The following is a 57,671-nucleotide window of genomic DNA, read 5'->3' on the forward strand; positions in this document are numbered from 1 at the left end:
AGCCGAGTGGTGGGCCAAGAGCGTTTTGCTTACTTTTGCGCTGTTCAAAAGTGAGCCGCTGTAAGAGCGGAACCAATACCAGCCATAACCGAAGAAACGGATATGTACTCCCGCCTAAGGATCCAACACCCCCCCGCTGTACCCCTCAGACAACCGCGTCCCGGTAAACTTGGCCACCACCGAACCCTGTGAAACCAGCCGCTCCCGATGCCCCGTCACCATCCGCCCGGTTTGCGCCGCATGCAGCACAACCTCAGAAGCCGGATCCCCAGGCCGCCGAATAATCCGCGCAAACCGCTCACCCTCTTCCACCTGTTCACCCAAACCTTTCTCAAACACCAACACCCCGGCACACGGCGCCAGGATGGTCTCCATACAGCCCATATCCACCACCTGCCCGTGCCATTGCGTAATCACTGGCGCTTCATCAATCACCCCGCTGGCGCAGAGCCAAGCCCAGATCCCATCACCATCCTGCCCGGCCAGGGCATCACTCACATCCGCCTGCCCACGCAATTCAATCGTCGCCGCCAACCGCGGCTGCCCATGATCAATGATGGTCTCCTCAAACGACCCATCACCACCCTCGTCCCAGACAATCACCACATCCACCTGCAACGCCGCCGCAAGCGCCCGGCCCGCGGGCCAAAAGCTGCGGTGGATGTAGAGATATGGCAGGGCTTCATCATCGGTGTGCAGGTCCAGCACCAGGTCAGCATCGGCGGCCAGTTGCACCAGGCTTTTCTGCCATTGCGCCAGGTTGCTGGCCGGCCGCTCCATGGCCAATGAATGATCAAACGCCCGGTTGAAATTCTGCCCGGTGGCTTCGTGAAACCGCCCCAACAACCGCCCCTGGCGAAACTGGCCAATGCCAAACGGGTTGGCCTGGGGCACCACCGTCACCGTGCCCTTGAGCGGCCCCTGATCCTGGCAGGCCTGCAAACGCGGCAGCAGTTGATGCAACACCAGCATTCCGGCGATTTCATCGGCATGCACACCGGCCTGCAGGTGCACCCGAGGCCCGCTGCCGTCACCCTCGAAGCGCCAGGCGCCAATGTGCAGGGTGTTCCCGGAATCCCCGGGGACTTGCCACGAAAGGTCTTTTGCCATGCCGTTGCCCTCCTCTTGTTGGTTCTGCAGGTATATATTGAACACACGTTCAACCATGTATCTTCACCGAGGGTGCGCCTGTGGCCGAAGACCGTCGCGACCTGTTGATTGCCGCCACCCTCACCAGCCTCGCCCGTGACGGGCATGCCGGCATTTCCGTGCGGCGCATCGCCGCTGAAGCCGGGGTTTCGGTGGGGTTGCTCAATCACCATTTCGGCAGCATCGATGCACTGATCGCCGAGACCTACCACAAACTCGCCAGCGAACTGACCACCGCCCTGTGGCAGGAAGTCGACCAGGCCGTGGGCCCTGCCGCGCGGCTCGATGCATTCCTCGCCGGCTCGTTTTCCTCGCGGGTCATGGACCCGAAACTGTTGGGCGTCTGGGTGGTGTTCTGGAGCCTGATCCGCCACTCGAACCACGTGAATGACTCCCATGAAAAAAGCTACCGCGCCTACCTCGACCTGATCCGCCAGTTGCTCGACGACCTGGCCGAGAGCGAAGGCTTCGTGATCCACGACACGCGCCTGGCCGCCATCGGCTTATCGGCGATGCTCGACGGACTCTGGCTCGAGTGGTGCCTCAACCCCGGCACCTTCAGCCCCGCCAACGGGCTGCACATCTGCCGTTGCTGGATACAGGGGCTGCGTCACGGAGCATTCGGCGCCGACCACATCCTGTGACACGGGGTGCCGGGCGCTGAGCATGGCCAGGGTGCCGCTGATGGCGATCAGCACGGCGCCGAAAATCAGCGACACGTCCATCACCGTGCCCCAGACCAGGCTCGACAGCAGGAACGCCCAGATCAAACCGGTGTATTCAAACGGCGCCAGCAGCGTCGCCGTGGCCCGGCGGAAGCTCGCAAACAGCAGGAACTGGCCAATCCCGCCCACCAGCCCCGCGCCGAGCATGCCCAGCCATGCCGGGGTCGGCGATGGCGTGTGGGTCCAGGGCAGCGTCAGCGCCATGCAGATCACAAACACCACATTGGTGATCAGCATCTGCTCCAGCACCGAGGTGTTGTCGTCCACCTGGCGCAACTGGATATAGGTAAACGCCCAGCACAGTGCTGCCGCCAATGTCAGGGCGATTGGCAACGGATCGAGCATGTTGCTGGGGCGACAAGCGATCACCACGCCGACAAAGCCGATGATCAGCGAAATCCACTGGCCGCGACTGGCGCGCTCCTTGAGGATCAATGCCGCGAGCAACGTGACCATGATCGGTGCGGAAAAATACAGCGTGGTCATTTCCGCCAGGGTCAGGTCTCTGGCGGCGGTGTAGTACAGCAGCCAGGCCAGCAGCGACAGCAGGCCGCGGATGATCAACAGCTTGCGGCTGACCGAGTGCCAGGCACGCTTGAGCAAACCCATTCGCCCGGCGATCACGCACGCGGCGACCACCACCAGGCTGCGCCAGAACAGGATGGTGAACACTGAGTAGTCGGCCACCAGCCATTTGATCCCGGCGTCCTGCAACGCCAGGAACGCATAGGCCAGCGAGCACAAGGCAATCCCTTGCAACGAGCGATCGGTTTTCATCCGGCAGACCTGCGCGACGGTGTGCCGCGTCGCTCGGCAATCGCGTACAGGGCTTCAATCAAAAAGGTCAGGCACAGGTAGACCCCGGCCACCAGCAGCAGCGGCTGGTAGATCTGCAAGGTCTGGGCGCGTACCACGTTGGCGGCGCCAAGCAGGTCGACCACGGCAATGGTCGAGGCCAGCGCCGTGGACTTGAGCAGCATCACCGTCTCCCCCGCCAGGGTCGGCAGCAGCAGGCGCATGGCCCGTGGCAGGCGCACCCGCAACAGTGCCTGGCGTGGCGTCATGCCGAACGCCGAGGCGGCTTCCATTTCACCCTTGGGCACGGCCAGCAGCCCGCCGCGAATCACTTCACCGACGTACGCGCCCACCGACAACACCAGGGCGAACACGATGTACCAGTAACCGTCCCGCAGGAACGGCCAGAGGAAACTCCCGCGAATCATCGGGAACTGGGCAAACAGGCTGCCCAGGCCGTAATAGAAGATGTAGATCTGGATCAGCAACGGCGTGCCCCGCAGCACACTGGTGTAGCCCAGTGCGCAACGGGCCAGCCACTTGCGCCGGGACAGCCGCGCCAGCGCTACCAGCACCGCCAGGGCGAAGCCGAGCACTGCCGAGATCACCAGCAGCGACAGCGTCGTCTGCAAGCCCTTGGCGATCAGTCCTGCGTAATAACTTATCCACTCAGGCATGTGCGGCTCACTCGACAACCGGCATCCAGCGACGAATACGTCGCTCCAGGCGCCCGGACAGGTAGTTGGAGGCCAGTGTCACCAGGTAATACAAGGCGGCGGCCGTGAGGTAGAACAACAGGTAATGCCGGGTCGAGCCCGCCGCCTGTTTGGCGGTGTACAGCAGTTCGTTGGTGCCCACTACGCTGATCAGCGCGCTGTCCTTGATCAGGTTGATCCACAGGTTGGACATCCCCGCCAGGGCGTATGGCGCCATGATCGGCAGGGTCACCCGACGGAACAGGCCAAAGCCGCTCAAGCCAAACGCCCGCGCCGCTTCGATCTGGCCATGGGGAATCGCTAGGATCGCCGCGCGGAAAATCTCCGAGGCGTACGCGCCTTGCACCAGCCCCAGTACCAGGACCGCTACCAGCGGGCCGCTGATGTTGAACTGCGCAAACCCCAGCCACAGCATCAATGCGTTGAGGCCCATCGAGCCTGCGTAATACAGCAGCAGGATCAGCAGCAACTCGGGCACCGCGCGAAACACCGTGGTGTAGCCGCGCATCAGCATGGCTATCGGGCGCGGTGCACTGAGCTTGGCGCAGGCCACCACCAGGCCGATCAGCAGCCCCACCGCAAACGAGCCGGCGGAGATCTGCAGGGTCATCCATAACCCCTTGAGCAATGCGTTGCCCCAACCTTGTTCGCTGAAGCTGAGTAGATCGAACATCGCGGCTCCCTATTTCGATGACACGCGGTGACCCTGTGACGAGGGAGCTTGCTGTGGCGAGGGAGCTTGCTCCCTCGCCACAAGCACACCCTTTCTACCGGGTTAGTTTGTGTAGGGGCTGTCGCAGACTTTGCTCACATAGGCAGGCGTATCGGCGCGTTTGCACGGGCTCACCGATACCCCAAACACGCTCTGGGACAGGTCGGCGTAGTCCTTGCTCACCAGCAACTCGCCGATGGCCTTGTCGAGCCGAGCCTTGAGTTCAGTGTCTTCCTTGCGCAGACCGGCCCCCACGCCGCGGCCGATGATCGGGTCGTAAGGCACTTCGGCGATTTCGGCCAGGCCCTGGGCCTCAGGGGTCTTGACCATCATGGCGATGGCGACGCCGTCGGCCATCATCAGGTCGGTGCGCCCGGCAATCAGGTCGGCGTTGGCCGATTCCTGGGTGTCGTAGTACTTCAGGTCAGCAATATTCTCGTAGTACTTCTTCAGGTAGTTGGCGCTGACCGTAGAGATCTGCACGCCGATGATCTTGCCCTTCAGCCCTTCCGGCGAGACTTCGACCGTGGTGCCCTTGGGGCCGGCAATGCCCAGCAGCGAATCGTAGTAGGCGCGGCTGAAGGCGATCTGTTTTTCGCGCTCTTCGGTGACCGACATCGAGGAGAAAATCACGTCGATTTTCTTCGCCAGCAGTGACGGAATAATCCCGTCCCAGGCCACTTCCTTGATCTGGCACTCAGCCTTCATCAAGCCGCAGAGCTTATGGATCAGATCGACTTCAAAGCCCGTCCACTCACCATTGCCGCCCTTCACCGTGAACGGTGGGTAGGGTTCTGCCGCCACCGCGAACACAATGGGTTTCTCCGCCGCCAACGCAGTACCTGCCGCCAGCATCAACACAGCACTGCTCAACCACTTTGCCAATCGTTTGGATTTCATGATCTTGCCCCGTCTTTTTTTGGAGTTAGCGAGTTTGATGCGCGTTGACGAACTGCCGGCAACGTTCACTGCGTGGGTCGATAAACACCGAGTCCGGCGAGCCGGTTTCCTCGATCAAGCCTTGATGCAAAAACGCGACTTTGGATGACACATCCCGGGCGAACGCCATTTCATGGGTCACCAGGATCATGGTGCGGCCTTCTTCGGCCAGGGAGCGAATCACCCGCAGGACTTCGCCCACCAGCTCCGGGTCGAGGGCCGAGGTGGGTTCGTCGAACAGCATGACTTTGGGGCGCATGGCCAGGGCTCGGGCGATGGCCACCCGCTGCTGCTGGCCGCCGGAGAGGAACGCCGGGTATTCATTGCGCTTGGCGGCCAGGCCAACCCGGTCGAGCAAGGCTTCGGCGCGCTCGATGGCTTCGGCCCGGCTTTCGCGCAGCACCTGGGTCGGCGCTTCGATCAGGTTCTCCAGCACAGTGCGATGGGGCCACAGGTTGAAGTTCTGGAACACCATGCCGAGTGTCGAGCGAATCCGCACCAGTTGCCTGGCGTCGGCCACCAGCGGTGCGCCGGGCCGGCCGTAGTTGAGCTTGATGCTTTCACCGTCGACGTGGATGCTGCCCTGGTCCGGCACTTCGAGCATGTTGATGCAGCGCAGCAAGGTACTTTTGCCCGAGCCGCTGGCGCCGATCAGCGAGATCACCTCGCCTTCGTGGGCGGTCAGGGAGATGCCCTTGAGCACCTCGATATTGCCAAAGCGTTTATGCAGGTCGAGCACCTCGATCATCTTCTTCGCAGCCACCGGCTGTACGCTGATGATTTTCGCCGCAGGCTCGATTCGCGGTTCTCCGGCGAGCTTGGCGACGAAGCGGCTGATACGTTCACAGGCTTCGGCCAGTCGCGCTTCACCCAGAGTAAACGACAGCCGCACAAAACCCTGGGCCGGTTCGCCGAAGGCCGCGGCATCCAGCACGGAAACCCCGGCTTCGCGGAACAGCCGCCAGGCGAAATCCAGGGAGCCGAGGCCGGTATCCCGCACATCCACCAACACGAACATGCCTGCCTGCGGGGCCCGCACGTGAATGCCCGGGCAACCGCCGAGGCCTGCTACCACCAGGTCGCGGCGGCGGCGGTAGGTTTCGCGCATGCCCTGGGTGACTTCATCGTGGGCCAGCACGGCGGCGGTCGCGGCTTCCATCACGAACCCCGGCAAGCCGTAAAGCATGCTCAATACCAGGGTTTCCGCGTGGGCCACCATCGCAGGCGCGGCGACGATCCAGCCGATGCGCCAGCCGGTCATGGCATGGGACTTGGACAGGCTGCCGATCACGATGCAGCGATCGGCCATGCCCGGCAACGCGGCCAGGCTATGGTAGTCGCCATCGAACACCAGGCTTTCGTAGACCTCGTCCACCACTACCCACAGTTCATGCTCGATCGCCAGGTCGGCGATCACCTGCAATTCCTGAGGGTTGAGGACAACGCCGGTGGGATTGTTGGGGTTGGAGAAGAAGATCGCCCGGGTGCGAGGCGTAATGGCGGCAGCCAGCAGTGCCGGGTCGAGGCGAAAGCCCGAGTCGGCGGAACACGGCACCCGCACCAGCGTTGCGCCGCTGGCCTTGAGGGTCGCTTCGTAGGTGACGTACATCGGGTCGAGCACGATCACTTCATCACCGGCCTGCAACAGGCACAGCGAGGTGACGAACAAAGCGTTCTGCGCACCGGCCACGGTGATGACGTTTTCAGCGTCGAGCGGGCGAGCCAGGGACTGGCTGTAGCGTGCGGCGATGGCATCGCGCAGTGCCGGGCGGCCGGGGATTTCGGTGTAGTGGGTGTCGCCCTGGCGCAGGGCCTCGACGGCGGCGTCGGTGATGAACGAGGGTGTGGCGAAATCCGGATCGCCCACACTCAGGATGATGATGTCTTCGCCTTTGCTGCTGGCCTGGAAGGCGGCGTGGTGGATGTCCCAGGCGGCTACGCCCTGCCCTGCAATTCGCTCGACAAAAGGTGAAAACCGCATGCCAGTGCCTCTCGTTCAATCAGAAAAAGCGCAAGCCCGCCTGTTACCAGGCAGGGGGTGCAGCCAACATAATTGAAACTGAACACTCGTTCAACGGCAAACTTCACCGGATGTCGTTAACAGCTAAAACAGGTCGTTGTGGTGGTTTGTCCATCAGGTTGCACTGGCGGTCCTGCAGTTCTTCGGCGGAGGCCAGGTTCCATTCCTTGAGCGTCAACCGCGTGGTCAACAGTACGAAGTTGCCGTTCGCCGCCGGTGCCAACAGCAAGCTGTAACTGGCCATGGCGTCGCCCTGGGCCTGCACGTAGTCATTCAGGATGGCCAATGGGTCGCGCAGGTCGAATTCCACCGCCGACAACGTACGGGCACTGTAGGTATGCCCCTGCAGTTTTACCGGCAGGATTTGCCAGTGCTCGTCGAGGGTTGCCGCGCGTTCATTGAGGGTGTTGAAAATGTCGGGGCGCAGGCAGGCGATATGAATGTGCAACTGGTTTTGCGTGCGGCCATACCGCGAGTTGATCGCCAGGGATACATAACGGTCGGCAATCGGTGTTTGCAGGCCGGCCGAGAGTACATCGTGGTGTTTCCAGGCCTGGGCAAAGTAATGCGGCAACAAGTCCCGGGCCAGCGCGACGTCTTCGATTCCGGTGACTTTATCGGTGGGGATCAGTAAGTCCTGGTACGGGCCGTTGAGGTCCTTGAGCAGCGCGAACCCCTTGTCCGGATCAACCTCGAGGCAGGGGCGCGGATTCTGGTGCTGGTTCTGGTCGGGCACGCATTGACGGCTCACGATCTGCCACAGCACATCGGGATTGCCGCGCCATTTCCAGGCGGCTGCCACCGCCACCACACACAGCAAACCACCCATGATCTTGAACAAGGGACCGCGCTTCATGCCAAAAACCTCAACGCCAAAGGAATGTCTTTTGTTGTTTTGCAGCTGCAAGACATCCCTGTCGCAAAGGTTAACGCTGGGCCGGGGCCATGAACTCCGGCCCTACCGGGTCTTTTATCGTGCTGGCCAGAATACGGTCGATATGTTGCAGGTCGTCGGCCGTGAGCTGCCAGCCGAACGCATCTTCAACGCCTTTGAGCTGCTCCGGCCGGCGGGCGCCCCACAGTGCAACCGTGGGGCCCTGGTCCAGCACCCAGCGCAACGCCAGGGCCAGCACAGACTTGCCGTGGCATTCGCGAGCGTACACGTCCAATGCCGCGACCGCCGCCAGGTACTGCTCAAAGCGTGGCGCCTTGAATTTCGGGTCTAGCTTGCGCACGTCATCCCCGGTAAAACCCGTGGCCGCGTGCATGCTGCCGCTCAACAAACCCCGACACAGCGAACCGTAAGCCAAAACCACCAGTGAATTTTGCTTGGCGTACGGCAGGATATCGCTGTCGATCGCCCGCTCAAACAGGTTGTAGGGCGGCTGCACGGTGTCCAGGTGCGTGTACTGGCGGAAATCGTCCATTTGCGCAGGCGAATAATTGCTCACCCCCACGGCAAGGATCTTGCCTTCACGGCGCAGTTTTTCCAGCTCGCCGGCGGTTTCCTCCTGGGCTACCAACGGGTCGGGCCAGTGAATCTGGTAGAGGTCGATGTAGTCGGTTTCGAGGCGCAGCAGTGAGTCTTCGATTTCCTTGCGGATACGTCGGGCCGTGGCATTGCGGCGCACCGTGCCGTCGTCCCATTGCAACCCGGCCTTGGTGGCGATCACCGCCGTGTGGCGTACGCCGCGCAGGGCCCGGCCGATCAGTTCTTCCGACAGCCCAAGGCCGTAGACCGGCGCACTGTCGATAAAGTTGATGCCGCTGGCCAGCGCATGGCGAATGGTCTTGACCGAGACCTCATTATCGGCGCCGCCCCACATCGAGCCACCCATGGACCAGGTGCCCAGGGCAATCCGCGAGACGGCCTTGTCGATGCCCGGGATCTTGATGGTTTCGATACTCATGAAAAAGCCTCCGCCAGAAACAATCAGTAAAAAAACGATTACTCTAGATCATCCGTGGTTGAATCGGGCTCAACGCCGCGTGCAACCCAAACCCCATAAAAGGTGCTTGATATGGCTGCGTTCAACCGCTCCGAGTTGGCCGACCTGAATGTCTTCATGGCGATCATCCGTCGCCGCAGTTTCCGGCATGCCGCCAATGAACTTGGCGTCACCACCTCGGCCCTGAGCCACACCATGCGCAACCTGGAAACGCGCCTGGGGGTCAAGTTGCTGTATCGCACCAGCCGCGCCGTAGAGCCTACCGATGCCGGCGTGGTACTGGCGGAAAAACTCAGTGCCGGCTTTGCGACGATCCAGGACGGCCTCGACACCCTCGAACTGTACCGCGAGGCGCCGATTGGCCGCCTGCGCCTGAACGTACCCCGGGATGCCGCGGTGCTGCTGATTTCGCCGGTGCTCGGCGAGTTCACCCGCACCTACCCGCAACTGCGCCTGGACGTGATGATCGAGGACCGCATGCTCGACATCGTCGCAGAGGGCTACGACGCAGGAATCCGCTATGGCGCCACGGTGCCCCAGGACATGGTGGCCGTGCCGCTGACCGGCGAGCTGCGCTGGATCATGGTCGCCTCCCCGGCCTACCTCGCACAGGCAGGGACACCTGCAGTGCCCAGGGACTTGCTCACGCACTCCTGTGTACGCATGTACCTGGGCGACAAGACCACCTACAAATGGGAACTGGGCAATGGCGCACGCCAACAGCGGCTCGATGTGCCCGGCCACTTCAGCGCGGCCGACACCCAGACCATCGTTGATGCGGCCCTGCAAGGCGTGGGTATCGCCTACTGCCTGGAGAATCGCGTGCTGGCGGAACTGGCCGACGGGCGCCTGTTGGAAGTGCTGCCCGACTGGGCCTGCATCGGCGCGCCGCTGTGCATGTACTACCCCAGCCGGCGTCAGTCGCAGCCGGGATTGCGCCAGCTGATCGACATGATTCGGCTGAGGACCGCGGCGCACCCTTAGCATGGGCGCGTAAGACGCCGTATCAATCTGCATGCCAGTGGGATGGAATCGCTGAGGGGGCATCGGGTACGAAGAGTTACACCCGCTGGAGCGAAGCGCTGCTTGGGTGTACTCGATAAATTACCGGATCCCCTCCTATGACAATTGCTCCTACTCAGGCTACGGCTTCTTTCATTCCTTTGAATGCACCTGACAAGCCGCTTCCCCCGGCGCGGCTCCAGGCCGCAGCGCCGGAAAATGCCGCGCCAGGCTCCCCCAAGACCAGGATCCCCAGCCCGCGTGCCGATGCCGACGGTGAACTGGCAGGCCAGGTAGCCAGCGCGCTGCGTCAGGTCAAGGGCGACGGCCATGACGACGCGATCATGGTCGAGAACATTCCGCCGAACTCAACGTTCGGGCAGTGGTGGTCGCAGTTGGGGCGTGCCATGGAGTCCCCGCAAGTCCGTGACTGGATGAGGGAAAACGGGATAAACCCCAATTCAGTGATGATTGACCCCAATACCGGGAAGATCACCTACCAGCGCAGGCCCTCCGCCGCCGCGCAACCCAACGGCCCCGATGAAAAAGGCTGGGCGCAGGTGGGCGCACAGGTCAGGGACGCCGCACGCGTTATCGGCGACGGTAACCCGATCCCCTTCAAACCGCCGCTCTCCCAAAACAGCAACAGTGCCCCCCTGTGGTTGGTGAGCCAATTCTACAAAGAGCAAGAACATATCCTGCCGGATCATGCCCACGAGCGTGCAGATGAGTTGGCGCGCGACAAAGCTTTTACCGGCGTGAGCGGCCCGCGTTTTGCGGACCTGCACGAAACCCGTGGTGAGGATGAGGTTGAGCGCCAGAAAGCCCTGGTGGGCAATACCCAGACGCTGAACACCGTGGGGCGTGAACTCAATTACCTGCTTGAGCGGATTCGATCGGGCAGCATTGGGAGCGGTGACGTTCTCGACTACCTGCAAAAGAATAAAGTCGAGCTTCACCCCGACAGCGCTTACCGCCAGGTCGGGAGCACCGACTCAGGGAGCACCATTAGCCTCAAGGAATTCCTTGAGATCAATGGCTGGGACGTGCCAACCACGCCCGAGGAGGTGGAGAACCTGACGAATTATCTGCTCAGGCCTGAACTCCAGACGCCGCTCCATGGCAATTATGGCGGTGCGCTGGAATGGCAGCCCCCGCTTGCGCCCGAGGCGGCGAATCAGCTGCGGTCCGACCTGCGCCGCGGCAAGATCGGCGACGTTGATTTGAACGGCGCCAGGAACGTAGTGGAATACCTCATGCAGGGCAAGTCGTTCACGCCTTCCGAGCTGGCTGACCCGCAGCGGGTGCTCGACTCGCTGATCCGCTCCCCCAAGGGCAAGGCGTTGGGCGAGGCCCTCCAGGCAAAATTTGACGCGCAGTCCATCAAAGGCAGTGCCACTGATTGGCTGTTGGCGGCCATGAGTGTGGACAAAGACAACTCGTTCCGCGCGACAGACCCCAGGTCCAGGCATCACATCGCCGGTTTTGCCGTGACCGGGAACAGTACCTGGGGCAAACCCGCATCCGGTATCGTCAGCCGGTTGGCCGAACATCTTGTCAGCACCGGCAAGGCATCGTCACCCGAGGCAGCGGCGCTACAAGCGCATCTGCTGCTCTCCACCCGCGCTCCGGAGTTCCTGGTTAAAGACATCCCGGACCAGGTCACCCCGGGTTCACATAGTTGGGTCAGTTTTGTCACCGCGGTAGAACGCATCGAAGCGCAGTCTCCGGGTTCAACCGCAGGGATGTCCTATGGGCAGGTCATGCTCCACGCTGAGGTGGCGCCGGTCTCCGCCCAGGAGCGTTATGTCGAATATGCCGCCCAGCAAGAGGCGCTCAAGGATTGGGGAAGCGCGAACGGTATGCCGTATCCGGTAACCGAAGGCCAAATGAATGATGTACGCGATGCATTCGATGCGCAGATCACCGAGCTGAGCGCGGCCAGTCAAACACAGAGCATGCCGATGCCATTACGCAAGGAAATGGCCCTGGAGCAATTGCGCAAAGCCCTGCCGGGCATGGATACGGCAACCCTGGAAGACAAGAGCATCACGCTGGAACCCGCCCATAGCGATTTCCCGGGGCCTTATTCGATCCTCGACTTGTATATGAAGGACGCGCTTCACCATCGACCTGGCGTCGAAGAACCACCGGCCGTAGGGGTACTTGGAATTGGGCCCCCGCCCCCCGCTGACAATCATTGGGTGACCTCATCCAGTACGTTGAACCTCAGCGAGGTGCTGGAAAAAACCAAAGACCTGCCAAGTATGCCGAACGTGTTCCAGGACGCGTTCGGGGAATACGCCGACGGCATCGAAAAAAGCGTCGCGACCCAGGTCAAGTGGATGGTTTCGCGGCTCCCTGAAGAAGACCGTAAAAACCTGGAATACGGCGAAATCACAGTGGTCAGGGAAGTCGACGTCGATAAGGACAACTTTGGCAAGGAAACCCGCAAGCGGGTGCCCGACGACAATTGCCTGCTGGTGAAAACCAGGCGCAACAACCAGGTGCACATCTACGAAATCAATCTCAGGACCGCAAAGATTACCGAGCGTACGGACCTGGGTGACTTCACGGCAGGCAAACAGCCTTCCAATCACACCCATTACCATAAAGACCTGGAAGAAGTCATACCTTCGGGCGAGTACGCACCCGGGTTGACGGATGAAAAAATCCAGGCCGCCAACCCCAAGAGCTTTGGCAGTGCCCGAACGTCTTATATTGCCGATGCCATGGTGAAGGATGTTGATATTCGGTCATTCAAAAAAGAGGCCGAGGGGCTCACCACGCTTGATACCGAGATTCCCTTTTACAAGAAAGTCAATGAATTCCTCCTCAACCTGATCCCCTTGAGGTCGGCAATCGTCAACTTTCAAAACGGCAACATCGGCGAAGGTGTCGGCGACCTGGCCCTGGATATATTTGGGTTTGCCGTGGGCCTCGGTGCGGCAGCCAGGGGGGCCAAGGCCGTGGCCGCCGGCGCATCGGCTTTCAGCAAGTTCGCCCAGGGCGCGAAGATTGTCGGGCGCGCGGCGCTGGGGAGTTTCAATCCGTTGAGCGGGGCAGATGATCTGGCCCGGAGTGCATTGAAGCTGGGGCGCACCACGCTTGCCGCTGGACGTAACGGCGTCAATCATCTGCGTGGCGCCTTGCGCAGTGTCGACCTGACGTCACTGGCGAAAAAGCCCGGCATTGCCGAAGGCACTTACAAGGCGGCCAATGCGACCGAAGAAGCCAAGGTGTTTGCGAAGTTTGATGACGCCACCGGTAATTGGCACGCCTTGAATGTGAAAACCAGAAAGCCCTTTGGCGAGCCGCTGGAAAATTTCAAAGCTGACGCCGTGCCGGTAGAAGCGCTTCGCGACAAACTGGAGAAGCTCCATGCCAAAACGGGATACACCGGGACAATCTGCTACGAAAAAACCATGTTCGTCGGTATGGCAGACAATGCACTCCCGTTGAAAACTCGCGAGGCCGTGCTGGGCAGTGTGGTCAGGAGCGGGGATTCCAATTACACGCAACGCTACAAGGATCTGATGGGTATTACTGCCGAGAATAGCAGCGCCGTATTCAGGCCCGCGGACATTACCGAATCAGGCGTTATCAATTTCATGAGCAATAGAGCAGACGGCAATATCGTACACACCGCCTATATTCAAAAGAGCAGTGATGGAAAGCTCTATATCTACAACACCAACCAAGCCGGCCTGGACAAAGCCATGTTCGATGCCACTGGCACTCTTGATCAATCGGTCGGTGCAACGGTATTCAGTCTTGATAATGACGGGCTGCAAAAGTTTCTCGACTCGGGGTTCACCTTCTCCTTCACCCCAAACAGCACCCTCAATGCCAACGTAACACGCCTGGCGACCTGACAAACCGCGCATTGCCCGAGCAGGCAATGCGCGTTTTTTGAACCTCTCTCTCCCGGCAAACCTCAAACGTTCACACAGACCATGCCCGGGACTATTCAATGACCTTCATCCTATGGATGGCCGTACTGGGCGCGGTGTTGCTCACCCTCGCCCTCACCTCCTCCTACCTGCGCTGGATGCCGGTCACCACCTCGGCGGTGTGCCTGTTGCTCGGCGTGGGTATCGGCCCGCTGGGCATGGACCTGCTGCATCTGGACATCAAGGCCTCGGCCAGTTGGATGGAACACCTGACGGAAGTCGCGGTGCTGTTTTCGCTGTTCGTCAGCGGGCTGAAACTGCGCCTGCCCCTCAAGCACCGAACCTGGCGCATTGCGTTTGGCATGGCCGGGCCGGTGATGCTCTTGACCATCCTCGGGACGTGCCTGGTGCTGCATTGGCTGCTGGGGTTGTCGTGGGGGGTTTCACTGCTGGTGGGGGCGATTCTTGCGCCCACCGACCCGGTGCTCGCGGGCCTGGTGCAGGTCAATAACGCGCAGGATTATGACGCGCTGCGCTTCGGTCTTTCCGGTGAGGCAGGCTTGAACGACGGCACGGCCTTCCCGTTCGTGATCTTTGCGCTGATTTTCATGCAGCACGGCGGGTTCGACGGTGACTGGCTGGGCGGCTGGGTGCTGAAAAACCTGCTCTGGGCCGTGCCTGCCGGGTTGCTCGTGGGCTACTGGATGGGGCGTGGCATCGGTCGCGTCACCCTGAAGATGCGTATCACCAATGCCGACAGCACCCTGTCACCGAATGACTACCTGACGCTGGCCTTGATCGCCCTCGCCTATGTGGTGGCCGAAGCCATCGGCGGCTACGGCTTCCTGTCGGTATTTGCCGCCGGCCTCGGGCTGCGCCAGGCCGAGTTCAAGTCCACAGGCAACTCACAAACCCCGGCGGAACATCTGGCACAGCCGGTGGTTGGCCACATGGAAGTTGAGCCGGAGCATGCGTTGCATGGCGATGTCGGGCAACTGCAGGACACGCAAATCGCCGCCGGGGTGATGATGGGCGACATGCTCGCCTTTGGTGGGCTGGTAGAGCGTTCGATGGAAGTGTTCCTGGTGACCTTGCTGGGCGTGGTGCTGGTCAGCCATTGGGACTGGCGGGCGCTTGCGGTGGGGGCGGCGCTGTTTTGCGTGATTCGCCCCCTCAGCGTGCTGTCGATACCCTGGGGCAGCTTGCTGAATCGCCATCAGCGCGGGCTGGTGGGCTGGTTCGGGATTCGCGGGATCGGCAGCATCTACTACCTGTTCTATGCCATCAACCACGGGCTGGTGGGCACCAGCAGTGCGGTCGCGGTGAACCTGACGCTGTCAGTCATTGCCCTGAGCATCGTCGTTCATGGTCTCAGCACGCAGCCGATGCTGGCGTGGTATGAACGACGTGCCCAGGCACAACAATGACGTCTACTCCTGGTTTTCAGTGTTGCCGACGTCAGCGGCATCATCCAGGTCGTTAAGCGGTACTTCGGCATCATCCATCAATGAACCCGGGTCTTCATTGCCCGGGTCATTGAGTTCATCGTCTTCGTCTATTTCAACTGACATCACCGTCTCCTCTAACCGCCTTGGGTATCGATATCGGCATCGGTTTCAGGCTTGGGCTCGCGCTCGGGCTTGAAGTCTGGACTGTAGTCGTTTTCCTTGGCCTTGGGGTCGCTGGCAGGCTTGGGGTCTTTTGGCGCGTCGGCCGCGGTGCCGGGGGCCGGTTCGCCGCGGTCGATGGCGGGATCGTTACGGTTGCTGGTTTGCGGGTCGTTGTCTGTGCTCATGGCTCACCTCTGTTGGAAAACGCAGACTGCGTAAAGGTAAGGTCCCGTGCGGGTCGGTGAAGTTCCAATTGCTTATGAGCCGGGGTTGTCCACCTGGATGTAAAACGCGTAGGCCCCCAGCATCACCCAGAACACCATGAACAGCCAGGGCGCGCGCATCGAGAACAACAGCGACTTGCGATAGCCCTTGTGGGACGACTCCATCTCACTGAACAGTGGCGACTCATCGTAGGCCAGGCCCATCACCGGCTCGCTGCGCAGCAGTTCGCTCTGCTTGTAATGCCAGTGGTCGATGATTTCGTAGGCCGCCCGAATCCCCGGCCAGGCGTTGAGGGAACTGAGAATGCCCAGGGTCGCCAGGAACACGGGCACCACCAGGGTGAACAGCTTGCCCCATTCGGGGTTCAGGTTGCCCATGCCGGACACGAAGGCGATCACCAGGAATGACTGGGCCGTGAGGTAGGCGTCGGTGCGGTTGGCCAGGATGCTGGTCTCGTACTGGATTTCACGCCGGTAAAAGTCGAGACGGTCCTTGGGCGAACCGAAAATCTTGGCGTTGTGTTCGCTGTGGTCGGTCAGGCTCGATTCCGGGGTGTCGGGTGAGATGATTCTGGGCACATCCGTGCTCCGTGCTGGCATTTGAAGCAGTTTAGAAGAACCGGGCTGGTGCAAAGTTCAAGTAATCAGTGCACCGTTTTGAGGCGATAGGGCCGCATCGGTGGCGCGGGAGCTTGGGCCCGCTGGACCGGGACAGCGCTCCGGTGCGCAGCGGTCTGGTTCCTTTTTGGGGCCGCTGCGCAGCACAGCGGGAGCAAGCTCCCTCGCCACAAGGTGGATGGCACAGGCATTGCTTTAGTCCTTTATCTGCCCGGATACAGGAGCAATCGTTACCCCCCGACCCAGAGCCCACCCCAAAAGAAAGTAAGGACCAGGCCTGCTGGCACCATCAGCCACGGGCTCATAAAAAAATGCGTTTTCTAAAGCGGCAGTGCCAAAGCGCAGTTAGTCCCGGCACTGACAAGGTAATTGGAATGGCTCGATCTTTCTTTGATGAAATGAATGACGCACAAGGCGTTTGCCGTGCGCATTATCAGGAATTCTCCCGCTGGCTGGCCAACACGCCGCCAGAACTGCTGGCCCAGCGCCGCCGTGAAGCCGACCTGCTGTTTCACCGCGCCGGGATCACCTTCACCCTGTATGGCGACGAGCAAGACACCGAGCGCCTGATCCCCTTCGATATCATCCCCCGCAGCATCCCCGCCAGTGAGTGGAGTGTCATCGAGCGTGGCTGTATCCAGCGTGTGAATGCGCTGAACATGTTCCTTGCCGACATCTACCACGACCAGCGCATCATCAAGGCCGGGATCATTCCCGCCGATCAGGTGCTGGGCAACGAGGGATACCAGAAGGCCATGGTCGGCCTGGACCTGCACCGCGATATCTATTCGCACATCTCCGGGGTCGACCTTGTGCGCGATGGCGACGGCACCTACTACGTGCTCGAAGACAACCTGCGTACCCCCAGCGGCGTGAGCTACATGCTCGAAGACCGCAAGATGATGATGCGCCTGTTCCCCGAGGTGTTCGCCAAGCAACGCATCGCCCCGGTGGACCACTATCCCAACCTGCTGCTCAAGACCCTGAAAAGCTCCAGCCGCCTGGACAACCCGAATGTGGTGGTGCTGACGCCGGGCCGGTTTAACAGCGCGTTCTTCGAGCATGCATTCCTGGCCCGGGAAATGGGCGTGGAGCTGGTGGAAGGCGCCGACCTGTTCGTGCACGACCTCAAGGTGTTCATGCGTACCACCGACGGCCCCAAGGCCGTGGATGTGATCTACCGCCGCATCGACGATGCCTTCCTCGATCCGCAGGCTTTCAACCCCGATTCGATGCTCGGCGTGCCCGGCCTGGTCGCGGCGTACTGCGCGGGCAACGTAGTGCTGGCGAATGCGATAGGCACCGGCGTGGCGGACGACAAGTCGATCTACCCGTACGTGCCGGAAATGATCCGGTTCTACCTGGATGAAGAGCCGGTCCTGCAAAACGTGCCGACGTTCCAGTGCCGCAAGCCGGATGAGCTGTCCCACGTACTGGCGCACCTGCCGGAACTGGTGGTCAAGGAAACCCAGGGTTCCGGCGGCTACGGCATGCTGGTGGGCCCGGCGTCCAGCGCGGCCGAGATCGAGGACTTCCGCCAGCGTATCAAGGCCCGCCCTCACGCCTACATCGCCCAACCGACCTTGAGCCTGTCCACTTGCCCGACGTTTGTCGAAAACGGCATCGCGCCGCGGCATATCGACCTGCGACCGTTCGTGCTCTCGGGCAAGGAAACCCGCCTGGTACCCGGTGGCTTGACCCGCGTGGCGCTGCGCGAAGGCTCATTGATCGTCAACTCGTCGCAAGGCGGCGGAACCAAGGACACCTGGGTGGTGGAGGGCTGAGTATGCTGAGTAGAACCGCCGCAGATCTGTATTGGATGTCCCGTTACCTGGAGCGTGCCGAGAACCTGGCGCGCATGCTGGAAGTCAGTTATTCGCTGTCGTTGATGCCCCAGGCCGGGCGCAGTGACGGGCTGGACGAGTTGGCCATGTCGCTGCTCAGCAGCGGCACCCTGGACAGTTACCTTGAGCGCCATCAGCAACTGGACGCCGAGCGCATGCTGCACTTCTTCGCCCTCGACGAGGAAAACCCCGCCAGTATCTACAATTGCCTGCGGGCTGCACGGGGTAATGCCCATGCGGTACGGGGGCGGATCACGGCTGATATGTGGGAAAACCTCAACGCCACCTGGCTGGAGATGCGCAGTATTGCGGCCGGCGGGTTGGCGCGGCATGGCATCAGCCACTTTTGTGACTGGGTGAAGCAGCGCTCGCACCTGTTTCGTGGGGCGACGTCCGGGACGATCATGCGTAACGATGCGTATCGGTTTATTCGGCTGGGGACGTTTGTCGAGCGGGCGGATAACACGTTGCGGTTGCTGGACGCGCGGTATGAAATGTTTGGGGAAGAGTCCGAGGAAGTCAGCGACCTTTCGGCACGCGGGTATTACCAGTGGAGCGCGTTGTTGCGGGCGCTGTCGTCGTTTGAGGCGTATACCGAGCTGTACCCGAATGCGCTGAATGCGCGGTCGGTGTCGGAGTTGTTGCTGTTGCGCAGTGATGTGCCGCGCTCGTTGCATGCGTGTATCGAGGAGTTGAGCCATATCCTGGCGGACCTGCCGGGGAGTTATGGGCGTACGGCCCAGCGTTTGGCGGCGGAGTTTGAGGCGCGGCTGAGGTATACGGGGATTGATGAGATTCTGGAGGATGGGCTGCATAGCCGGTTGACGGATTTTATCGACACCGTGCGGGAGTTGGCGCGGGCGATTCATAGCTCCTACCTTGAAGTCGTCTGATAATCGTTCCCACGCTGATCGTTCCCACGCTCCGCGTGGGAATGAATCCGGTGACGCTCCGCGTCACGACTTCAAGAGCGGACGCAGAGCGCCCTGGCGGCATTCCCACGCAGAGCGTGGGAACGATCGTCCAGCGTGGGAACGATCGTCGAAAGTGGGAACGATCATAGGTCTACTGGTTTTTCACCAGTACCGGTTCTGCGCGGTACTGCTCAGGGAACAATTTTTTCAGCTGGGCCACCTTTGGCAGGTCGTTGATCACGATGTAGGGGTACGACGGGTTTTCGGTCAGGAAGTCCTGGTGATAGGACTCCGCCGGGTAGAAGGCTTTGCCCATCTCGATCTTGGTCACGATCGGCTTGTCGAAGGCTTTCGCGGCGTCGAGCTGGGCGATGTAGGCCTGGGCGACTTTTTGCTGTTCGGCGTTCTGGGCAAAGATCGCCGAGCGGTACTGGGTGCCGCTGTCCGGGCCCTGGCGGTTGAGTTCCGTGGGGTTGTGAGCGACCGAGAAGTAGATCTGCAGCAGCTTGCCGTAGCTGACCTTGCTTGGGTCGTAGGTCACGGCGACGGACTCGGCGTGGCCGGTATCGCCGCCGCTGACGCTTTCGTACTGCGCGGTGCTCGCCGCGCCGCCGTCATAGCCGGAGACGGCGTTTTTCACCCCTTGTACATGCTGGAACACACCCTGCACGCCCCAGAAGCAGCCGCCGGCGAAGACCGCGGTTTGCAGGTTGTTCGCGTCTGCCGGCAGGTCCATGGCCGGCGGCGCGATGGCCACGGCGTCGTCGGACGGGCCGAAGGAGAACGCCGAGCTGTGGCCGACAAAGGCGGCGAACGCCAGGGCCGGTAAGTACTTAAGCAGTTTCATCTCAGTCACTCCGAAACATCAGGATAAATGCGGTCAACTGTGGGAGCTGGCTTGCCTGCGATTGAGGTGGTGAATTCAACATCGCTATCGCAGGCAAGCCAGCTCCTACATGATCGGGTTAACCATGCCAAATTTCGCTATGGGTTAGCCGAAGGTGAAGGCATAGGCCGCCACTTGCGGGTCCAGGAACTCGATGGTGAAGGTCCGGTCCTTGACCGCGCCCGGCTGGCGCACCAGTTGATACAAACGTTGTTCGGTCACGGTGCCGCTGCCATCCGGTGCGACGTCGGTGCCGTGGGCATCCCCCGGCGCCTGGCCGTCGATGCTGACCTTGAAGCGCACCGGCTTGCCGTCGGCGCCCGGGCCCAGCACCAGGTGCAGGTCACGGGCGTGGAAGCGGTAGACGATCTTGCCGTTGGCCGCTGCGAGGGTGGCTTGCTGGCCGCCGACGTTCCATGGGCCTTCCAGGGTCCAGTTATTCAAGGCCAGGTTGCCGGCTGCCGGGTAGTTCACCACCTTGTCGGTGCCCAGGGTGCCGGTGGTCACGAAGTTCTCGGCGCGCTGGAAGCCCAGGTAGGTTTCCGGCGACTGCACTTCGTTCATGTCCGGTGCGGCCTGGATGCCCTTGGCATCGGCTTCGATCAAGCCGCCCGCCACCTTGGTAGCGCCCGCCTCACGCAGCAGTTGCTGGATCACTCGCTCGGACTCGGCGTAGTCACCCTCTCCAAAATGGTGATAGCGGATCTGGCCCTTGGCATCGGCAAAGTAATGCGCCGGCCAGTACTGGTTGTTGAAGGCGCGCCAGATCTTGTAGTTGTTGTCGATGGCCACCGGGTAAGTGATGCCCAGGTCCTTCATGGCCTTGGTGACGTTGTTCACGTCGCGTTCGAAGGCGAATTCCGGAGCGTGCACACCGATCACCACCAGGCCCTGGTCGCGGTATTTCTCGGCCCAGGCCTTGACGTACGGCAAGGTGCGCAGGCAGTTGATGCAGGAGTAGGTCCAGAAATCCACCAGCACCACCTTGCCTTTCAACGCCTCGGCAGTCAGTGGCTCGGAGTTGAGCCATTGCACGGCACCGTCCAGCGGCGGCAACTGGCCTTCCACTGGCAGCGTGTCACTGCGGTTGGCGGCCATCATCGCGCCGCCGGCCATCATCGCCCCGCTCTTCTGTTCAGGCTTGGCGCTGAGTTTCTCCACCAGGCTTTGTTCCAGGCCACCGGTTGACGCCGTCGACAGGCGCGCCAGGATCCCGGTGTCCAGGCCCAGGGCGATGGCCGCCACACCGGCCAACATCAGGGCGCCGAGACCACGACGCAGCCATTCACCAGCGCCCAGCGAACGCTTCATGAAACCGAAGACTTTACCGCCGACCAGCAGCGCCAAGGCCAGGGAGGTGGCAGCTCCTGCCGCGTAGGCCAGCAAGAGCAAGGTAGTGCCGATACTGGCGCCCTGCAGCGCGGCGCCCGTCAGCACCAGCCCGAGGATGGGCCCGGCGCACGGCGCCCACAGCAGCCCGGTGGCCACGCCGATCAGGAACGATGCGCCCGGACGCGGCCGCGAATCGGCCCCGGCGGCTTCCGACAGGCGACTGCCCGCGGCCACCAGCGGCCGGGTCAGGCGCTCGGACAGGCTTGGCAGCAGCAGCGTCAGCCCGAATAGCGCAACAAACAGCAACGCGAGCCAGCGACCGTACTGATTGACTTGCACCACCCAACCGCCGCCCACCGCCGCGAGCGAGGCGACCAGGGCGAAGGTCATCGCCATCCCCAGCAGCAGCGGCAAGCCACTGCGCAAAAACGGCTGCCCGGTGCGAGCGAAGACAAAAGGCAGAACCGGCAGGATGCAGGGACTGACAATCGTCAGCACGCCGCCCAGATATGCGAGAACCAAAAGCCACATGGGGTAGACCCTTATAGGAAGACATTGAATTAAGTCGCGGTGAACGTCATGGCTGCGCCGTTCATGCAGTAGCGCAGGCCGGTGGGTGCCGGGCCGTCATCGAACACGTGGCCCTGATGACCGCCGCAGCGGCGGCAGTGGATTTCCTTGCGTACCACGCCGAAGGAGGCGTCGACGTGGCTGGCCACGGCGTTTTCCAGGGGTTGCCAGAAGCTGGGCCAGCCGGTGTGGCTTTCGAATTTGGTGGCTGAGGCGTACAGGGGCAAAGCGCAACCGGCGCAGGCGAAGGTGCCGTTGCGGTGTTCACTGTTGAGGGCGCTGCTGTAGGGGCGTTCGGTGCCCTCCTCCCGCAGGATCGCGTACTGCTCGGCGGTCAGCAGGGTGCGCCATTCGGCGTCGGTGTGGCTGACTTCGAAATGTTCGGCGGCTTCGGCTTCGGCGATCAGGGCGGGACCGGCGTTGATTTTTTGCAGCAGGCCACCGGCGATTACCGCGAGGCCGAGGCCGCCGCCGGCGAGCAGGATCTGTCGACGTGAATACATGAGTTGCTCCTCACACAAGTGCGGATGGCTGGTGAAGCCCCTATGGCTGATAAACAAACTGTGGCGAGGGAGCTTGCTCCCGCTGGAGTGCGCAGCGCTCCCGGCTTTTTTGGGGCCGCTGCGCGACCCAGCGGGAGCAAGCTCCCTCGCCACAATGAGGGGGGCGTACTTTTGCCGTTGCGATGAGTAAGGTTAGGCCCGGGGTGGTCGCGGAATCCTCACGCAGAGTTAAACAATTCGTGATAACTACACTGTTGCAAAAGCCGCACAATGCGCGAATCAAGAAGACAGGTTTTTATCAATGGATCAGCCCAAACGTGTCCTGGTGGTCGAGGACGATGCCCATATTGCCGATTTGATCTGCCTGCACCTGCGGGACGAGCAGTTCGAGGTGGTTCACAGTGCCGATGGTGACGAAGGCCTGCGCCTGCTGGAGCAAGGCGGCTGGGATGCGTTGATCCTTGACCTGATGCTGCCCGGCGTCGACGGCCTGGAGATCTGCCGGCGGGCCCGGGCGATGACGCGCTACACGCCGATCATTATCACCAGTGCCCGCTCCAGCGAGTTGCATCGCATCCTCGGCCTGGAACTGGGGGCGGATGACTACCTGGCCAAGCCGTTTTCCATGCCGGAGCTGGTGGCGCGGGTCAAGGCGCTGCTGCGCCGGGTCGACGCCATGGCGCGCAACTTGAAGATGGACGCCGGCAGCCTCGACCTCGGCCAGTTGTTCATCAACCCGCTGACCCGTGACGCCACCCTGCAAGGCCAGCGGCTGGACCTCACGCCCCGGGAATTCGACCTGCTGTACTTTTTCGCCCGCCAACCGGGCAAGGTATTCTCGCGCATGGACCTGCTCAACGCCGTGTGGGGCTACAGCCACGAAGGTTACGAACACACCGTCAATACCCATATCAACCGCCTGCGGGCCAAGGTCGAGGCCGATCCGGCCAACCCGGCGCGCATCCTCACGGTGTGGGGCCGTGGCTACAAGTTTGCCGAGCAATCGGCATGAGGCTGACCCTTACCCAGCGCCTGTCCCTGGTGTTCGCGCTGTTGCTGCTGATTTGCAGCGGCACGTCGGCCTGGCTGCAAGTGCGCTCCAACCACATGCATGAACTGGAAGTGGTGCAAGGCCTGTCCCGCGACCTCGCCGCGCACATCGCCCGGGATACGCAGTTGATGGACGCCGACGGTCTCAAGCCGGACGCGGTGCGCAACCTGTTCAGCCAGTTGATGCTGGTAAACCCGAGTGTCGAGGTGTACCTGCTGGACATTAACGGGCGTGTGGTCGGCAACGCTGCGCCCAGCGGCCACCTGCGCCGCGACCAAGTCAACCTGGAGCCGGTGCGCCGTTTCCTCAGCGGCGCGATGCTGCCGATCCTCGGCGACGACCCACGCAGCGTCGACGGCCTCAAGGTGTTCAGCGCCGCGCCGCTGCGGGTCAACGGCCAGCAGGCCGGCTACCTGTATGTGGTGCTGCTGGGCGAAGCCCATGATGTGTTCGACGCCCGGGATGCCACCGGCATGGCACTGAACATTGCCCTGTGGTCCATCGCCCTGGTGGCATTGTTGTGCTTGCTCGCGGGTTTGACCGCGTTCGCCTGGATCACCCGGCCCTTGCGGCAACTGACCGAGAAGGTCGGCCAGTTCGACATCAACGGCGCACCGAAAGTCCCGCAGGCCGTGGCGCCCGAGGTTGCCAGCCAGGATGAAATCGCCGTGCTCGACCACGCCTTCGTGCAGATGGAGAACCGCCTGGGTGAACAGTGGCGCGCCATCACCCACCAAGAGCAGGAACGCCGGGAGATGGTCGCGAATATTTCCCATGACCTGCGCACACCGTTGGCCTCCTTGCATGGCTACCTGGAAACCCTGTCCCTGAAAGACGCCAGCCTGACCCCGCAGGAACGCCGGCGTTACCTGGGCATCGCCCTCGACCAGAGCCGCAAGGTCGGCGGGCTGGCCCAGTCGCTGCTGGAACTGGTACGCCTGGAACACGGGTTTGTACAGCCGGTCATCGAAGGCTTTTCAATACCCGACCTGGTGCAGGACATTTTCCAGAAGTTCGAACTGACCGCGGAAGCCCGGGCGATCACCCTCACCGCCAGCCTGCCGCCGGTGGTGCCAACCGTATTGGCCGACTTGGGCCTGATCGAACGGGTACTCACCAACCTGCTGGATAACGCCCTGCGCCATACACCGCCCAATGGCGAAGTTGAAGTGACCCTGGCCCCCAAGTCCGGTTTTGTTGAAGTCACGGTAAGCGACAGCGGCCCCGGGATTTCGGCGGATCTGCGCGAAGGTCTGTTCCTGCGCGCCTTCACCATTGGCGGGGCTCGACGCGATGGCGGCCTGGGCTTGCGCATCGTGCACCGGATCCTGCAACTGCACGGTCAGGAAATCCGCCTGATCGATGTGCCAGGACGCGGCGCGACGTTCACGTTCGCCCTAGAAACCCGAGCAGCAGTTCGTTGACCTTGGGCCCCTGTTCGTTCTGAATCCAGTGGCCGCAGTTGGCCAGGACGCTTTGTTGCAGGTTCGGCACGATGTCGGGCATGCGCTTGAGGGTGTGGGCTTCGAACACGCCGACCGGGTCGCGGTCGCCGATCAGGAACAGCGTCGGTTGCAGCACCTGCCTGCCGGCGAGGAACTCGGTACGCTGCCAGTTGCGTTCGAAGTTGCGGTACCAGTTCAACGGGCCGCGAAAGCCGTCATTGGCGAAGGTCTGAACATACACGTCGAGGTCCTGCTGGCTGCACCAGGCCGGGAGCGTACCGGGCAGCGGCACACCTTCCAGCAGCTTCGCGCTGGCGGGTTTCTTCTGCAGGAAAACGTCCTGGTCCTGCATGAACAGCCGTAATGTCCGCTCGATATCGGCATCCAGTTCCTTTTCAGCCACACCCGGGGCCTGGAAGTACAGGATGTAATTGAAGCGATCGGCGTACAGCTCGCGCATAATCTCGATCACCGGCCTGCGGGAGCGTCCGGCGAACGGTACCGACATCGTCACCAACTGGCTGACGCGCTCTGGCTCGAGCAACGCCAGGTGCCAGGCCACCACGGCGCCCCAGTCATGGCCAATCATGACGACCCGGCGATGCCCGAACAGGTCCATGGCGCCCTTGATATCGGCGCACAGGGTCAGCAGGTCATAGTCGGCCACTTCCGGCGGCGCGCTGGATTGTCCATAGCCGCGCATTTCCGGGACAAACACCCGATAACCCTGGGCCACCAGCGCCGGAATCTGCTCGCGCCAGGAGTGCCAGCACTCGGGAAACCCATGCAGCAACCACACCGGCGGGCCGCTCTCGGGGCCGGCGATGTGCACGTTCAACTCAATGCCGTTGACCTTGACCTTCTGCTGCTGGGTTTCACTCATCACTGGGTTCCTTGTGTGGGGTTCGCTCGCGGTATTCCCGGGGAGAACAAGCCATCACGCGCTTGAAAGCATTGCTGAAAGCGCTGTCTGACTGATAACCCAGGGACTGGCCGATCGTGGACACGCTGTTGTCGCTGGCTTTCAAGGCCTGTACCGCCAGGTGCATACGCCAGCGGGTCAGGTATTCCTGCGGTGCCAGCCCTACCCGTTGCTTGAAGTGCAAGGCGAAGGTGGAGCGGGATTGACTCGCCACGCCGGCCATTTCACTCAATGTCCAGCGCCGGGCGGGTGCTGCGTGAATTTCCCGCAGCACCGGGGCCAGCCTTGGATCCGCCAAGGCTCCCAGCCAGCCGGTGGTATGGGTGCCCATGGAAGATTGATAGAGCCGCAGGATTTGCACCAGCATCATTTGCGCCAAATGCTCGGTCATCAGCGCCGCGCCTTGTAACGGGCTGGCGTATTCCCGGGCCAGGCGATCCAGGCACCAACGCAACACGGCGGCCTGTTCGGAGTTGGCACTCACCCGCAACACCGGCGGCAGGCTATCCAGCAACAGTCGGGCGTCGTCCCCGTAGATAAATCGTCCGCCGATCAAGAACAGATCCACCGTGGCACCCACCGTGGCGATGCCTCCCACCGCATCGGCATACACCTCACGTGCATCGAGTCCTTCAGGGCACAGATTGCTGGACAGCCTCCACGGGCGTGCCTGGGTCAACAGGAAACAATCTCCCTCATACAAGCGTATCGGTACTGCCAGCCCTTCCACTTCCAGCCAGCAACTACCCTCCACCACCGCGTTGAACTTGATGCCATCCGGCGCCGCAAAGTCAATGGCCCAGGTGCCGCCAGCCTTCAGGCCGGCGAAGGTCGAGCGATGGCTTTTTAACAGTGCCAGCACATCGGAAAGGGTATCCATAAAGCTCCGGACGATCGCGACAGAAACACGGACTCTAGGGCATTCCGCGTCCGGGCTCCAGCGAGAGACTCTAGGCCTCCCATAAGGAGATCTTTCATGGCTGACAAACAAACCCCAATTGGCAGCGGCTTCGATGCCGGCACTACCGCCCAGCAAGCCTTGGCGGGCAGCGATTTGCGAGGCAAGACGGTGATTGTCACCGGTGGCTACTCCGGCATTGGCCTGGAAACGGTTCGCGTGTTGGTCGACGCGGGTGCGCAGGTGATCGTTCCCGCGCGGGATCCTGAAAAGGCCGAACGCAACCTCTCGGGCATCATCGGTGTTGAACACGCCAGCCTGGATTTACTCGACCCGATTTCCATCGACCGTTTTGCCGAAAACTTCCTCGCCAGCGACCGGGCATTGAACCTTCTGATCAATAGCGCCGGAATCATGGCCACACCACTGCAACGGGATACGCGAGGTTTCGAAGTGCAGTTCGCCACCAACCACCTGGGCCACTTCCAGCTAACCGCGCGGTTGTGGCCGGCGCTGCGTGAGGCTAATGGCGCGCGAGTGGTTTCGGTATCATCCCTCGGCCATCGTCTCAGCCCTGTGCATTTCGATGACCCGCAATTTGAACACCGCCCCTATGACAAGTGGCTCGCCTACGGCCAATCAAAAACCGCCAACGCACTGTTCGCGGTAGCACTGGACCGACGAGGTAAAGCGGAGGGTGTGCGCGCATTTTCCGTGCACCCGGGGGAAATCCTCACCGACTTGATCCGTTATCTGGACAAGGACGACCTGGCATTCGTCGGCGCACTGGATGAGCACGGCAATATCCGCCGCGCCAGTCACTACAAGAGCCCCGAGCAAGGCGCCGCGACCTCGGTGTGGTGCGCTGTCAGCCCGCAACTGGAGGGCATGGGCGGACTCTACTGCGAAGATTGCGATGTGGCCGCTTGGTCGCAGGATGACACCAGCCGTAACGGCGTATGGCCCTGGGCTGTCGACCCGGAGCAGGCCGAACGCTTATGGGCAGTGAGTCAGCAGTTGTGCAATGTCACGTTGTAGTCCGGGACCCCAGCGTTCATATTTGGCAGTCATGCACTGCCAATGAGCGACCTGAACCATGCAGCCTCCTGCCAGATACCTCGTGCCCCTTGCCGCCTCCCTTTGCGCCACCCTCGCCTGCGCCGACAGCCACGACCCACTGCTCGCCAAGCGCGTGGATGCGGTGGTCGACAGCGCCATTGCCGACAATCGCCTGGTGGGCACCGTGGTGATGGTGCTGCGGGACGGGCAGCTGGTTTATCACCGTGCTGCCGGCTTGGCGGACCGCGAAGACGGGCGCCCGATGACAGAGGACACGATCTTTCGCCTGGCATCGGTGACCAAACCGCTGGTATCCGCTGCCGCGATGCACCTGGTGGAACAAGGTCGCTTGGGCCTGGACGATCCGGTCAGCCGCTGGCTGCCCGACTTCAATCCCAAGCTGGCGGATGGCACCATCCCGGTGATCACCGTCAGCCAGTTGCTCAACCACACCGCCGGCCTCAGCTACGGATTTCTGGAAAGCCCGCAGGGACCCTACCGCACCGCCGGGGTTTCCGATGGTTTGGGCGAGCCGGAAATCAGCTTTGCCGAGAACCTGAAGCGCATCGCCAGCGTGCCCTTGAGTTACCCGCCGGGTACCCGCTGGCAGTATTCGATGGCCACCGATGTGCTGGGTGCGGTGCTGGAAAAGGCGTCCGGCCAGAGCCTGCCGGCATTGCTCCGCGACTCGGTGACCGAACCACTGGGGCTAAGCGATACCGGGTTTTCCGTGACGGATATAAAACGCCTGTCCGCCGCCTATCAGGATGGCTCGCCACAGCCGTTGCGCATGGTCGACAAGGCCACGATCACCTCGGGCAACAGCACCGCGCTGTTTGATGTGCGGCGGATTCTCGATCCCCAGTCCTACCCTTCCGGCGGCGCAGGCATGGCCGGGACGGCAGGTGATATTGCGCGGTTCCTGGAAACCATTCGCCGGGGCGGCGCTCCGATCCTGTCGGCACACAGCGTGCAGTTGATGGTCACCGATTCGGTCGGCGCCAAGGCGCAAACCCAGGACCCGGGCTGGGGGTTCGGTTATGGCTGGGCGGTGCTGGATGACCCGGCGTTGACAGGCACACCGCAATCCCGGGGCACCTTTGAATGGGGCGGCGCCTACGGTCACAGCTGGTTTGTCGACCCGCAGCAGAAGCTTACGGTGGTGGCACTGACCAATACGGCTTACGAAGGCATGTCCGGCCAGTTCACCCACCAGTTGCGGGATGCGGTGTATCCGCCGCAGTGATCGACCACCAGCGCGGTAATAACTGCCGCACCCGCGCTTCGCCAAACCGGTCATCAATCAGCATTACCACCCCTCGGTCCTGCTGGCTGCGGATCACCCGGCCCGCGGCTTGCACCACCTTCTGGATGCCCGGATAAAGGTAGGTGTAGTCATAACCGGCGCCGAAAATCGCGCCCATCCGCAGCTTGAGCTGCTCGTTCACCGGGTTGAGTTGCGCCAGGCCCAGGGTGGCGATAAACGCGCCGATCAGCCGGGTGCCCGGCAGGTCGATGCCTTCGCCGAATGCGCCGCCAAGCACGGCAAACCCGATGCCCTGACTGTGCTGGGTGAACTGGTCGAGAAATGCCTGGCGTTCAGCCTCGGCCATGCCCCGTGACTGCTGCCACAGCGGGATGCGCGGGTGCCGCTCGGCAAGCAAATGCGCCACTTGCTGCAGATAATCAAAACTGCTGAAAAACGCCAGGTAGTTGCCCGGCGCCTGGGCAAACTGCGCTGCAATCAGCTCGACGATGGGCTCCAGGGACGCCTGGCGATGCACAAACCGGGTGGAGATCCGGTCGACGATATGCACCCGCAGCTGCTCGGCCTTGAACGGTGATTCCACATCCACCCAGGCCGTGTCGGGCGGCATTCCCAGCAAGTCCGCGTAGTAGTGCCGCGGGCTCAGTGTTGCGGAAAACAACACGCTGCTGCGGGCCGCTGTCAGCCGGGGCCGAATGAATTCGGCGGGCACCACGTTGCGCAGGCACAGGTTTGATGAACTGCGCTTGCCGCTGAGTTCGCGTTTGCTGATGTCGAAAATGAAGTGTTCGTTGAACAGCTCGGCGACCTTGGCAAACTGCAACGCCTCGAAGTAGAAGGCTTGCAGTTCGCCATTGAGTGCTTCGGGATGGTCGTTGAAATATTCACCCATGGCGCTGGTGCACAGACTCAGCGCCTGCAGCAGTTTGTCGGGTTTCTGGGCGTAGGCCTGATAAGGCGCCACTTGCTCCTTGTGCAGGGCATTCCACTCACGGTTCAGGCGCTGGAGCGGCTTTTTCAGCGGCTCGGGTGCGATCTCGCGCAGGGTCTTGAGCGTGTACTGGTCGAGGACCGCGCTGTACATCGAGCGGCCACGCTCCACCAGGTTGTGGGCTTCGTCCACCAGCACCGCGACGCGCCACTGGTTGAGCTGGGCCAGGCCGAACAGCATGGCGCCGAAGTCGAAGTAATAGTTGTAGTCGGCGACCACCACGTCGGCCCAGCGTGCCAATTCCTGGCTCAGGTAATAGGGGCAGACGTCATGGGCCAAGGCGACTTCCCGCAGGTTGCGCTGGTCCAGCAGGCGCACGCGGGAAGCAGCTTCGCGTGCCGCCGGCAAGCGGTCATAAAAACCCTTCGCCAGTGGGCAGGAGTCGCCGTGGCAGGCTTTGTCCAGGTGTTCGCAGGCCTTGTCCCGCGCCACCAGCTCCAGCACCCGCAATGGCAGATCGGGGCTGCTGTCATACAGCACCTGCGCCGCATCCAGCGCGAGTTTGCGGCCCGGGGTCTTGGCGGTCAGGAAGAACACCTTGTCCAGCTGTTGTGGCGCCATGGCCTTGAGCATCGGGAAAATCGTGCCGACGGTCTTGCCAATCCCGGTAGGCGCCTGGGCCATCAGGCAGCGGCCGGTGCTGACCGCCTTGTAGACCGTTTCCGCCAGGGCGCGCTGGCCCGGGCGAAACGCCGCATGGGGAAAGCCCAGGGCAACCGCTGCGGCATTGCGGGCTTCGCGCTGGTGCATTTCCTGTTCGGCCCAGCCGAGGAACAGGGTGCATTGCTGCACGAAGAATGCCTGCAGGTCATCAGCCTGAAACCGTTGGCTGAGCAGCGTCTCTTGCTCGCCGACAATGTCGAAGTACACCAGCGCCAGGACAATCTCCGACAACCCGAGCTTCTGACACATCAACCAGCCGTAGACCTTGACCTGGGCCCAGTGCAGTTGCCGGTGGTTGGCCGGTTGTTTGTCCAGGTCGCCGCGATAGGTTTTCACCTCTTCCAGCTGGTTGCGGTCCGGGTCGTAGCCATCCGCCCTGCCCCGGACTTTCAACTGCTGGTATTCGCCCTCCAGCGCGACTTCATTCTGGTAATGGGCGCTGCGCCGCGAGGCCACGGTGCGGTGGCCGGCAATCCCTTCCTGGGCACTGGGAGACGGGGTAAAGCGCAGGTCGAGGTCGCCGACCTTGGCGGTGAATTCACATAACGCACGCACCGCAACGCTGTAGCTCAAGCGGCCTGCCCCGCCCAGCGCACATAACACACAGTGACGGGCATCTGGTGTTCGCCGCAGAACTCCAGCCAGCGCAGCTGGTTGTCCTGCAGGCGATCACCGGGGCCTTTGACTTCGATCATGCGGTAGGTTTTTTCTTCGGGCCAGAACTGGATCAGGTCGGGCATGCCGGCGCGGTTGGCGCGGATATCCAGCAGCAGGCGTTCGAACCAGTGGCGCAGGTGCGCCGCTGGCAGGCAGTCGAGGGCCTGGTCGAGCAGTTCTTCGCTGAGCACGTTCCAGAACACGAAGGGTGACTGGATGCCCCATTTGTCTACATAACGCTGGCGAATGGTGTGCTTGTAGCGCTCACCGTCCAGTTGGCCCAGGCACTCGGCGAACAGCTCGGCACGCCGCAGATGAAAATCCTCGCTGTGCAGGTCTACCGGCCCGCGCTGGAACGGGTGGAAAAACGACCCCGGCAACGGCGCGAAAATCGCCGGCCAGCACAGCAGGCCAAACAGCGAATTGATCAGGCTGTTCTCGACGTAATGCACGGGTGCACCATGGTCACTGAGGTGCGCCTGTACGCAATACTCCACCGACATCATCGGTTCCGGAGCCGGCAGTTCGAGGTCCAGGCGCACGATCTCGCGGGGTTTTGCCCTGGGCAGCGCCGGCTCGCCGAGCTTGCGTCGCAGCCTGGGTATCACGCGCAGCAAGTGCTGCTGTTCGGCAGCGCTTTCCGGGGCCTGTTGCGCCTCACGGGCCAGCCCCATCGCCTGGGCAAAATCCTCCTGGCGCTCCAGCACCCGGATCAGCCGCGCCCGTGCGCCGGGATAGGTGCAGCCCCGGTAGATAGCTTCCGCCAGGGCCAACTCGGCGCTGCGCTCACAATACTGGCCCACCTGGAACAACAGCTTGGCCCGACGTTTCTCCAGCCAGGGGTTGTCGGTGTGCAAGGTAGCGATTTGTTCCAGCACGCCATCGAGTGCCTCGCCCGCTTCAAAGGCCTGCTGGCACTGATGCAGGAACAGGAAGCCGTGCACATCGTCACGGCTGCGCAAACCGCGGGATTCGGCGCAGAATTCGACTTTCTCGTAGGTAAAGATGCCCAGGTCCGCCAGCACAAATTCCGACCAGTCCTGATAGAGATTACCGAAGAACATCAGGCGCAGGCGGTCGCACAGTTCCATCACGGTGAGGCTGTAAAGCTGATCGGCCAGGTCCGGGCACCAGTGCTGGAAGTGACGCAGTTCACAAAACTGCATTGACAGCGTTTCCAGCCAGTCAGCCTTCCTGGCCTTGGGTTGCTCGATCCAGGGTTTGAACGCCGCCAGGATTTCCGCTTTCTGCAACAGGCCGAACAGCTCGCCGAACGACAACAGGCATTGGTCCGTCACCCAACCCTGTTCCAGCAAAGGCACGACCGCCTCGTGCACCGCGCCGATCTCGACATAGTTGAGCTTGGCCGCCCGGAAATGCGCGCCCTTGCGCATCACCATGCGTACCAGTAACGCCTGGGATGCCTGCGGTAAGCTGTCAAATTGCTGAATGAAATGCTCTTCGTCCGGGGCCAGCAAATCGGCATAACGCTGCCCCAGCCAGGCGAGCACTTGGCGGAAGTTATGCAGGTAATAGAGCGGATCTTCTAGGGGATTGGACATGTCAGGCACTGGATCAACCACTGTTTATGCATACAGAGTGCCGTCCCTGACCGACTGTTGCAATCAGTAATAGATCAAAGGCACACGCAACTTTTTGCGTAATAATGATCAGATGGCTGTCAGCCACATTAAATGAGTCTCCCCCGACCGCTCAGGTGCGGGGTTTTCGAAGGATCAGGGTAAGGGTTATGAGCATGAAGAATTTGGGTCTGGCGGTGGGTATGTTGACGTTGCTGGTATTGGCCGGTTGCTCCACGCAGACGGTGGTGACGTTGCAGAACGGCACTCAATACCTGACCAAGGACGTGCCCAACGCGAAAACCGCCGATGGCTTCTACGAATTCACCGATATCGCCGGCAAGCATATTCGCGTCAAGGCCGATGACGTCGCGACCGTGATGAAGGAGAAATAAAAAGTGGGAGCCCGTCGGCTCCCACTTTTCTTTGCCATGATCGTTCCCACGTTCTACGTGGGAATGCATCCCGTGACGCTCCGCGTCACCACTGCGCAAGACGTGAACCGTGGGTTGGCAGTTGGACGCAGAGCGTCCGGGGCGGCGTTCCCACGCAGAGCGTGGGAACGATGAATCCGTGGCGCTACTTAGCCGATGGAAACCCCATCGCCCCAAACCCCGGCGAGCCCAACGCCAACCAGCGTCACCGAGTCCGCGCCAAAACTCAGCACGGTATCGCCCCCCACCACCTTGGCGTGGTCACGCCAGTCCGCACTGCCCTCCACGTCCCGGAACACCAGCTTGTCGGTCGGCTGATAACCAATCACCCGGTCCTGCCCAAACTGCCCGCCGAACAGAAAGGTGTTATGCCCGCTGTTGTCGCGAATAGTGTCATTGCCCTTGCCGCCCTCGATGAAATCCACGCCCTTGCCACCCTGGATCAAGTCATCGCCATCACTGCCGATGATGAACGTGTTGCCCTTGTGCGGCTCGGCATTGCGGTTGAGGTCCTGCACCCAGGTATTGGCCCGGGCCGGGTCCGACAGGTTGGCCACGATAATCGTCGAGTCCCGGCTGGTCAGGTCGTAGAACTGCGAGTCCAGGACCCGCGTCATGCCATCCCCATACCCGGTGGGCAAATGAGAAAGCCAGGTGGGAACATTGACGATGGAAAACGGCAGGACATTCCACAGCGTCGACGCGTAGTGATCGTTGAAGCTGACGATATTGTCCGTGGTCGACTCATGGGGCTTGTCGTGCACGCCCAGTGAGGAGAAGTTGAACGACGAGCCGTCCAGCGCGCGAAACACCGGGTCGTTTTCATAACCGATGTTCAGCACCTTGTCGCCGGCACTCTGGGTTGGCGAGGCATAAGCCACATAGTTGGAGTCCTTGTAGAACCCCGACCATTTATTGCCGCTCAGATCGGCCATGCTGTTGACCGCCAGGCCACCCAGGCTATGACCGCTGACCACCACGTCCTTGCCCGTCAGGCCATGACTGCCGGCATACGCCGCGACATCCTTGAGCAAGGTGCCAAAGGCTTCGCCGGCGTAGTTTTTCGCGTAGTCCTTGGGCCCCAGCGCCGCCAGCAGGTCACTGACCAGATCGCCGATGGAGTCGCTGATCAAGGTTTCCCGAGGCCCCGAAGTCCCGCGAAAACCAATGCCGATTTCCAGCAGCTTGCCGTCGCCATCGTACTTGCCCAGCACTTCCACCTGCGCGGTGGTGTAGCCGGGCTTTTCACCGAAGAACGTGCCCCGGGCGTCCACCTTGCCGCCGTAGCCCAGGGTACTGGCGCTGATGGGCGTCCAGCCGGCCTTGTTGACCGCCTCGAGGGCGGCTTTTTCCGAATCCGGGTTCCAGGGAATCCCTGGAATAACCCCCTGTGAATCGGTGCTGCCCAGCAGCGCCCCCACCAGAGTGGCGGGCAGCCCCAGGCCAAAACCGTTGTGCTGGTAACCCACGGCAAAGCCGTTGTCCAGATTGTGATAGGAGTACAGCGTGATCGCCATGGCATCGGCGAACAACGCTTTGGAGCCCTCGGTGCCGAGGTTTTTATAGTCGAAAACACCCATGGTATTGCCTCTCTTTTGTTGGAATTGTCGAGAAAGCCGAATCTGCACAAATGGACGATTGGAACCGGATCAATGTGGGAGCGGGCTTGCTCGCGAAGGCGGTGTGCCAGTCGGTGGGTGGGTTGACTGATCCACCGCTTTCGCGAGCAAGCCCGCTCCCACATTTCGAACCGCAGTGTTTAGAAAGCCCAGTCCAGGCTCAAACCCACCCCATGGACTTTCTCCTTGCTGGCCAGCAGGCCGTTGTAATCCAGATTCACCTTCGCCTCCTTGCTCAACGCCAGGCTGACCCGCGCCCCCACCAATGCCGCATCACGCACCATCGACGAACTCTCCACAGTGAACGAAGGGCCGCCCGAGGCAAACGCCAGGTGCCGCTCGGAATCGACGCTGCTCAGGTTGTGCTGCCAACCCAGGGTGCCGGAAAGCTCCAGTTGCTGATGGTCATTGATATTCAAGGTTTTCAGCGCTCGAGCACCCAGGGTACTCAACACCACATCGCGGCTGTCATCCCGGCCCTTCAAGGCCGCCGCATCACCCTTCTCGGTAAACCCATCGGCATCCAGATGCACGTACGCCAGGTTGGCGAACGGTTCCAGGGCCAGGGGTTGCAGGTTCAGGCGATACGCCGCTTCGGTAAACACCTGGGTACTGCGGGCATCCACCTTGGCTTTCTGCTTGCCGGCGACTTCACCGTATTGCAGCTCGCGCTTCACATCGGCGCGGTGCCAGCTGTAGGTCGCACCACCGCTCAAGCGCAAGGCACCGATTTCATGCCCGGCATACGCACCCAGGTGATAGCTGTCCACCGATGCCCGGGAATGGGTGTCGCTGCCCATGTTCAGCGATGTATCGCTGTACCCCGCCACCAGGCCTACACGGGTGTCTTCATCCAGCGCGCCGTCCACACCCGCCAGCATGCCGCCGATGGAGGTGGTGTAGCCCGCCGTATCGCTGCCGCTGTTGGTCTTGCCCCAGGCGCCCAACGCCTTGACCCAGACGTTGCCACGGCTATCGACGGTCTGGCTCGATGCGCCCATTGCCCCTTGCTGCAAACGCTCGCCCACGGCTTCGCGCAGGTAGCGGTTGTCATTCACCAACGCGGTTTCCAGCGCCGGGTAGATCTCCCCGGACAGCTGCTGGAATGCACCCTGGGCCGAGGCCGCATTCGGCGCCAGCAACAGGCTTTCGTACACGGCGTTGCCCGCGCCCAACTGCTCGGCAGCAGCGGCCACCGAACGTTGGTTCGGGGTGGCGGCCACACTGGCAAAGGTGTTGGCATTGCGCCCCACATCCAGCTGCACGCCGTTGGCGGCGTAGTTCAGGGTACCGCCGATAAACAGATAGTTGGGCAGCACCGAACCGAAGCTGCCGGTAATCCCGCCCGCAGCCTGCAGGATGTTGTACTGGCGACCGATCAGGCTTTCGGCCTGGGTCTGGGTCAGCAGCGTCGGGCTGTTTTCCAGGGCCAGGGTCACCGTGCCGCCGCTGAGGGTGGCCTTGCCACCGGCGACGATGCGATCACTGTTGGTGGCCGACAACTCCACCGCATAGGTGGAGCCCGCCGCGAAGCTCACATCCCCGGCCACGTTCAGGGTGCCGATGGAATTGCCCGGCGCCACGGTACCGCCGCTGTTCGCCGTGAGCGAGCCAATGCGCCCGGAACCACCCACTACCCCGCTGCTGCTGACGGTAACGTCGGAGGTGATCGAGCCATTGATCGCCAGCAACCCTTGGTTGACCAGGGTCGGGCCGCTGTAGGTGTTGGTGCCGGTCAGTACCAGCGCGCCAATGCCCTGCTTGGTCAGGCCGCCATGCCCGGAGATATCGTTGCTCCACACATCCAGCCCGCAATGCACATCGGTGCACGTGCGCTGGGTCGGTTTGCCGGCATCCACCACGGCGCCAATCCCTGGCAGGTCCGCGACAAACTGGCCGGAGCCGTAGGCGCCATCGATACGAAACTCCGCCGGGATATCCTCAGCCGTCACAAACATCCCCGGGCCGTTGATGGCCTTGCCCAGGTTGATCATGCCCCAACCGTACAGCGAGTCGATGCCCGGTGCGCCGAGGTCGGTCGCGGTGGTTTTCAGCAGCGTGGAGATCTGGTCGCCGCTCATGTACGGGAAGCGCTCCATCAACACCGCTGCACTGCCGGCCACATGCGGCGCGGCCATGGAGGTGCCGTTGAAATTGGCGTAGTCGGTGGTCAGGTTTTCCAGGGAGGTGCCGTTGATCACCGAACTGTAGATCTTGGTGCCGGGGGCCGCGACGCAGAAGCTGGCGGCATACCCGCAGCGCGAGGAAAACGTACTGATCACGTAAGGATCGGAACTGGCGGTGTCGGGATTCTGTTGCAAGGCCGCCACCGACAGCCAGTTGGGTGCAATCTCCGGCACGAAGTACGCCAGGCCCGAGATCGCATCCGGGTTGTTGCGGTTGTAATCGTTTCCGGCGGCAAAGATCGTCAGCACGCCGCTGCGGGCCGCATCAATGGCGCCCTGATAAGCGCCACCTGCGATCGTCCCAAGGATCGGCCGAATGTTATTGAACTGCGCCTGGGCTTCATTGACCGTGAAGTTGGGGAATGCCGGATCTCGGCCGCCCTTGGCGTACTGGTCACCAATGCCGATGCCCCAGCTGTTGTTGATAATGCGCGCGCCGCTGGCCACCAAGGCATCCCAGCCGGCTTTGTAGACCGCACCGTCGTTGCCCAGGATGATCCCGTCTTCGGGGCCCGGGTCACCGTTTTCGGCGCTGATGATCTGCGCATCGAACGCCACGCCGTGCATTGGCCCGCCGTCGCGGTTACCCGCGGCGATGCCGCCTACGTGCGTGCCGTGATTGCCGAGCTTGCCGTTGGAACCCAGGGAAGGCGTGCCGTCGTAGCGAAACGCATCCCCGGCCTTCACCGGGATGTACGGGTCGGTGTATTGGCGAATGCCTTCGGTCACGATCGTGACCACTTTGCCGGGGCTGGCGAATTCCGGATGCTGGGCATACACCGGCTGGTCGAAGATCCCCAGCTTCACGCCCTTGCCGGTGTAGCCGGCGGCGTAGGCGGCGTCTGCATGCACGGCGCCCAGGCCCCAGTCGGCCTTGAATTCATTACTGCGCCAACTGGCAGCATCTCCCAGTTTTCCGGTTTCCACGTAGGGTGCGGCCTGGGCGGTACCCAGGCTGGCCAGGCAACACAGCAACGCGCCGTATGGCACGCAGTTCAGGGCCTTGAGCGGGTAGCCCGGGCCTGTTGGGATGGCGGATTGAAACCCTCGTTTTGTTTTTTTCACGGTGACCTTCCTTAGTTTTTATTGCACTTGTATAAATCACGTTTCTCCCAAGCGTCGCCGACCCCATATGGGAGCGGGCTTGCTCGCGAATGTGGTGGCTCAGTTACAGGTGCGTCGACTGACACACCGCATTCGCGAGCAAGCCCGCTCCCACAGTTGACCTCTTTCGGCCTCAGGATCTTGCTCAGAACTGCCAGTTCAGGCTCAACCCCACGCCCTGGATTTTTTCCCGGCCAGCCAATTGGCCGGTGTAGTCGAGGTTGACCCGTGTGCTTTTGCTCAACGCCAGGCTCGCCTGCACGCCCACCAATGCCGCGTCGCGCATCAACGGCGAGCTTTGCACCGCAAACGACGGCCCTCCGGCGACAAACGCCAGGTGCTCTTCGGATTCAACGGCACTCAGGCTGTGCTGCCAGCCCAGCGAGCCGGAAACGTCCAGTTGCTGGCGGTCATTGAGGGGGAAGGTTTTTGCCGCCCGCAGGCCCAGGGTGCTCAGCACCGCATCGCGGCTGTCACTGCCACGCTCCAGCGCGGCGGCGTCGCCTTTCTCGTGAAAGCGTTCGTTGTCCAGATGCACGTAAGCCAGATTGGCGAACGGCTCCAGCGCCACCGAGGACACGTTCAAACGGTAGGCCGCTTCGGTAAATACCTGGGCGCTGCGCGCATCCAGCTTGGTCTTCTGCTTGCCGCTGACTTCGCCGTACTGCAAGTCGCGTTTCACGTCGCCGCGATGCCAGCTGTAGGCACCGCCGACGCTCAAGCGCCAATTGCCCAGCTCATGCCCGGCGTAGGCGCCGAGGTGGTAGCTGTCGATGGACGCCGATGAATGCGTGCCGCTGCCCATGTTCAGCGAGCTGTCGCTGTAACCGGCCACGAGACCGGCACGGGTCTGCTCGTCCAGCGCGCCGTCGACACCGGCCAGCATGCCGCCCAGTGAGCTGGTGTAGCCTGCCGTGTCGCTGCGGCTGTCGGTCTTGCCCCAACTGCCGAGCGCCTTGACCCACACGTTGCTCTCACCGGTAACCGGCGTATGGCGCAGGCGCTCGCCCACGGCATCGCGTACCTGGCGGCTGTCATTGATCAGCATTGTGCCGATGGCCGGGTAGATTTCTCCCGACAGCTGCTGGAAACCCGACTGCGCCGTGGCTGCCGAGTCTGACCGCAGGATGCTTTCGTACACCGGATTACCGGCGCCCAACTGCTCGGCGGCCGCCGCCACCGAACGCTGGTTACGAGTGGCACCGACACTGGCGAAACTCGCATCACTGCGGGCAATGCCCAGTTGCACACCGTTGGCGGCATAGTCGAGGGTACCGCCGAGGAACAGGTAGTTGGGCAACACCGCACCGAACTGGCCCTGGATCCCCCCAGCCGCCTGGAGGATGTTGTACTGGCGCCCCACCAGGCTTTCCGCCTGTTGCAGGCTGAGCAGGGTCGGGCTGTTTTCCAGGGCCAGGGTCACGGTGCCGCCGCCGAGGATTGCCTTGCCCGTGGCGACAATCCGGTCGCTGGTGGTGGGGGTGAGTTCGACCGCATAGGTGGAGCCGGCGGCGAGGTTTACATCCCCGGCCACCTGCAAGGTGCCCACGGAATTGCCCGGCGCCACGGTGCCGCCGCTATTGACCTGTAACGCCGCGATGCGACCGGAGCCGCCCAACGTGCCGCTGTCATTGACCGTCACCGCGGACGTCAGCGAGCCATTCACCGCCAACCGGCCGCCATTCACGGTGGTCGGGCCACGGTAGGTGTTGTCGCCCGCCAGGATCAGGCTGCCCGCACCGGATTTGGTCAGGCTGCCTTCGTAGATACGCTGGGCCGCGGCTGCCGCACGGGCAGTGCCAACGGCATAGTCCGTCTGGTCCTGCTGACTCGCGCCGGCGCCCACGCCGTTCTCCCAGCCCTTATCGCGCAGGGTTTGCTGCCAGGCCAGGGTTTCGGCGCTGTCTTCGGCCTGGCGCTGGATCAGCGCCTTGTCGGAGATCGCATTGCTCCACACATCGCCCTGCCCGGCCGCCAACGTGACATTCATCGGCCCGAGCAATTGCCCGGGCCCGTGCATTGCTCGGCCAAGGTCCGGCACGCCCCAGCCGACCTGAGTGGTCGGTGCATCGGTGACCGCGCCATTGAGCTGGGTGGCCGTGGTCAACAGCACCTGCAAGGCCTGTTCGTTGTTCAGGTATGGATAGCGTTCCATCACCAGCGCCAGTGCGCCGGTGGCATGGGGCGCCGACATCGAGGTGCCGGATTTCACCCCATAACCGCCATCGGGAATGGTGCTGTTGATCAACGCCCCGGGGGTGGAAATGCACCAGTACTTGGCGATGCCGCACTGGTTGTATTTCTGGTTGTTCGCCTTGTCCAGGCCCGATACCGCCAGCCAGTGGCCTTCCAGCTCCGGCTGGAAATAAGGCAAGGCCGAACGCACGCTGGCGTTGGCGTAGCCGCTGTTGCCAGCACTGAACACGTTGATCACCCCGGCCTTGGCCACCTCCGCAGCGGCATCCAGCCAGGTGTTCTGGTTGTAGTGCTGGGCATAGGCAGCGTGCAGGTCGCCAATGGTCTGGTAGCTGACATCCTTGGGTTGGCTGCCCCAACTGTTATTGATCGCGCGCACGCCGGCATCCACCAGCGCGCTGTACACCGCCTTGAAGTACTTGGGGTCTGGCGTGGGGCCGAACAGGAAGCTGTCGCTGGCGTTGGTGTTGCCGACGTAGATCTGCGCGTTGTACGCCACGCCGTGCATGCCCACGCCATCGCGGGCCGCGCCCATGGTGCCGGTGACGTGGGTGCCGTGGGAGTCATTGTTTGGGTTGAGCGCGCCGGTGGTCGTGAAGGGACTGCCATCGACATAGGTGCCACTGGCGGTGACCGCGTGATAGCGGTCTTTTGAGGCTTCGGGATGGTTGGGGTCGAAACCCGAGTCCAGGGCGCCGATCTTCACGCCACTGCCGGTGATGCCGCTCGCATAGGCCTCGTTGGCTTTCATCCGGTCCAGGCCCCAGTCGCTCTGGAACTCGGCGGTGCGCCAACTGCCGGGGTCGCCGACTTTTCCGGCTTCGATGTACTGCCCGTGGGCCGCCACTGACAGCAGCAGCAAGGAGCCTGCGGTGAAGGGTTTGAAGCGAGGTGAACCAATGATCATGAACAGTCCCTTTTCTTATTGTTGAAATACCTGTGGCGAGGGAGCTTGCTCCCGCTGGAGTGCGCAGCGCTCCCAAGATCTTGGGGCCGCTACGCAGCCCAGCGGGAGCAAGCTCCCTCGCCACAACAAGCGCCCTTGCCACAGAAAACTCCCTTGCCACAGAAAGCTCCCTTGCCAAAACAAGCGCCCTCGCCACCAAAGCTCCCTTGCACCAAGTGCTACTCGTCCAGGCATCAGCGGCTCTCAGGACCAAACGCCTCATCCACCTTGGCCAGGTCGGTGTCACGCAAGTTGCCCGCGTAGTAATGCAATTTGGTCCAGGCCATCAGGTAGTCGTACCGTGCCTGGGCCAGGTCGCGACGGGTGCTGTACAGCTGCTGCTCGGCGTTCAGCGCATCGAGGTTGACCCGCTCGCCGCCGAGGATGCTTTGCTTGGTCGAGACCACCAGCGCTTCGGCCGAGGTCAGCGCCTTTTGATACGCCCGCAACTTGCTGACGCCCGACAGGCAAGCACTGAACTGGCGCCGCAGTTCGATCAGGGTTTCACGGGTCTTGCCTTCCAGTTCGTACTCGGCCTGCTCCATGGCGCGGCTGGCCTGGCGGGTGGAAGCCGAGACGCCGCCACCGGCATACAACGGCATGCTGACTTCGATGCCGATGGTGTTGGTGTCGTAGCGCTGGTTGTAGGTGTTGCCGCTGTCGGATTCCTGCTGGCGCGAGCTGGCATACGCCGTGATGCGTGGCAGGTGCCCCGAACGGTTGCGCTCCACTTCATAACGCGCCACTTCCACGGACTGGCGTTGCGAGGCCAGGTTGGGGTTGTTGGTCAGCGCCAGTTCGTGCCAGGTGTCGTAATTGGCCGGGGTCAGGGTGAAGGCGGCAAACCCCGGGTTCAGCGGCGCCAGGTCGTTGATGTTGACGCTCTGCACGCCAATCAGCGCCCCGAGTTCGCGCAGCGAGGCGTCCTGTTCATCCAGCGCCTGGATCTCTTCGGCAGTCGCCAGCTCATAGCGCGACTCGGCTTCCAGGATGTCGGTGCGGGTGCCCTCGCCCTGCTGGAACAGATGCTGGTTCTGCTGGAACTGCTGCTCGTAGGCCTTTTTCTTGGCGCGGGCAATGTCGATCTGGTCCTGGGCAAACAACGCCTGGGTGTAATAGGTCAGCACCCGCACCAGCAGCGCCTGGCTCTTGTCGCGGAAGCTCTCGTCGGCAAACAGTGCCTGGGCCACGCCCTTGCGGTAGTTGGCATAGGCTTCGTAGTCGAACAGCGGCTGTTGCAGGGTGAACGTGGAACCATAGCTGTTGTAGTTGCGGTCATCGTGATAATTGCCGCCGCGCCCGTCGGGCAAGGTGGCCTGGGAGTTGTTGCGGCCCTTGTTGTAGTTGTACGAGAGCTTGGGCAGCAGGCCGGCGCGGCCGATTGTGCGGTTTTCCAGGCCGGCATCGCGTTCCTTGATGGCGCCGAGGAATACCGGGTCGTTGCGCAGGGCCTGTTCGTAGACATCGAACGGGCCCATGGCGGCCTGGGCGCTGCCGCAGGCGAGCAGCAAGGCGATGAACATCGGCTTCATGCTCATTCCTCGGTCAATGCCGAGCCGGCGCGGTCCAGCAGCGGCTTGAACAGGTAATTGAGCAAGGAGCGCTCGCCGGTGCGGATGAACATCTCGGCGGGCATCCCCGGCTTGATCACCAGGCCATGGAGTTTCTCCAGGGCGCTGCTGCTGACGGTGGTGCGCAGCACGTAGTAAGGCATGCCGGTTTTTTCGTCGAGCATCTGGTCGGCGGAGATCAGGCTCACCTCCCCCGGCACCCGCGGCGTGCGGCTCTGATTGAAGGCGGTGAAGAGAATGTCCACCGGCAAGTGCGCACCGACCTTGTCCACCAGGTGCACTGGCAGGCGCCCTTCGACTTCCAGGCGGGTGTCCTGGGGCACGATTTCCAGCAGGGTTTCACCGGCACGCACCACGGCGCCTTCGGTGTGCACGCCCAGGTTGACCGCGATGCCATCGGCGGGCGCGTTGATCTCGCTGTGCTGCAGGTCGAAACCGGCGGAGGTCAGTTGTTGTTCCAGGGTCAGGCTGCGCAGCTGCGCGTCGGCCAGTTGGCTGCGGACTTCCTTCTGGTACTCCTCGCTGTGCTGCTGCAACTTGAGGCGCGATTCGAGGATGCCCTGCTCCACCCGCCCGCTTTCGCCGGTGTTCTGCGCCAGGTCCTGTTGCACCTGGGACAGTTGCCGCTGGTACTCCATCAGCCGGTTGCGCGGGATGTAGCCGTTGTCGGCCAGGGGTTGCAGGTTGTTCAACTGGTCTCGCAGGGATTGCGCCTGGGCGGTCAGGTCACTGCGGGCGCGGCGCATGCCGTTCAGTTGCGCCGTAGCGCCTTCGATACTGGCGCGAATTCCGGCCTGTTCCCGGGCAAAGGCTTCGCGGCGGCTGCTGAACAGTTGACGCTGGCCTTCGAGGACCAGTGCCAGGGCTTGGTCCGGGTTGCCGCTCAATTGCGCCGGAAAGGTGATCGTCGACTGGTTATCCCGCTCGCTCTGCCACCGTGCCACGCTGGCCCAGGCCATGCGGTACTGGGCTTGCAGGGAGTGCACGTCGGCCTGGTTCTGCGTCTGGTCGAGACGGAACAGCGGCTGGCCCTGCTTCACCGCCTCGCCCTCACGCACCAGGATCCGGCTGACCACGCCGGGGCTCAGGGTTTGTACCGCCTTGCGCTTGCCCGAAACCACCACCGTGCCTTGTACCGGGATCCCCTGGTCCAGCGGCGCCAGACTGGCCCAGAGGAAAAACCCGCCGGCGCCGACCACCGTCAGCAGCCAGCCCATGCGGGCGAAGAAACGCGCGTCGTGCTCGGGATGGGTCTGTTCGTAATCGCGGTTGATTTGAATGCTGCTGTCGCTGCTCATGCGCCTGGATTCCTTCCGGCTTGATACTGACGGCTGAGGCTGACCCCGGCCTTTTCTCGTGGTGCTTCCTGCTGGCCGGACAGTGCGCGCAGCACGTCCTGGCTCGGACCAAATGCCTGCAAACGACCTTCGTTCAGCACCAGCAGCTTGTCGGCCTGGGCCAACGCCGAGGAACGGTGAGTCACCAGCACCACCGTGCTGCCCTGGGCTTTCATCTGCATGATCGCGCTGGCCAGGGCGGATTCACCCACGGTGTCGAGGTTGGAGTTGGGCTCGTCGAGCACGATCAGGCGTGGCCCGCCGTACAGCGCGCGGGCCAGGGCGACCCGTTGTTTCTGCCCACCGGACAGGCCGCTGCCCTCGTCGCCGAGCACGGTGTCGTAGCCGTGGGGCAAGCGCAGGATCAATTCGTGCACGCCTGCCTGTTGGGCGGCCTGCACCACCAAATCCGGGTCGGCTTCGCGAAAGCGCGCGATGTTGTCGGCGATGCTGCCGCTGAACAGTTCGATGTCCTGGGGCAGATAACCGATATGCGGCCCGAGGTCGTCGCGGTCCCAGCGATGAATGTCGGCTCCGTCCAGGCGCACGGTGCCCGCCAGGGTTGGCCATACGCCCACCAGCACGCGGGCCAGCGTCGACTTGCCGGAGCCGGAAGCACCCAGCACGCCGAGCACTTCGCCCGCAGTCAGGTTGAAGCTGACTTGATGCAAGGTTGGCACGCGTCGCCCCGGCGGGCCTGCGCTGACTTGCTCGAAGCTCACATTGCCCTTGGGCGCCGGCAAGGCCATCTGCTCGCCCTGGGGCGGAAACTCGCGCATCAGGTTGTCCAGGCGCTGGTAGGCCAGCTTGGCCGAACTCCATTGCTTCCACACGGCGATCAACTGGTCGATGGGGCTCAACACCCGACCCATCAAAATGGAGCCTGCGATCATCATCCCGGCGGTCATGTCGCCCTTGATCACCAGGAGCGCACCCAGGCCCAGCACCAACGATTGCAGGCACAGGCGCAGGGATTTACTCAGGGAACTGATGATCGAGCCGGTGTCGCTGGCCTTGTTCTGCAGGCCCAGGAACTGCGAATGCACCTTGAACCAGCGCTTGCGCAATGCACCGAGCATGCCCATGGCCTGGATGGTTTCGGCGTTGTGCAGGTGGCTGGTGGCCAACTGGGTGGATTGCTGGGAATAACCGCTGGCTTCACCCAGAGGCTTTTTGGTCAGGTATTCGTTAAGGCACGCCAGGGCAATCAGCAGCACGGCACCGGCACTGGCCAAGACACCCAGCCACACGTTGAACAGGAAAATCACGAACAGATAGATCGGAAACCACGGCGCGTCGAAAAACGCGAACAGCGCAGGCCCGGTGATGAATTGGCGGATGTGGGTCAGGTCCCCCAGGGATTGCCCGCCATGGCCTTCGCCCCGTTGCAGGTTGCGCTCGAAAGCGGCCTTGTAGACCCGCAGGTTGAAACGCCGCTCCAGTTGGCTGCCGATGCGAATCACGATAAAGCTGCGGATCACCTCCAGCACACCGATAAAGGCGAAGAACCCCACCACCATCAGCGTCAACATCACCAGGGTGGTTTCGTTCTGTGAAGACAGCACGCGGTCGTAGACTTGCAACATATAAATCGACGGCACCAACATCAATACGTTAATCAATGCCGTGAAACAGCCAATACTGATCAGAATACTTTTGTAGTCGCCGAGTGCCTTGAACAGTGGTGCAACGGGAGTGGTCTTCGCCATGTTGCCTGATCTTCCCTGAGCCGAATGACGCGCAATAGTTTACCGAGCGCCCCAATAAGGGGCGGGCAAACATTAAAATCGGGTTATATCGTTATAACGAACTATTACGGTGCACGTTGCAATATCAATACCGCGCCGTTTTTTGCGCGACCTTCATATTCGCCTTCTTTCTGGCGATTCAAATGGGTTATGCCGGTGCCTTCGGCATTCATCAGCCAAATACCATCGGGAGTAGGCGTCCAACTAACGGGGGCTTCCCCCAGCCATTGTCCGGCGCACTCCACATCGCCCCCTAACGCGTTAGCCTGCTCAATCAAGTCCAGTGCGCACACCTGCTCTTGCTGATGCAGCGCCCAATGCCCGGCCAACTGCGCGGAAGTAGGTAAAACCAGACTGCTTGCCATTGCTGTGGCTCCTGCCGACATAAGCAACACCTGGAAACTCCAGGCCACGGTACTGCGAAATAGCGTCATCACCTTCGCCCGTTCATGGGGTGGATGCAAGGGCAGAGGGCGGCGCGTGTGCGCCACCCTCCTTTACGCGTGTATCAGGCCACGATGTCGGTGACGGCTGCCTGGCCAACGGTGGTGACGAGGAAATCCGCCACGCCGTGCCCGGAGAAGTCCACGGCCAATGTGCCCAGGTTGGTACCCGAAGCGTAGGACAGCACCGCGTCGCCGGCATGACCGGTAAACGCGTTGACGAAGGTCAGGCCTGCACCTTTGGTGATGCCGGTGAGGTCGATCTTGTCCGAACCCGAGGTGAAGTCGAAGATCTTGTCGGCCGCACCCGGCTTGGAGTCGGAGCTGGCGCCGAACACGAAGGTGTCGTTGCCTGAGCCGCCCCACAGCTGGTCTGCACCGCCGCCGCCGAAGATGATGTCGTTGCCGGCACCGCCCTTGAGGACGTTGGCGGCTGCGTTACCGATCAGCAGGTCGTTGCCCGAACCGCCGATGGCGTTCTCCACGGTCACACCCTTGGCGATGGAAACGTTGCCCACCAGGCCGCCAACGTCGGAGAACGAGGTTTCATTGAGGTTGATCTTCTGGTTCTGGGTAAAACCGGAGAAGTCCAGGGTGTCGTTGCCGCCACCGTCCCACACCGAGAACACCAGCTTGTCGGCCGATGAAGTGGCGCTGAGGAAATCACGCCCGGTGTTGGAGTTGAAGCCGTAGGTGGTGTCACCGGCACGGGTGTTGTAGTTGGCGCCGTAGAGCTTCTGGATCGCGGCGATGTCGTCGATCAGCGGGCCGGACGAGTAGGCTTCTACCCCGCCTTTGCTGAAGTTCTGGTTGGTGTTGCTCTCGCTCCAGTAACTCATGACGCTGTAGCCACGCGTGTCCTGTCCATAGTCCGCGTCTTTGTACGAAGGGTTGCCGGTCCCGGCGTTGTAGTCGCCAGGGTGGTCCAGGCCCAGGGTGTGGCCGATTTCGTGGGTCAGGGTCTGCCGGCCATAGTTGTTCAGGTCCGGGGTCTTGTTCGGCGTGTAGCTGTTGTTCGTCAGGTACCAGGAAGTGCCGTCAAGGCCGCTTTCGTTGTACTTGGCGTTGGTGCCTGGCAGGTAGGCAAAGGCCGCTGCGCCGTCCTGGCCGCCGCTGTAGTTGCCGAAGGTCATGTGGAAGTCACCGCCCGAGGCTTTCTCGGTGAAGGTGACATTGGCCACATCGGCCCAGGATTGCATGGCCAGTACGGCCTGTGCTTTCTGCTGGGTGTTGAACTGGCTGAACCCGGTGATCCCATGCTTGTTCATGGTCGCGTTCGAAGCCGAAGTCAGGAAGGTGTAGGTGAGATCGATCTTGCCGTTGCCATCCACGTCCCGGTACGCGGCGTTCTCACGCAGCAGGTGGTCGGCGGCCTGGTCAACGGTGAACGACGGTTTGCCATTGACCGTGAGGTTGCCACCGCGGTCGTATTGATGGCTAAAGCTATCGATCTGGGTGTAAGCGGTACTTGCTTGAGCCGCCGACACAATAGCTTTGTCTTTTACTTTTGACATAAACGTACTTCCTTGTTTGCAAGTGGAACAGTTTTTGTCCGACCGGACCCACTCTGGCGAGTAAGTCCGATCACTCGCCCCTTTTGAAGGCGAAAGAAAACTGACACAACCTGAAATCATTCGTCCAGCGGTTTTTATCCAAGGATAAAGTTGGGCCGGTGAACAAAACCTGCAAACACTGGTAAATAGCGCGTTATTAAAATCCAGCTATTTAAATATTAAATACTCCTAAAGACATTTAGCCACGAATGGATCCAAAGTATTGACTGAGGTGCACTAAGAAAGTGTCACCGTGTCATTGTTAGTATTGAATAGCCACTATTTAAGTGTTTGTCCCGTATTACCGGGACAAGACTTAGTTTACTTACTGGCCGCGCCAGCCGGTTTGGCGCAATGCCTGCAGGAGCGTGTGGGCATCCAGCGCGGGCACCCGCACACCCTGGTCGGTGGTCATGTCTTCGCCGGCCACTATGGCATTAATGATCGCCTCTTCCACGGCCTCCGCCGCCGCGCTGAACAGCGGTGAAATGTGGTCGTTATTGACCATTTGCAGGGCTGTGCTGAGGGGCGAGCCCTTGCGCCCGTAGTCGGCCACCGGCAAATCCTGATTGCCGGTGGCGAACGCCAGGAACAGGTCCCCGCTGGAGTCCTCGGTACCGCCACCCGTGCGCGCAATCCCGATGGACGCGCGTTGTGCCAGGCGCTGGCATTGATGGGGCAGCAACGGCGCATCGGTGGCGATGATCACCACGATGGAGCCCATGCCGGGTGTGCCGCGATCGGCAAAGGGTGACGGGATGTCCATCAATTGCCGGCCTACCGGGTAACCATCCACGCGCAGTTCCTGACGCTTGCCATGGTTGGCCTGCACCAGCACACCGACGGTCCAGCCACCCTGCTCCGCCGGCAAGCGCCGTGACGCGGTACCGATGCCCCCCTTGAACTCATGGCAGATCATCCCGGTGCCGCCGCCCACGGCGCCCTCCGCCACCGGCCCGGATTCGGCGTTGGCCAGCGCCTCGCGCACATGCTCCGGGCCGACGTGCTGGCCCCAGATATCGTTCAGCAAGCCGTCGTAGGTTTCCATCACCACCGGCATGCACCAGTACACGGCGGGGTCTTCGAGGCTTTCGCGCTCCAGGGCGATCAGCGTGTCGCGCACAATCCCGATGCTGTGGGTGTTGGTGATCGCCAGCGGCGTGGTCAGCAACCCTGATTCGCTGATCCATTCAAGGCCCGTGGCGTCGCCATTGCCGTTGAGCACGTGGTAGCCGGCAAAACATGGCTGATACCGCGCGGCACCGGCCCGGGGCTGGATCGCCGTCACGCCGGTACGTACCTGTTTGCCGTCGATGCGGGTCTTGATCGTACTGTGGCCGACCCGAACCCCTGGAACGTCGGTGATGGCATTCAACTCACCGGGCGTACCCAGTCCCAAGGTGATGCCCAATTGACGTGCACGCATAACCACTCCTTACAATTTCTGAAACGCCGGACTCAACCGGCCACTGATGCAATACAGGATCACCGACAGTGCCAACAGGCCGATGATAATCATGATGTCGCGAACCGAGGCGGCAATCGCCAGGGTCACCAACAGGTAGCCGGCGCCCAGCACCGCCAGCAAGGCCGGCACCGGCCACAACGGCATGCGATACGGGTGCTCGCGGTCACGCAGCAACACCCGGCTCATCAACGCGCTCAACGCCACGATCAGGTACACCAGCATGATCAGCAGCACGCTGAAAGACGTCAGGTCCGCCAGGTTGGAGCTGAAGCTGAGCAATGCCGAAGGGACCGCCAGGAACAGCGTAGCCAACCACGGGGAATCCCAGCGTGGATGAATCCGGGTGAAGAGTTTGTTGATGGTGGGTGTCCACAGCGCATCGCGGCCGCTGCTGAACACCACCCGGCCAATCTGGATGACGATGGCGACGATGGCGTTGAATACCGACAGGAAGATCCCGGCGCTGACCAGCCGCGACAGGGTTTCGTTACCGTGGCTGGTCAGCAGGTAGCCGATCGGGTCGGGGCTGCTGATCATCGCGCTGAGGGATGGCGCACCGATCAGCAAGGCGGTGATCGGCACCAGCTCGATGACCACCACCAGGCCCAGGGACCACAACACTGCCTTGTGCACGCCCCTGCCGCCGCACTTCATGTCTTCGGCCAGCAATACGGCGGGACCGTAGCCATTGAACGAGAACAGGCCGATGCCCACCGCGCCGATGACCAGCGCCCAGGGCGCCAGGTGCAGCACGCCGTTCTCGACGATTTGCGGTTGCAACAGCACGCTGACCGGCTGCACCGGGTTGCCGAAGCCGATAAACACGATCACCAGCAACGCCGCCACTTCCAGCAGCAGGCAGGTGCCGGTGATCCAGGCATTCAGCTTGATATTGAGGATGCCCAGGGCGTAGCTGCACACCACAATCACCAGGGCCACGGTTTGCGAATCGAATTGGGTGCCGAGGGCGTTATTCAGGTAAGTCGCCGCCCCGGTGGCCAGTACCGGCGGGATAAACAGCAGCATCACCAGTACCGTGAGGAACGTCGCGTAGCCGGCCATGCCGCCGAACACCCGCTTGGCATACACGTATTCGCCGCCGGCGCTGTTGTGGGCACGCCCGAGTTCGGCGTAGCAAAAGGCGAACATCAGCGCGAGCAAGGCGGCCATCACAAAGGCCAGGAACACCCCGCTGCCGGCCTGCTGGATGGCAAACGGCGCAATCACGAACACTGAACTGGCCGGGGTGACCGCCGAGACGGTGATGGCCACTACATCGAATACGCTCAGGGTGGGTTTCAGCACGCCGTCGGGCGTGGAAGGAGCACTCATATCGTTATCCTCTTGATTGTTCTTGGTTTGAGGCAGAAACGAAAAGGTGAAGCGGCGCAGGGTATGTTCCCCACTGACTGACGGCCAACTTAAACACTCTGTGTAAATCGGCCAATTCCCCTATTGGAGTACTCCCCTTGACGCCGCCGGGCAAAAGTCGAACCCTTGCGGCCTGAATCCTTAGCGTGGAGCTGCACATGAGCCTGTTCAGGGAAGTCGGCATGCACGCGGGCCTGGGGCGTACCGTCGCACAGATCGGCACCGGGCGTTTCTGGAAGCAACTGGTGCTGTTGCTGCACCAATGCCTGCCCTTCGACAATGCCCTGGCGATCTTCTACCCCGCCGATGGCCCGCCCGAAGCGCTGGAAGAATACGACGCACAACCGAGCAGCAAACCGGCGTCGATGCTGGTTTATCTGAATGGCTTGTACCTGTTGGACCCGTTTTTCCAGGCGTGTCGCGAGGGGTATGCCAGTGGCGTGTACCGCCTTGAGGAAGTGGCGCCGGATCATTTTCGCCAGAGTGAATACTTCCTCAATTACTTCCACGACAACGTGCTGGAAGACGAGGTGCAATTCATCCTGCAATTGCCGGGTGCGGGGACGTTATCGCTGTCGTTGGGAATGCAGCGGTTGTTTACCGGCGAGGAAACGGGGTTGATGACCATGCTCGCGGCCTGGGTGTTGCCGTTGATGCAGCAGCATTGGCAGCAAAGCACCCAGCGAGTGGCCGCGCCGGCGGAAATGGCCAGCCAGATACGGGACGCGTTGAGTCATTTCGGCTGTGGCGTGTTGTCGGAACGGGAGCTGGAAATAGCGCGATTGGTGTTGCGCGGGTTTTCGTCAAAAGCCATGGCCGAACGGCTGAATATCTCGCCGGATACGGTCAAGGTTCACCGCCGGCACCTGTATGCCAAGCTGGATATCTCGTCGCAGCCGGAGCTGTTTTCGTTGTTTATCCAGTCGTTGGGGCATGACTTGGAGAATCCTTGATTCCGCGGCGTGGGAACGCCGCCCTGGAAGCTCCGCGTCCGCTTTTGAAGTCGTGACGCGGAGCGTCACAGGATGCATTCCCACGCGGAGCGTGGGAACGATCATCAACGCCCGGTACGAATGGTGTTCCACACCCGCGTACGAATCCGGTCGATGTTCAGTGGCATTGCTTCCAGTGCGAACAACTTGCCCATCATTTCCGGACTTGGGTACACCTTGGTGTCGCTCTTGATTGCCGGGTCCACCAGGCTGTCCGCCGCGGCATTGCCGTTGGCGTAGTGCACGTAGTTGGTGATGCTGGCCATCACTTCCGGGCGTAGCAGGTAGTTCATGAAGGCATAGCCGGCTTTTTCATCCGGGGCATCGGCGGGCATGGCGACCATGTCGAACCAGATCGCGGCGCCTTCCTTGGGAATGTTGTAGCCGATATTCACGCCATTCTTGGCTTCCTTGGCGCGGCTTTCGGCCTGCAGGATGTCGCCGGAGAAGCCGACGGCCACGCAGATGTCGCCGTTGGCCAGGTCGGCGGTGTATTTCGAGGAGTGGAAATACGCCACGTACGGCCGCACTTTCATCAGCAGGTCCTCGGCCTTTTTGTAGTCTTCCGCCTTCTTGCTGTGGTGCGGCAGGCCCAGGTAATTGAGCGCCGCCGGCAGCAGCTCCGGGCCGTTGTCGAGGATGGCGACGCCACACTTCTGCAGTTTTTGCATGTTCTCGGGCTTGAAGATCAGGTCCCAGGAATCCACTGGGGCGTTGTCGCCGAGTACCGCCTTGACCTTGTCGATGTTGTAGCCGATTCCAGTGCTGCCCCACAGGTACGGGAAGCCGTGGGCGTTGCCCGGGTCGTTGTTTTCCAGGGCCTTGAGCAGCACCGGGTTGAGGTTCTTCCAGTTGGGCAACTGGCTCTTGTCGAGTTTCTTCAGCGCCCCGCCCTGGATCTGCCGGGCCATGAAGTGGTTGGAGGGGAACACCACGTCATAGCCGGATTTGCCGGTCATCAACTTGCCGTCGAGGGTTTCATTGCTGTCGTACACGTCGTAGGTGAAACCGATGCCGGTTTCTTTCTGGAAGTTCCTGGTGGTGTCGGGGGCGATATAGTCCGACCAGTTGTAGATCTTCACCGTCTCGGCGGCTTGGCTGAGGGTGGCGACGAATACCAGCGGCAACAGGGCAATGGGTCTCATGGTTCGATTTCCTGGCGGTTTTAGGGCTGTTTTTATGGCAGGCGATCAAAGATCAAAGAATCAGAGGATCAGAGGATCAGTACATAGGTCTTGCGCACGGTTTCCTGGATGTCCCAGATACCGGTGCTGTTGGCCGGCAACATCAGTGCGTCGCCGGCTTCTATGTGGAGCATTTCCCCGTTGTCGGGGGTGAAGGTGCACCGTCCCTGGATAAAGTGGCAAAACTCCTGGGCTTTGATCTGCCGGCGCCAGCGCCCGGGCGTGCATTCCCAGATGCCGGTTTCGACGCCGTCGCTACGTTCCACGCTCAAGGTCGAGGCCACCGCCACCGGTGTGCCCAGTGGCACGGCGACGGGCGAGGAATCCGGCAAATGGGCGCTGAGTGTGTCTTTGAACTGGGTAATGCTCATGTTCATACCTGTGGTGATTGAAACGACTTAGTGCATGAAACCTTCCATGAACCCGGCAACCCCGCTGGCCAGTTTGCGGCGCCACGGGGCGGTATTGGGGTTGGCCAACACTTGGTCCTCATGCACAAAACTGCGGATGATCGCGTTGTAGCCCAGCCAGCGGCAGGGTTCCGGTTCCCAGGCCTTGAGCCCGTCCAGCCGGCCCGGCTGAATCACCCATGGCTGGCGAACCAACGGCGTATCGAGCCCCAGGATCAAGTCCGCCAGGGTGCGGCCACCGAGGTTGCTGGCGCCTACGCCCTCGCCGCCGTAACCACCGGCCAGGGCGATGCCTGCCGCGTGATCGCAGAGCATGTGCGGCTTGAAGCGCCGGGACATGCCCAGGTTGCCGCCCCAGGCGTGGGTGATCCGGACTTTCTTGAGCTGCGGGAACAGTTCGCCGAACAGATAGCGACGCAGTTCGACTTCGCTGTCGGTGAGCTCGAAGTTGTGCCGCAACTTGCCGGCAAACTGATAACCCCCGCGAGCGCCGAACACCAGGCGGTTGTCCGCCGAACGCTGGCCGTAAGTCACTTGCCGGCTGCTCTCGCCGAACGCCTGGCCACGATTCAGGCCGATCTCGTCCCAGGTGCTGGCCGGCAACGGCTCGGTGGCAACGATCAGGCTTTGCACCGGCAACTGATAGCGCCCCAGCGGAGCCAGCGTGGTGGCATACCCTTCCACCGCCGGCACCACCCAGGAGGCGCGCACCGAGGCTTTGTCCGTGCGCAGGCTGCCGGACTGCCAATGAGTGACGGGACTGTTTTCGTAGATCTTGACGCCCATCCGCTCCACCAACCGCGCCAGGCCGCGCACCAGCTTGGCCGGGTGAATCGTGGCAACGTGGGGTGCATAGATGCCGCCATAAGGCTTGGCGATACGGATCTGCTCGGCCAGTTGTTGCGGGCCAAGCCAACGGTAATCGTCGTCGGTCAGGCCCTGGCTGTGAAGTTTGGCCAGGTACGCACGCAGGGTGGCTTCCTGTTCGGGGTAGCGCGCGGCGCAATACAGCACACCACCCTTGCGGTAGTCGCAGTCGATGCCTTCGCGCTCGATCACTTGCGCGACTTCGTCGGGGATGGCGTGCAGCAGGTCGAACGAGGCCCGGCGCTGTTCCGGGGTCAGGCCGGCCAACAGGCGGTCCTCTCCCAGCAGGTTGCCCATCAGCCAGCCGCCGTTACGGCCCGAGGCACCGAACCCGGCGGTTTGCGCCTCGATGATTGCGATTTTCAGCTCGGGCGCCTGGCGCTTCAGGTAATACGCGGTCCAGAGCCCGGTGTAGCCGGCGCCGATGATGGCCACGTTGACGTCCAGGTCCTGCTCCAGGGACGCGCGTGCCAGCAGCGACTCGTCCAACTGGTCCATCCATAAACTGATATTGCGCCATGCAGGCATGCCAAGCTCCACCACCACACTTCGATGGCAGTGATCCTAGAGCCTGGCCTCAGGGGCTGTCTTGCGCGCGTGCACGCAGGGAAATTTGTTTGACGTAGGCCTTTGGCGACTGGCCGGTGTGCTGGCGGAAGCTGCTGTAGAACGCCGACGTCGAATTGAAGCCGGCGGCAAACGCCAGTTCGTCGATGCGGATCGGCGGCGCGGCCATTTCCAGTGCAGCCAGCAAATGCTGGAGGCGTGCCTGGTTGACGTAGCGATAAAAACTTTGCCCCAGCACCTGGTTCAACAGGTAGGAAATCTGGTTGCGGCTGTACCCGCACTCCTTCGCCACCCGTTGCAGGTCCAGTTCGGGGTCCAGATAGGGTTGCTGGCGCTCGAAGTACTGTTGCAGGTCGTTGGCCATGTAGCTCAGTTGCTGCGGCGACAGGCCCAGGCGGCTGACGGTCGGGCGTGTGGTCTCGCGGCGGCTGGCAGACTGCTCGTGGACCAGGGAGGCGTACTCGTTGACCCGCCAGATCAAGCCATCGCGCACGGTAATCGCTTCGCTGGTGCGAAACGACACCAGGCCCTGGCCGCCACGCAAGGTGATGCGGTATTGGATGAACGCGGTGTCGCCGTCGGCGCGGATGCGGTCGGTGTGTTCGATCGCTTCGTCGGCGCCACGGGGCATGCTGGCTTGCAGGTATTCGCGCAGCTCGCCGGCACCCACCACGCGGTTCTGGAAGAAATCGTGGTACTGGATGTCCGGATGGTAGTACGACATTACTCCATCCAGGTCCCGATCCCGCCAGCACAGATGGTGACGCAGTACCAGCTTGGCCGTAGCTTGGGTTTTCTGGGAGTCATCCGGAATGATGTCTTGCATTGAGCGCTCTACGCCGGTGAAAAAAGAGGCAGCTTGCCCAACTGCCCGTACCCGCTCAACGGCCATTTGATATTTCCGACTAATGGCCTTTCGCTTAATACCACGCAGCACGTGACCCATATCAACGTTATTGAAAACAACTGCCGGACGGGACGAAAAAACTCCCATGCCCGATGCGAACGAATGCTATTTTTAGTGCTCACGACGGCCAGGACCAGTGACGGTCATGGCGCCCCTGCAGCGAGCTAAAGGAAGCGCTCAATGAACAAGGTGGGCAACATGAACAAAGTGACGTTCCCCAACGCCTGCCAGTTGATGCGCTGGCACTTTCATCCCATGGGCTTTGAGGCGAGCATGGATGCTCCCGGCAGTATGATCGCCCGCCTGTTCGACCGCGCCAGCGGGGAAACCCTGATTGCAATTGCCGGTATCCCTTGCGCCACGGTGATGAACGCTGCTGACGTGGAACGGATCATCGAGGCGGTTGAGGATGAACTGGAGTCGTTTGTGCCGCCGCTGTCGCTACGGGCTTGATCTGGCAACGAAGGTATCCTGTGGCGAGGGAGCTTGCTCCCGCTGGGTTGCGTAGCAGCCCCAAAATCCTGGGAGCGCTGCGCACTCCAGCGGGAGCAAGCTCCCTCACCACAGGATTCAACGTCACCCCTTATGATTTGCTGATGCGCTGGTCGTCAAAAAACGGTTTGTCCCCGGCAACCCGGTCCGAAGCCTTTGGCACATTCACCCCTTGGCCATCCTGGCCGTCGACATACCAATAGCAATGGCTCACCGCCCGGGTAATGCCCACGTAGGCCAGGCGCAGCACTTCGTCTTTCTGCGCGCTGTCGTAAGCTTCGGTATCGCCGTCCTTGCCCAGTCCTGCCATGCGGTAGACCTGGTTCTTGTACGGCGAACTGGTCAAGTGCTGGCAGTCGCCCAGCAGGAATACAGCATCCGCCTGCAAGCCCTTGGCGCTGTGATAAGTCAGTTGCTTGAGCCGGCGGCTGCCGTACGGCAAGCTAGAATCCACATTAACTACCGATTGAATATGCTCTTGCATCAATAACTTATCGCTGCTTTTTCGATACAGCATTAACACCGAGTCACCTTTTTGATAGTGCGCCAGCAGTTGTTGGCCCAGCGCCGCATCGTCACGGTCACGCACCGTGACCGGCACCAACTCCTTCGCGGTTCCACTGGCCTTGGCTTTCTTGCCGCTGATGGCCGGGGCCGCCCGCACAATGTGCTCGGCAGCATCGATCACATGCTGATGGCTGCGGTAGTTCTCGCCCAGCATCACCCGGGTGGTCGTGGGTGACGGGAACTCCTTGTTGAACTCCATGAAATACTTGGGCGAACTGCCACGCCAGCCATAGATCGACTGCCAGTCATCGCCCACGCACAACAGCGAAGAGCGCTGGGCCCCGCGCCCCACGTGCATGGCCGGCCCGCGGCTGCGGATCTCCCGCAGGCTTGCCCGGATCCACGAGACGATCTGCGGCGATACGTCCTGGAATTCGTCGATCATCAGGTGCGACATCGGCCGTAGCAGCGGGTCGCTGAGCAACTTCAGGTTCTCCGGGGTGTTTTCGCCAAACAGCGAGAACATCCGGTTGTAGGTCATGACCGGTGGCGACTGGTCCAGCAAGTGATCTTCGAGGGCCTTCCAGAAAATGCTCAGTGCCTCGAAGTAAAAACGGTCTGGATCATCCTTGGCAAAACTCATCTTGCCCACGGCGGTGGGCACATCCAGCCCGAGGTTCTCGATGAACCCGGCGGCGGCAACAAAGCTGTCCAGCAACGGTGCCGAACCCAGCTCGCCCTTGACCTTGTAATCGAAGCCCGGGCCCGCTGTTGCGTCACCTGCCAGGCTGCTTAAAAGCCGCTTGGAAGACTCGTAGCTTTCTAGCCATATCAA

The 57,671-nt window shown here is 61.9% G+C and carries 45 protein-coding genes and 1 pseudogene (1 of these 46 running past the window's edge); 13 read left to right on the top strand and 33 right to left on the bottom strand.

All coding sequences use genetic code 11. The features are described from left to right. Positions 1 to 114: 114 nt before the first annotated feature. Positions 115 to 1,110, bottom strand: coding sequence for a succinylglutamate desuccinylase/aspartoacylase domain-containing protein (locus A462_RS21290; RefSeq protein WP_032899202.1), 996 nt, complete (start codon positions 1,108 to 1,110; stop codon positions 115 to 117). A 158-nt stretch (positions 1,111 to 1,268) separates the two neighbouring features. On the opposite strand from A462_RS21290, the pseudogene A462_RS33250 reads away from it, so the two are divergent. After that, positions 1,269 to 1,697, top strand: a pseudogene (locus tag A462_RS33250) (TetR family transcriptional regulator C-terminal domain-containing protein); the annotation flags it as partial. Here the strand turns inward: A462_RS33250 and A462_RS34835 are convergent. The 7 genes from A462_RS34835 to A462_RS21255 form a co-directional block, all read right to left on the bottom strand. Then, entirely contained in the window at positions 1,653 to 2,651 is a 999-nt protein-coding gene (locus A462_RS34835) for a DMT family transporter (RefSeq protein WP_008433732.1), read from the bottom strand. The pseudogene A462_RS33250 and the gene A462_RS34835 overlap by 45 nt on opposite strands. Further along, positions 2,648 to 3,346, bottom strand: a complete 699-nt coding sequence (locus A462_RS21280; RefSeq protein WP_008433734.1) for an ABC transporter permease — start codon at positions 3,344 to 3,346, stop codon at positions 2,648 to 2,650. Before A462_RS21280 ends, A462_RS34835 begins: the two co-directional genes overlap by 4 nt. A gap of 7 nt (positions 3,347 to 3,353) precedes the next feature. Next, positions 3,354 to 4,058 (bottom strand): ABC transporter permease, encoded by a 705-nt coding sequence (locus A462_RS21275; protein ID WP_003217052.1) that lies wholly within the window; start codon positions 4,056 to 4,058, stop codon positions 3,354 to 3,356. Between the two features lie 102 nt (positions 4,059 to 4,160). Further along, complete coding sequence (locus A462_RS21270) at positions 4,161 to 4,997, bottom strand: transporter substrate-binding domain-containing protein (RefSeq protein ID WP_008433737.1); 837 nt, start codon at positions 4,995 to 4,997, stop codon at positions 4,161 to 4,163. A 25-nt stretch (positions 4,998 to 5,022) separates the two neighbouring features. Further along, complete coding sequence (locus A462_RS35050; RefSeq protein ID WP_008433740.1) at positions 5,023 to 7,017, bottom strand: aminotransferase class I/II-fold pyridoxal phosphate-dependent enzyme; 1,995 nt, start codon at positions 7,015 to 7,017, stop codon at positions 5,023 to 5,025. Between the two features lie 103 nt (positions 7,018 to 7,120). Beyond that, positions 7,121 to 7,912, bottom strand: a complete 792-nt coding sequence (locus A462_RS21260; protein WP_008433742.1) for a CDP-diacylglycerol diphosphatase — start codon at positions 7,910 to 7,912, stop codon at positions 7,121 to 7,123. A gap of 70 nt (positions 7,913 to 7,982) precedes the next feature. Beyond that, the gene (locus tag A462_RS21255; RefSeq protein WP_003217060.1) at positions 7,983 to 8,966 is read right to left on the bottom strand and encodes an aldo/keto reductase; all 984 of its coding nucleotides are present in this window, start codon (positions 8,964 to 8,966) and stop codon (positions 7,983 to 7,985) included. A gap of 111 nt (positions 8,967 to 9,077) precedes the next feature. Between A462_RS21255 and A462_RS21250 the strand changes: the two genes are divergently transcribed. The 3 genes from A462_RS21250 (at position 9,078) to A462_RS21240 (ending at position 15,327) form a co-directional block, all read left to right on the top strand. Then, positions 9,078 to 9,989, top strand: coding sequence for a LysR family transcriptional regulator (locus tag A462_RS21250; protein WP_008433746.1), 912 nt, complete (start codon positions 9,078 to 9,080; stop codon positions 9,987 to 9,989). 137 nt (positions 9,990 to 10,126) lie between these two features. After that, positions 10,127 to 13,882, top strand: coding sequence for a hypothetical protein (locus tag A462_RS21245; RefSeq protein WP_238544228.1), 3,756 nt, complete (start codon positions 10,127 to 10,129; stop codon positions 13,880 to 13,882). 98 nt (positions 13,883 to 13,980) lie between these two features. Continuing rightward, the gene (locus A462_RS21240) at positions 13,981 to 15,327 is read left to right on the top strand and encodes a cation:proton antiporter (RefSeq protein WP_008433750.1); all 1,347 of its coding nucleotides are present in this window, start codon (positions 13,981 to 13,983) and stop codon (positions 15,325 to 15,327) included. Positions 15,328 to 15,330: 3 nt separating this feature from the next. On the opposite strand, the gene A462_RS34605 is transcribed toward A462_RS21240, so the two are convergent. The 3 genes from A462_RS34605 to A462_RS21230 all read right to left on the bottom strand — a co-directional run bounded on the left by A462_RS34605 (position 15,331) and on the right by A462_RS21230 (position 16,313). Beyond that, on the bottom strand, positions 15,331 to 15,471 hold the full coding sequence (locus tag A462_RS34605; protein WP_003217070.1) for a hypothetical protein: 141 nt from the start codon (positions 15,469 to 15,471) through the stop codon (positions 15,331 to 15,333). Positions 15,472 to 15,482: 11 nt separating this feature from the next. Further along, on the bottom strand, positions 15,483 to 15,695 hold the full coding sequence (locus tag A462_RS21235) for a hypothetical protein (protein WP_003217072.1): 213 nt from the start codon (positions 15,693 to 15,695) through the stop codon (positions 15,483 to 15,485). A 72-nt stretch (positions 15,696 to 15,767) separates the two neighbouring features. Further along, positions 15,768 to 16,313 carry a hypothetical protein gene (locus A462_RS21230; protein ID WP_003217074.1) on the bottom strand — a complete coding sequence of 182 codons (546 nt, stop codon included), beginning with the start codon at positions 16,311 to 16,313 and terminating at the stop codon, positions 15,768 to 15,770. A 413-nt stretch (positions 16,314 to 16,726) separates the two neighbouring features. Here A462_RS21230 and A462_RS21225 point away from each other — a divergent pair, with 413 nt between their 5' ends. Together A462_RS21225 and A462_RS21220 are read left to right on the top strand one after the other, a co-directional pair. After that, complete coding sequence (locus A462_RS21225) at positions 16,727 to 18,136, top strand: circularly permuted type 2 ATP-grasp protein (protein WP_003217076.1); 1,410 nt, start codon at positions 16,727 to 16,729, stop codon at positions 18,134 to 18,136. Between the two features lie 2 nt (positions 18,137 to 18,138). Beyond that, positions 18,139 to 19,089, top strand: coding sequence for an alpha-E domain-containing protein (locus tag A462_RS21220; protein ID WP_003217078.1), 951 nt, complete (start codon positions 18,139 to 18,141; stop codon positions 19,087 to 19,089). A gap of 172 nt (positions 19,090 to 19,261) precedes the next feature. On the opposite strand, the gene msrA is transcribed toward A462_RS21220, so the two are convergent. The 3 genes from msrA to msrB form a co-directional block, all read right to left on the bottom strand. Further along, on the bottom strand, positions 19,262 to 19,957 hold the full coding sequence (gene msrA / locus A462_RS21215) for a peptide-methionine (S)-S-oxide reductase MsrA (protein ID WP_008433754.1): 696 nt from the start codon (positions 19,955 to 19,957) through the stop codon (positions 19,262 to 19,264). A gap of 144 nt (positions 19,958 to 20,101) precedes the next feature. Continuing rightward, on the bottom strand, positions 20,102 to 21,859 hold the full coding sequence (locus tag A462_RS21210; protein WP_008433757.1) for a cytochrome c biogenesis protein DipZ: 1,758 nt from the start codon (positions 21,857 to 21,859) through the stop codon (positions 20,102 to 20,104). A 29-nt stretch (positions 21,860 to 21,888) separates the two neighbouring features. Continuing rightward, the gene (msrB, locus tag A462_RS21205) at positions 21,889 to 22,401 is read right to left on the bottom strand and encodes a peptide-methionine (R)-S-oxide reductase MsrB (protein ID WP_008433759.1); all 513 of its coding nucleotides are present in this window, start codon (positions 22,399 to 22,401) and stop codon (positions 21,889 to 21,891) included. A gap of 301 nt (positions 22,402 to 22,702) precedes the next feature. Between msrB and A462_RS21200 the strand changes: the two genes are divergently transcribed. After that, entirely contained in the window at positions 22,703 to 23,413 is a 711-nt protein-coding gene (locus tag A462_RS21200) for a response regulator transcription factor (RefSeq protein WP_003217086.1), read from the top strand. Then, positions 23,410 to 24,876 carry a sensor histidine kinase gene (locus tag A462_RS21195; RefSeq protein ID WP_008433761.1) on the top strand — a complete coding sequence of 489 codons (1,467 nt, stop codon included), beginning with the start codon at positions 23,410 to 23,412 and terminating at the stop codon, positions 24,874 to 24,876. The genes A462_RS21200 and A462_RS21195 overlap by 4 nt, the downstream gene beginning before the upstream one ends. On the opposite strand, the gene A462_RS21190 is transcribed toward A462_RS21195, so the two are convergent. Together A462_RS21190 and A462_RS21185 are read right to left on the bottom strand one after the other, a co-directional pair. After that, entirely contained in the window at positions 24,839 to 25,780 is a 942-nt protein-coding gene (locus A462_RS21190; RefSeq protein ID WP_008433763.1) for an alpha/beta fold hydrolase, read from the bottom strand. The two genes, A462_RS21195 and A462_RS21190, sit on opposite strands and share 38 nt — an antisense overlap. Beyond that, on the bottom strand, positions 25,773 to 26,699 hold the full coding sequence (locus A462_RS21185) for an AraC family transcriptional regulator (RefSeq protein WP_008433765.1): 927 nt from the start codon (positions 26,697 to 26,699) through the stop codon (positions 25,773 to 25,775). Before A462_RS21185 ends, A462_RS21190 begins: the two co-directional genes overlap by 8 nt. Positions 26,700 to 26,795: 96 nt before the next feature. Here A462_RS21185 and A462_RS21180 point away from each other — a divergent pair, with 96 nt between their 5' ends. Further along, positions 26,796 to 27,755: an oxidoreductase gene (locus A462_RS21180; RefSeq protein WP_008433767.1), complete on the top strand. Its 960-nt coding sequence runs from the start codon at positions 26,796 to 26,798 to the stop codon at positions 27,753 to 27,755. Positions 27,756 to 27,813: 58 nt separating this feature from the next. Beyond that, a complete protein-coding gene (locus A462_RS21175) occupies positions 27,814 to 29,022 on the top strand; it encodes a serine hydrolase domain-containing protein (RefSeq protein ID WP_008433768.1) in 1,209 nt (402 codons plus the stop codon). Here A462_RS21175 and A462_RS21170 read toward each other — a convergent pair. Together A462_RS21170 and A462_RS21165 are read right to left on the bottom strand one after the other, a co-directional pair. Further along, positions 28,982 to 31,270, bottom strand: coding sequence for an ATP-dependent DNA helicase (locus tag A462_RS21170; RefSeq protein WP_008433769.1), 2,289 nt, complete (start codon positions 31,268 to 31,270; stop codon positions 28,982 to 28,984). The two genes, A462_RS21175 and A462_RS21170, sit on opposite strands and share 41 nt — an antisense overlap. Continuing rightward, positions 31,267 to 32,916: a VRR-NUC domain-containing protein gene (locus A462_RS21165; protein ID WP_008433770.1), complete on the bottom strand. Its 1,650-nt coding sequence runs from the start codon at positions 32,914 to 32,916 to the stop codon at positions 31,267 to 31,269. Before A462_RS21165 ends, A462_RS21170 begins: the two co-directional genes overlap by 4 nt. Positions 32,917 to 33,104: 188 nt before the next feature. On the opposite strand from A462_RS21165, the gene A462_RS21160 reads away from it, so the two are divergent. Next, on the top strand, positions 33,105 to 33,329 hold the full coding sequence (locus tag A462_RS21160) for a YgdI/YgdR family lipoprotein (protein ID WP_003217100.1): 225 nt from the start codon (positions 33,105 to 33,107) through the stop codon (positions 33,327 to 33,329). A 188-nt stretch (positions 33,330 to 33,517) separates the two neighbouring features. Here the strand turns inward: A462_RS21160 and A462_RS21155 are convergent, their stop codons facing one another. The 10 genes from A462_RS21155 to A462_RS21110 all read right to left on the bottom strand — a co-directional run bounded on the left by A462_RS21155 (position 33,518) and on the right by A462_RS21110 (position 50,871). Beyond that, entirely contained in the window at positions 33,518 to 34,948 is a 1,431-nt protein-coding gene (locus tag A462_RS21155) for a polyurethane esterase (RefSeq protein WP_008433771.1), read from the bottom strand. Positions 34,949 to 35,127: 179 nt separating this feature from the next. Next, positions 35,128 to 38,238: an autotransporter domain-containing protein gene (locus A462_RS21150; protein WP_008433772.1), complete on the bottom strand. Its 3,111-nt coding sequence runs from the start codon at positions 38,236 to 38,238 to the stop codon at positions 35,128 to 35,130. Between the two features lie 184 nt (positions 38,239 to 38,422). Then, positions 38,423 to 41,380 carry an autotransporter serine peptidase EprS gene (gene eprS, locus A462_RS21145; RefSeq protein WP_008433773.1) on the bottom strand — a complete coding sequence of 986 codons (2,958 nt, stop codon included), beginning with the start codon at positions 41,378 to 41,380 and terminating at the stop codon, positions 38,423 to 38,425. 233 nt (positions 41,381 to 41,613) lie between these two features. Next, positions 41,614 to 42,951: a TolC family outer membrane protein gene (locus A462_RS21140; RefSeq protein ID WP_003217106.1), complete on the bottom strand. Its 1,338-nt coding sequence runs from the start codon at positions 42,949 to 42,951 to the stop codon at positions 41,614 to 41,616. Positions 42,952 to 42,953: 2 nt separating this feature from the next. Further along, positions 42,954 to 44,288, bottom strand: coding sequence for an HlyD family type I secretion periplasmic adaptor subunit (locus A462_RS21135; RefSeq protein WP_008433775.1), 1,335 nt, complete (start codon positions 44,286 to 44,288; stop codon positions 42,954 to 42,956). After that, complete coding sequence (locus A462_RS21130; RefSeq protein WP_008433777.1) at positions 44,285 to 46,036, bottom strand: type I secretion system permease/ATPase; 1,752 nt, start codon at positions 46,034 to 46,036, stop codon at positions 44,285 to 44,287. The genes A462_RS21135 and A462_RS21130 overlap by 4 nt, the downstream gene beginning before the upstream one ends. A 104-nt stretch (positions 46,037 to 46,140) precedes the next feature. Next, on the bottom strand, positions 46,141 to 46,509 hold the full coding sequence (locus A462_RS21125; RefSeq protein ID WP_050550305.1) for an AprI/Inh family metalloprotease inhibitor: 369 nt from the start codon (positions 46,507 to 46,509) through the stop codon (positions 46,141 to 46,143). 74 nt (positions 46,510 to 46,583) lie between these two features. Beyond that, positions 46,584 to 48,032, bottom strand: coding sequence for a serralysin family metalloprotease (locus tag A462_RS21120; RefSeq protein ID WP_008433780.1), 1,449 nt, complete (start codon positions 48,030 to 48,032; stop codon positions 46,584 to 46,586). A 364-nt stretch (positions 48,033 to 48,396) separates the two neighbouring features. Continuing rightward, positions 48,397 to 49,497: a DmpA family aminopeptidase gene (locus A462_RS21115; RefSeq protein ID WP_003217115.1), complete on the bottom strand. Its 1,101-nt coding sequence runs from the start codon at positions 49,495 to 49,497 to the stop codon at positions 48,397 to 48,399. Between the two features lie 9 nt (positions 49,498 to 49,506). Next, a complete protein-coding gene (locus A462_RS21110) occupies positions 49,507 to 50,871 on the bottom strand; it encodes an APC family permease (protein ID WP_003217116.1) in 1,365 nt (454 codons plus the stop codon). 197 nt (positions 50,872 to 51,068) lie between these two features. Between A462_RS21110 and A462_RS21105 the strand changes: the two genes are divergently transcribed. Then, positions 51,069 to 51,863 carry a helix-turn-helix transcriptional regulator gene (locus A462_RS21105; protein ID WP_008433783.1) on the top strand — a complete coding sequence of 265 codons (795 nt, stop codon included), beginning with the start codon at positions 51,069 to 51,071 and terminating at the stop codon, positions 51,861 to 51,863. 104 nt (positions 51,864 to 51,967) lie between these two features. On the opposite strand, the gene A462_RS21100 is transcribed toward A462_RS21105, so the two are convergent. The 4 genes from A462_RS21100 to A462_RS21085 all read right to left on the bottom strand — a co-directional run bounded on the left by A462_RS21100 (position 51,968) and on the right by A462_RS21085 (position 55,756). Next, positions 51,968 to 53,047: a polyamine ABC transporter substrate-binding protein gene (locus tag A462_RS21100; RefSeq protein WP_003217120.1), complete on the bottom strand. Its 1,080-nt coding sequence runs from the start codon at positions 53,045 to 53,047 to the stop codon at positions 51,968 to 51,970. 68 nt (positions 53,048 to 53,115) lie between these two features. Next, complete coding sequence (locus tag A462_RS21095; protein WP_003217122.1) at positions 53,116 to 53,457, bottom strand: cupin domain-containing protein; 342 nt, start codon at positions 53,455 to 53,457, stop codon at positions 53,116 to 53,118. 27 nt (positions 53,458 to 53,484) lie between these two features. Further along, a complete protein-coding gene (locus tag A462_RS21090; protein ID WP_008433786.1) occupies positions 53,485 to 54,891 on the bottom strand; it encodes an NAD(P)/FAD-dependent oxidoreductase in 1,407 nt (468 codons plus the stop codon). A 49-nt stretch (positions 54,892 to 54,940) separates the two neighbouring features. After that, entirely contained in the window at positions 54,941 to 55,756 is an 816-nt protein-coding gene (locus tag A462_RS21085) for a helix-turn-helix transcriptional regulator (RefSeq protein ID WP_003217127.1), read from the bottom strand. 261 nt (positions 55,757 to 56,017) lie between these two features. Here A462_RS21085 and A462_RS21080 point away from each other — a divergent pair, with 261 nt between their 5' ends. Beyond that, on the top strand, positions 56,018 to 56,290 hold the full coding sequence (locus tag A462_RS21080; RefSeq protein WP_003217129.1) for a DUF1652 domain-containing protein: 273 nt from the start codon (positions 56,018 to 56,020) through the stop codon (positions 56,288 to 56,290). A 130-nt stretch (positions 56,291 to 56,420) separates the two neighbouring features. Here A462_RS21080 and A462_RS21075 read toward each other — a convergent pair whose 3' ends face one another. Then, positions 56,421 to 57,671, bottom strand: the 3' portion of a protein-coding gene (locus A462_RS21075; protein ID WP_008433793.1) for a UvrD-helicase domain-containing protein. It continues 1,218 nt past the right edge of the window; 1,251 of the gene's 2,469 nt are visible here — the last part of the coding sequence; its start codon lies beyond the right edge, outside the window; the stop codon is at positions 56,421 to 56,423.

This window comes from Pseudomonas sp. Ag1 (assembly GCF_000278565.1).
Lineage (GTDB): Bacteria > Pseudomonadota > Gammaproteobacteria > Pseudomonadales > Pseudomonadaceae > Aquipseudomonas.

What these genes read in the sequence shown, in the direction of transcription:
- A462_RS21210 (WP_008433757.1), bottom strand. Translation starts at nt 21,859, where the DNA reads ATGTGGCTTTTGGTTCTCGCATATCTGGGCGGCGTGCTGACGATTGTC.
- A462_RS21185 (WP_008433765.1), bottom strand. Translation starts at nt 26,699, where the DNA reads ATGGATACCCTTTCCGATGTGCTGGCACTGTTAAAAAGCCATCGCTCG.
- A462_RS21250 (WP_008433746.1), top strand. Translation starts at nt 9,078, where the DNA reads ATGGCTGCGTTCAACCGCTCCGAGTTGGCCGACCTGAATGTCTTCATG.
- A462_RS35050 (WP_008433740.1), bottom strand. Translation starts at nt 7,017, where the DNA reads ATGCGGTTTTCACCTTTTGTCGAGCGAATTGCAGGGCAGGGCGTAGCC.
- A462_RS21085 (WP_003217127.1), bottom strand. Translation starts at nt 55,756, where the DNA reads ATGCAAGACATCATTCCGGATGACTCCCAGAAAACCCAAGCTACGGCC.
- A462_RS21160 (WP_003217100.1), top strand. Translation starts at nt 33,105, where the DNA reads ATGAGCATGAAGAATTTGGGTCTGGCGGTGGGTATGTTGACGTTGCTG.
- A462_RS21180 (WP_008433767.1), top strand. Translation starts at nt 26,796, where the DNA reads ATGGCTGACAAACAAACCCCAATTGGCAGCGGCTTCGATGCCGGCACT.
- A462_RS21165 (WP_008433770.1), bottom strand. Translation starts at nt 32,916, where the DNA reads ATGTCCAATCCCCTAGAAGATCCGCTCTATTACCTGCATAACTTCCGC.
- A462_RS21225 (WP_003217076.1), top strand. Translation starts at nt 16,727, where the DNA reads ATGGCTCGATCTTTCTTTGATGAAATGAATGACGCACAAGGCGTTTGC.
- A462_RS21115 (WP_003217115.1), bottom strand. Translation starts at nt 49,497, where the DNA reads ATGCGTGCACGTCAATTGGGCATCACCTTGGGACTGGGTACGCCCGGT.
- A462_RS21275 (WP_003217052.1), bottom strand. Translation starts at nt 4,058, where the DNA reads ATGTTCGATCTACTCAGCTTCAGCGAACAAGGTTGGGGCAACGCATTG.
- A462_RS21105 (WP_008433783.1), top strand. Translation starts at nt 51,069, where the DNA reads ATGAGCCTGTTCAGGGAAGTCGGCATGCACGCGGGCCTGGGGCGTACC.
- A462_RS21270 (WP_008433737.1), bottom strand. Translation starts at nt 4,997, where the DNA reads ATGAAATCCAAACGATTGGCAAAGTGGTTGAGCAGTGCTGTGTTGATG.
- A462_RS21130 (WP_008433777.1), bottom strand. Translation starts at nt 46,036, where the DNA reads ATGGCGAAGACCACTCCCGTTGCACCACTGTTCAAGGCACTCGGCGAC.
- A462_RS21195 (WP_008433761.1), top strand. Translation starts at nt 23,410, where the DNA reads ATGAGGCTGACCCTTACCCAGCGCCTGTCCCTGGTGTTCGCGCTGTTG.
- A462_RS21140 (WP_003217106.1), bottom strand. Translation starts at nt 42,951, where the DNA reads ATGAAGCCGATGTTCATCGCCTTGCTGCTCGCCTGCGGCAGCGCCCAG.
- A462_RS21240 (WP_008433750.1), top strand. Translation starts at nt 13,981, where the DNA reads ATGACCTTCATCCTATGGATGGCCGTACTGGGCGCGGTGTTGCTCACC.
- A462_RS21290 (WP_032899202.1), bottom strand. Translation starts at nt 1,110, where the DNA reads ATGGCAAAAGACCTTTCGTGGCAAGTCCCCGGGGATTCCGGGAACACC.
- msrB (WP_008433759.1), bottom strand. Translation starts at nt 22,401, where the DNA reads ATGTATTCACGTCGACAGATCCTGCTCGCCGGCGGCGGCCTCGGCCTC.
- A462_RS21260 (WP_008433742.1), bottom strand. Translation starts at nt 7,912, where the DNA reads ATGAAGCGCGGTCCCTTGTTCAAGATCATGGGTGGTTTGCTGTGTGTG.
- A462_RS21100 (WP_003217120.1), bottom strand. Translation starts at nt 53,047, where the DNA reads ATGAGACCCATTGCCCTGTTGCCGCTGGTATTCGTCGCCACCCTCAGC.
- A462_RS21235 (WP_003217072.1), bottom strand. Translation starts at nt 15,695, where the DNA reads ATGAGCACAGACAACGACCCGCAAACCAGCAACCGTAACGATCCCGCC.
- A462_RS21200 (WP_003217086.1), top strand. Translation starts at nt 22,703, where the DNA reads ATGGATCAGCCCAAACGTGTCCTGGTGGTCGAGGACGATGCCCATATT.
- A462_RS21135 (WP_008433775.1), bottom strand. Translation starts at nt 44,288, where the DNA reads ATGAGCAGCGACAGCAGCATTCAAATCAACCGCGATTACGAACAGACC.
- A462_RS21095 (WP_003217122.1), bottom strand. Translation starts at nt 53,457, where the DNA reads ATGAGCATTACCCAGTTCAAAGACACACTCAGCGCCCATTTGCCGGAT.
- A462_RS21155 (WP_008433771.1), bottom strand. Translation starts at nt 34,948, where the DNA reads ATGGGTGTTTTCGACTATAAAAACCTCGGCACCGAGGGCTCCAAAGCG.
- A462_RS21110 (WP_003217116.1), bottom strand. Translation starts at nt 50,871, where the DNA reads ATGAGTGCTCCTTCCACGCCCGACGGCGTGCTGAAACCCACCCTGAGC.
- A462_RS21175 (WP_008433768.1), top strand. Translation starts at nt 27,814, where the DNA reads ATGCAGCCTCCTGCCAGATACCTCGTGCCCCTTGCCGCCTCCCTTTGC.
- A462_RS21120 (WP_008433780.1), bottom strand. Translation starts at nt 48,032, where the DNA reads ATGTCAAAAGTAAAAGACAAAGCTATTGTGTCGGCGGCTCAAGCAAGT.
- A462_RS21090 (WP_008433786.1), bottom strand. Translation starts at nt 54,891, where the DNA reads ATGCCTGCATGGCGCAATATCAGTTTATGGATGGACCAGTTGGACGAG.
- A462_RS21280 (WP_008433734.1), bottom strand. Translation starts at nt 3,346, where the DNA reads ATGCCTGAGTGGATAAGTTATTACGCAGGACTGATCGCCAAGGGCTTG.
- A462_RS21255 (WP_003217060.1), bottom strand. Translation starts at nt 8,966, where the DNA reads ATGAGTATCGAAACCATCAAGATCCCGGGCATCGACAAGGCCGTCTCG.
- A462_RS21190 (WP_008433763.1), bottom strand. Translation starts at nt 25,780, where the DNA reads ATGAGTGAAACCCAGCAGCAGAAGGTCAAGGTCAACGGCATTGAGTTG.
- A462_RS34835 (WP_008433732.1), bottom strand. Translation starts at nt 2,651, where the DNA reads ATGAAAACCGATCGCTCGTTGCAAGGGATTGCCTTGTGCTCGCTGGCC.
- A462_RS21245 (WP_238544228.1), top strand. Translation starts at nt 10,127, where the DNA reads ATGACAATTGCTCCTACTCAGGCTACGGCTTCTTTCATTCCTTTGAAT.
- eprS (WP_008433773.1), bottom strand. Translation starts at nt 41,380, where the DNA reads ATGATCATTGGTTCACCTCGCTTCAAACCCTTCACCGCAGGCTCCTTG.
- A462_RS21125 (WP_050550305.1), bottom strand. Translation starts at nt 46,509, where the DNA reads ATGACGCTATTTCGCAGTACCGTGGCCTGGAGTTTCCAGGTGTTGCTT.
- A462_RS34605 (WP_003217070.1), bottom strand. Translation starts at nt 15,471, where the DNA reads ATGTCAGTTGAAATAGACGAAGACGATGAACTCAATGACCCGGGCAAT.
- msrA (WP_008433754.1), bottom strand. Translation starts at nt 19,957, where the DNA reads ATGAAACTGCTTAAGTACTTACCGGCCCTGGCGTTCGCCGCCTTTGTC.
- A462_RS21220 (WP_003217078.1), top strand. Translation starts at nt 18,139, where the DNA reads ATGCTGAGTAGAACCGCCGCAGATCTGTATTGGATGTCCCGTTACCTG.
- A462_RS21080 (WP_003217129.1), top strand. Translation starts at nt 56,018, where the DNA reads ATGAACAAGGTGGGCAACATGAACAAAGTGACGTTCCCCAACGCCTGC.